We start from the raw sequence: 55,291 nt of genomic DNA on the forward strand, positions 1-55,291 counted from the left end.
AGCGCCGGGGGCGGGCGGGTGCGGAGGCCGGCGTAAGACCGTGCCAGGTACCACCGCGCCCGCGATGGCCGCTCCCGAGGCTCACCGGACCGCCACTGTCACGGCCGGCCGGAGCACCCGCCCGCCCGTGAGCGCGAAACGCGGTGCAACCGCAGCGGACCGAAGCTGTGCATCCCCACCCCGGCCACGGCGTCACTCCTGACCGTGCCGCATGCTGGGCCAGAGGCCGACCTTGAGCACCTCATGCGTCCCCGCGCCGGCCACGGCACCGTTCTTCAATCACCGTTCTTCAATCACCGTTCTTCGACGCACCGCCCGGCCGCGCTCGTCAGTATTCGAGGCCCCAGTCGTGGGTGCCGAGGGTGTAGGCGTCCCCCTTGGGCACCAGCCTGCCGCCCTCGGCCAGGCTGCCGAGGCACCGCCGTACGTCGTCCTCCGGTAGGCCGGTCATCGCGGCGACCTCGGCGGCGGTCGCGGGCCGATCCTTCGTGCTGAGGGCGGCGACGGCCTCGTAGACCGTCATGTCCGCCGCCGTCATCTCCTGGACGTCCTCCAGGCTCTCCTCGTCAGGCACTGCGCTGTCTCGCCCCCTCACGCAGCCGCTCCGGATCGACCTGCCGGTCCGGGTAGCGTGCGAGGTACTCGCCTTCCAGCTCCTGCGTCCGCGAGGTGTGGCGCTCCAGCGCGTCGTCGGACCCGTGGAAGAACGTCTCCGACCGGGTCTCGTGCAGGTGGCGCAACTCGCGGATAAGGTCCTCGTCGCCCAGGTCCCGCGGGTCGACTCCCATGGTCATGACGGTCCTCCCTCACACCTCTGTCGGCTTGTCCCAGCGTTCGTCAGGGTTCTTGTCGTCGGGCTCCGCGTTCGGCGGATCCGTCGCGGACGGCGTCCACTCGCCGGCGATGTCCGGCTCGTCCTCTGTATCGATGTATCGGTCGTCTTCCCTTCGCATGCCAGGTCTCCTGCCCGGTGGAGCGCCGGCCATTCCGGACCGGCCGCACCGGGCCGTCCCCGGAATGCCGTCCGGCCCGCCCCGTTCACGACGGAGTGCGTGACGGAGACGGGCCGTACGGGGACGGGAGTGCTCAGGACAGGTCGAACTCCCCACCCTTGACCCCGTCGATGAACGCCTCCCACTCGCCCGGGGTGAACATCAGCCGCGGCCCCTGAGGATCTTTCGAGTCGCGTACGGCGACGCCGTCGCGCAGGCGCGCGACCTCGACGCACTGGTTGCCGACGGTGTTCGAGCGCGCCGCCTTACGCCAGACCGCGCAGGCCAGGTCGTCCGCCGGTACGAGTCCCCTCATCGTCCTGCCATCTCCTTCTCGACCGAAATGATCATTTCCATGGACTTCTCCGGGCCGAGCGCGGCGGCACGAAGATGATCGAAGACCTGGACGTATCCGCGGACCTCCGCCGGATCCTCCAGGTAGAGCTCGCCGCTCATGTTCTCCAGCAGCACCACGTCGGCGTCGCCCGGATCGGGGAACGCCAGGATCGCCGCCGAGTTGCCCATGCCGAGGTAGGCGCCCGCGTCGAACGGCAGCACCTGCACGGTGACGTTCGGCTGGACGGCCACCTCCCGCAGCCTGCGCAGTTGCTCGGCCATCACGGGCGGGCCGCCCACGGGCCGGCGCAGCGCCGCCTCGTCGAGGACGGCCCACAGCTCCAGCGGGGCGGGTCCGGTCAGGCGCCGCTGGCGCTCCATCCGGGCCGCCGCCCGGCGCTCGATCTCCGCCGGGTCCTTGACCAGGGCGGCGCCGATGACCGCACGGGCGTAGTCCTCGGTCTGCAGCAGCCCGGGGACCAGCAGCGGCTCGTAGTTGCGCACCGAGGACGCCTCGGCCTCCAGCCCGACGTACGGCCCGGGCAGGACGTCGTCGTAGGCGCGCCACCATCCCCGCCGTCCGGCGTCCCTGGCCAGCGCGACCAGCGCGTCCCGTTCCGACCCCTCGACGCCGTAGAGGTCGAGCAGGTCGCGGATGGTCCGGGTCTGCGGGCGGGTGTGGCCGGTCTCGATCCGGTAGACGGTGGAGGCCGCCAGGCCGAGTCGTCGCGCGACCTCCTCCCGGACGAATCCGGCTTCACGCCGCAGGCGCGTCAGCTCACCGGAAAGCCGGCGGAGCCGGACCGTAGGACCGCCCACTCCCCTCATGAACCGAACTCTCCCTTTCGCCGCAAAAGGAAACTATGCAATCGTGCATTCGCCATATTGCGTAGCCGTTTTGCAAAGTGCAGGATGAACGAAGTCTTGCACGGACCTCGAATCGCCATCCGCAGACGGGTGCACAGGGAGTTATCACGGGATGACAATTCTCAACCTCTCGGGGAGAATCGCGATCTCACCCCCCTTCTCGGGAGACACGTCCCAGGTGCGGGCCGCCCGGCGGTTCGTGGCGAACCGTCTCGGCGACGGCCACCCCTGCCGGGACGACGCCGTGCAGCTGATCGGCGAGCTGGTCGCCGAGTCGCTCCGGCACGCCGCCTCCTGCGGACGCCCGCCCGGGTACGGCGTTTCGGTCCTGGCCACGCCCGCCGCGGCCCGCGTCACGTTGTCGACGCAGGGCTGCGGGTGCTGGACGTCTCCCGAGCTGACGCCGGGCCGCGGCGTCCATCTCGTGGACCTGTTCACCCGCCGGTGGGGGGTGGCGGCCAGCCGCACCGGCGTCTGCGTGTGGTTCGAGCTCGGGCACGACGCCGCCGTACCGGCTCCCGGGGGCGTGGAGAGCGAGAGCACGACGACGGCCTGAACGCCGGCGCGCACCGGGCAGGGCCGAGACCGGTGAGAAGCAGAATGAATTTCTGCGCGGATCCGGGGTAGACGGGCGCCATATCTTCCGGAGAAGGGGACGATATGGCGCAAATAAGCACCGACATTCCCGCGCGGCTGGATCGGCTCCCCTGGGCCCGCTGGCACTGGCTCGTGCTCATCGGACTCGGCACCGTCTGGATCCTCGACGGGCTCGAAGTGACCATCGTCGGGGTCATCGGCCCTCGGATCACGGACCCGAGCAGCGGGCTGGGACTCACCGACAGCGAGGTCGGGATCGCCGCCGGCGTGTACGTTGCGGGAGCCTGCATCGGCGCTCTCTTCTTCGGCCACCTGACGGACCGGTTCGGGCGCAAGAAGCTCTTCCTGGTGACGCTCGCCCTCTACCTCGCCGCCACCGTGGCCACGGCCTTCTCGCACGACGCCTGGTACTTCTACCTGTGCCGGTTCTTCACGGGCGCCGGCATCGGAGGCGAGTACGCCGCGATCAACTCGGCGATCGACGAGCTCATCCCGGCCCGCGTGCGCGGCACGGTCGACCTGGTGGTGAACGGCTCCTTCTGGCTCGGCACCGCGCTCGGCGCGCTCATCGCGATCCCGGCGCTGGACACGAGCCTGCTGCCGGCCGGTCTCGGCTGGCGCCTGCTGTTCGGCCTGGGCGCCGTCCTCGGCGTGGCGATCCTGCTGGTCCGCAGGACCGTGCCAGAGAGCCCGCGCTGGCTGTTCATCCACGGCCGCGAACACGAGGCCGAGGAGATCGTGGGAGACATCGAGACGAAGGTCCGCGAGGAGAGCGGCAAGACGCTCGAACCGGCGCACGGGGAGATCAGGATCAACCAGCGGACGCACACCCCGCTGACGGAGGTGGCGGCCACGCTGCTGCGCCGCTATCCCAAGCGCACGACCGTCGGCCTGTCGCTGTTCATCGGCCAGGCGTTCCTCTACAACTCGATCTTCTTCACGTACGCGTTGGTGCTGTCGAAGTTCTTCAAGGTGCCGGACGGCAGCACGCCGTGGTATCTCGTCCCGATCGCGATCGGGAACTTCCTCGGCCCGGTCCTGCTCGGCCGGTTCTTCGACACGGTCGGCCGCCGGACGATGATCGCGGGCAGCTACGTCCTTTCCGGCCTGCTCCTGCTGGGCACCGCGGCGCTGTTCAACGCGCACGTGCTGAGCCCGGTGACCCTCACGGCCTGCTGGATGGTGGTGTTCTTCTTCGCCTCGGCGGGGGCGAGCAGCGCCTACCTGACGGTCTCGGAGATCTTCCCGATGGAGACCAGGGCCCTGGCGATCGCGCTGTTCTACGCGGTCGGCACCGGGCTCGGCGGGATCATCGGGCCCGTGCTGTTCGGCCGCCTGGTGGAGAGCGGGATCGTCGGCGACGTGGTGGTCGGCTACGTCATCGGCGCCGTCCTGATGATGGCGGCCGGGCTGGTGCAGTGGTTCATGGGCGTGGAGGCGGCCCGGCGCTCGCTGGAGGACATCGCGGCCCCGCTCAGCGCCGAGCAGCGCCAGATGGTCTGACCGGACGCACCGGTACGGCTCGCACTTTGGATGCGCGAGCCGTACCGGCCGGGTGTCTCATCGCTCTCTTGGGTATCAACCCCCTCAGATGCGCACATAAGGCGCATCCTCGTACATTCGGGGGAATCATGGCTGACGACGCTCAGAAGAAGAAGCCCGCGAAGTCCACCGGCAAGGCGAAGAGGACGGCCATCAAGGAAGCCCGCTCGGCGAAGCAGGCGAAGAAGGCCAACCGCCCCGCCGAGGGCGCGAGCGAGTGACGGCCGCCGAACCGGTGCCACCATGATCCGGGCCGGGCCCACCGTGGCCCGGCCCACCTCCTTCACCCGCGCCATCACCCCCCGTCCCCGTGTGCGACGCCTCCCTCCGTCCTGGATACTCGGAAGGCCGTAGAGCCGATCACGCTTGTTCTGGAGGGCCGCCCGTGAGGCTTGGAGTCGTCTTCGACCGCGATCTCCCGCCGGAGTCGCTTCCGTCGTTCGCCCGGGAACTCGACGGCACGGCGGTCTCCGACCTGTGGGTGGTGGAGGACCTCGGCTGGACGGGCTCGATCTCCTCGGCCGCCACGGCACTGGCCGCGACCTCCCGCCTGCGCGTCGGCATCGGCATCACCCCGGCGCCCCTGCGCAATCCGATGCTGCTGGCGATGGAGCTGGCCAACCTGGCCCGCCTCCACCCCGGGCGGCTGGCCGCGGGAATCGGGCACGGCGTACAGGCGTGGATGCGTCAGGTGGGCGCCGCCGCCGCGTCGCCGCTGTCGCTGCTGGAGGAGACGATCACGTCCGTACGGGCGCTGCTGCGCGGCGAGACCGTCACCCTGCACGGACGCGAGGTGAGCCTGGACGGCGTCCGCCTCGTCCACCCGCCGGCCGAGCCGCCGCCCGTCCTCGCCGGAGTGGTGAGCCCGCGCTCGCTGGCCATGTCGGGGCGGGTCGCCCAGGGCACCATCCTCCCCGAGGGTCTCAGCCCGGAGCGGCTGCGGTCGATGATCGAGGGAATCGGCGCGACCGGCGATCACGAAATCGTGGCGTTCATCCACCTCTACGTCGGCGACGACGCGCGCGAGGCGATGCGGCCGGCGGCGGAGGAGCAGGCGGGGTTCCTGCAGGTGGCGCCGGAGGAGGTCGTCATGGCGGCGGGTTCGCCGGAGGAGGCGTCGGCGCAGGTCAGGGCGCTGTGGGAGGCGGGCGTGTCCACCGTCGCCGTCCGCCCGGTCGGCGCCGACCCGCTCTCCCACGTCCACGCGCTGCTGTCCGCCCTCTGACCCGGCGTACGGCGCCGGGGGCATGACATTTGTCCTGGGGAGAACCGGGATCGGCCCCACTACGCCGGGACGCGCGCGATCGGGCAGAGTTGGGGCGTGGACACCCCGACCCTCCGATCCCCTCAGCACCGCGTGAGCCGTGCCGCCGTCTGGTATTGGGCGGCGCGGGCCGCCCTCGGCTGGCTGGTCATCCTCGCGGCCCAGGTGGCCTGGCTCGTGGCCGACAGCGACGGGAAGGCCCTGCCCGTCACCGCGCATGTGGCGGCTCTCGTCGTCACCGCCGTCGCCGCGGTGGCGCACGTGACGATCATGCCGCAGTGGCGTTATCGGGTGCACCGCTGGGAGGCCACGTCCGCGGCCGTCTTCACCCAGTCGGGCTGGTTCAAGCAGGAGTGGCGCATCGCCCCCGTCTCCCGCATCCAGACCGTGGACAGCGAGCGCGGCCCGCTGGAGCAGATCTTCCGCCTGGCCAACGTCACCGTCACCACCGCCTCCGCCGCCGGCCCGATCAAGGTCAGCGGCCTCGACCGGGACACGGCCCAGCGCCTGGTCGCCGAGCTCACCGCGACCGCGCAGGCGACGGCGGGTGACGCCACGTGATCGACGCCGTCGAGACGACCCTGACCTGGCGGCGGCTGAGCCCGCGCATGCTGGTGATCCACCCGTTCCAGGAGGTCGTACGGGCCGCCCCGGCGCTGCTCGGCCTGCTGGTCGCGGGGTCGAGCAGCGGCGGCAAGGGGCATCTGTGGAGCCTCGCGGGCGTCGGCCTCATGGTCGTGCTCGGCATGCTCCGCTGGTTCACCACGACCTACCGCGTCACCCCCGAGCACGTGCAGGTCCGCCGCGGCCTGCTGAACCGCAAGGTGGTGACCGTGCCCCGCGACCGGGTCCGCACGGTGGACGTCACCTCCCACGTGCTGCACCGCGTGCTCGGCCTGGCCCGGGTGGAGGTGGGGACGGGCACGTCGGAGCGCAGGCACGAGGGCCGGCTCAAGCTCGACGCGCTCACCGCCGCCGAGGCCGCCCGCCTGCGCGTGGAACTGCTGCACCGCTCCTCCGTGACCCCCGCCGCCCCTGCCGGGGCCTCCCCCGTGGCGCCCCCGGCCGGGAGCACGCCGGCCGCGGAGACGGAACTCGCGCGGATGCGTCCCCAGTGGGTGAGGTTCGGGCCGTTCACGATGTCCGGGCTCGTCACCGTGGGCGTCGTCGCCGGGTTCGTGTCCCGCCTGGTCTCGGAGGGCAACGTCGACCTCGGCAGGGTCGGGCCCGTCCAGGAGACCTGGCGGTGGTTCAGCGCGATGTCGCTCCCGCTGGAGATCGCGACGGTGGTGCTCGTGCTGGTGGTGTTCGTGAGCGTGGCCTCCACGCTCGGCTACGTCCTGGCCTTCGGCAATTTCCGGCTGACCCGGCACGCCGAGGGCACCCTCCACGTGACCCGTGGTCTGCTGACCACGCGGGCCACCACCATCGAGGAACGGCGGCTGCGCGGGGTCGAGGTGAGCGAGCCGCTGCTGCTGCGCGCCGTACGCGGGGCCCGCCTGTCCGCGGTGACGACCGGGCTGCGGGCGGCGCAGGGCGCCCAGCGCGGCGGGTCGTTGCTGCTGCCGCCCGCGCCGCGCGCGGACGCCGTGTCGGTGGCCCGGCTCGTGCTCCCCCGTGTTCCCGGTGTTCCCTCTGCCTCCTCAGCCTCCGGGGCCTCGCCGGTCACCGCGGACCTGACCGCGCACGGCCCCGCCGCGCTGCGCCGCAGGTTCACCCGGGCGTACGGCGTGCACGCGCTGGTGCTGGCCGCGCTGCTCGCGCTGTGGTGGTGGGCCGGGCTGCCCTCGTGGACGTGGCTCACCGCCGCCGCCCTGCTGCCGCTGACCGCCCTGCTCGCCGCCGACCGCTACCGCTCGCTCGGCCACACCATGACGTCCGGCTACCTGGTCACCCGCTGGGGCTCGCTCGCGCGCCGGCGGGTGGTGCTGGAGTGCGACGGCGTCATCGGCTGGAACGTCGAGCGGTCGTTCTTCCAGCGCCGGGCCCGCCTGGCGACGCTGACGGCGACCACGGCGGCGGGCAAGCAGGGTTACCAGGTGCGCGACGTGGACCTCGCCGAGGCACTGCGCCTGGCCGCCGCGGGCACCCCGGGCCTGCTCGACCCCTTCCTCGTCGAGACGCAGCACGTCAGCCCTGTCACCCAATAGCATGTGATGCCCGATAAGACCGGTTTGACGTCAGGAGTTGGATTGTCCCGCTACGGCCAGATGTTCGGTCCCGACATCACGTTCCTCGGCGTCGAGCGGTGCGACCTCGACGACCCGGCCGGCTACGCGGACGCCGACGTCGTCATTCTGGGCGCGCCGTTCGACGGCGGCACCTCCCACCGCCCGGGCGCGCGCTTCGGCCCGAACGCCATCCGCCAGACCTGCTATCTCCCCCACGACGGCTCCCGCCCGAGTCTGGCGCTGCGCGTGGACGCCCTCAAGGACCTGCGGGTGCTGGACGCCGGCGACGTGGAGACCTACGCCGGGGACATCGAGGGCAGCCTGCGCGCGATCGAGGACGCGGTCGCCAGGATCGCGGCCTCCGGGGCGATCCCCGTCGTGCTCGGCGGCGACCACACGATCGCCCTGCCCGACGCGACCGGCGTGGCCCGCCACCACGGCTTCGGCCGGGTCTCGATGCTCCACTTCGACGCGCACGCCGACACCGGCGACATCGAGTTCGGCCACCTGCACGGCCACGGGCAGCCGATGCGGCGGCTCATCGAGTCGGGGGCCATCCGGGGCGACCGCTTCCTGCAGATCGGCCTGCGCGGTTACTGGCCCGGGCCGGAGATCCTCGACTGGATGGCCGGCCAGGCCATGCGGTCGTACGAGATGACCGAGATCGTCACCAGGGGCCTCGACGAGTGCCTCACCGAGGCGTACGCGATCGCGCTCGACGACTGCGACGGGGTCTACCTGTCGGTCGACGTGGACGTCTGCGACCCGGGCCACGCGCCGGGCACCGGCACGCCCGAGCCGGGCGGCCTGTCGGCCCGCCAGCTCCTCGACGCCGTACGCAGGACCTGCTACGAGCTGCCCGTCGTCGGCCTGGAGATCGTCGAGGTGGCCCCGCCGTACGACCACGCGGACATCACGGCGTACCTGGGCAACCGGGTCGTGCTGGAGGCGCTGTCGGCGATCGCCCGCCGCCGCAGGGACGCCGCCGACGGCACCCGCTGGGACCCCCGGCAGCCTCTCCTCGACGGCCGCTGATCCACACCGCCCGACCGCCGGGCTCGCGGTGCCGGCTGATCGCGCACCGCTCGACGTGACACGACCGGCCGGCCCCGTCACCACGGCCGTACGGTCCCGGCCTCAGGCGCAGGTCTTCTGCTCGGTGTCACACAGCCTGACCTCCGGATAGCGCTTCGACGGCTTGTCCATCAGGGGCTGGGGCCTGTGCCGCAGGTGCAGATCGAAGAAGGCCCTGGCGTAGCTGCGAGTGATCTCCACGGCCCGCTCTCCGGACAGGCCGGGATTGCGGTAGATGCCGAGTTGCTCCACCAGCAGCGCGGTGTCGGTGAAGGAGGCGTGCTCTGCCCCGGTCACCACGAGCCAGCGCCTCCATCCGGTCAGATGTGCCCAGTCGCGATCCCACGTGGTGTCCTTGCCTCCCGGGCTGTGCATGGCCTGCGTGCCCAGGAAGAGGAACGGCCGCGACAGTCCGGTGTCCGGGATCGGGGCGAATGTGGTGCCGTCCATGTCGATCCCGGCACGTATGCGGGTGTCCTTCAGCATGGCGGCGATGGTGCTCGCGCCTCCTGCCGACTGCCCGGCCATCGCGATCCGGGACGGGGCGATCAGCGAGGCGCCCTTCCACTTGGGGTTCGCGCCGGTCAGTTCCTCGATGACGAAGGAGACGTCGACCGCTCGGCTCCGGCCCACCTTGTTCCAGAACTCCTGGCTCTTGTCCGCCTTACACGCGACGCACGTGGCGACCCGGCCGTCGGGGAACGTCGTGGCCAGGCTCTCGTAGGTGTGATCGATGCCGGCCACCACATAGCCCCTGCTCGCCAGCTCCTCGGCCAGGGCGGTGAGCGAACTGCGGGGCTCGGTGAAGCCCGGGGAGAGCACCACCAGGGGCAGGGTGTGTTCGCGTCCGGCCGGTGCGGCGTCGACGAAGGCGTTGGTCCGTGTTCTGCTCAGCGCGTCGTACGGCAGACCGGGGATCCCTTCGCCTTTCAGGATGAGCTCCGACTCCTTCGCCGTCATGTACGGGGCCCGCTTCCCGCTGCGGGATCTCGCCGGGTACCACAGGGAAACCATGAGTTCCCTCGCCTTCGCGCCAGGGGCCCAGGGATCGACGCGTGAGGTGTCCCTGAAGTACAGGGACGTGGTGCCGACCGGCTGGGATCCGGTCGGTTCGGGGAGATGAGGCGTGCTGATCCGGGTGGACGACGGATCGGCGGCGACAGACGCACCGGAGCCGGGCGACGGTTCGCGCGAGGGGGCGCCGGAGCCGGCCGAACCGTACGCGGAGGCGCAGGAGACGGCGGCGAAGGCGAGCAGCGCCGCGACGACGGTGCCGCCTCGGCGGATCCGGTGGGGCGGCGCCGGTGTGCCGCCACCGGCGCCTGCGCCGTTCCCCACGGCGGGGCTGGACGGGCTTTCCCCCTCCATCACGTGATCCATGAACTGTCCTTCCTGATGGGGCCGCCTCGATGGGACCTGCGCGGGCGGCGGCCGGTGGCGGCAACGACGCTAGGGGCCGGCGAGATCCGTCCGCGTCGGCTGCCATACCGATATCGGCGCCTTCTCGGGGAGGAGCCCTGGGCGGTGTCATCCTTGCGATGTACTTCTGGCGGAGGTCAGATCCGGTCACTGAGGCTGACGCGGGACGTGCCGCGCGATCAGGACAATGAGACGGTGAGCGAACGACGTGGATGGTGGCGGTTCACGCTGGACGTGCTGCGCCCTGTGCGGAAACCCACCCGGCTTTCGCGCCGGTCGCTCCTCGCCGACCTGCTGCTCGCGATCGTCTTGACCATTGCGGCCGTGGCCGCGACGGCGGGCGCCACAGACGGCACTCATCGTGTCGACGGGCAGCCGCACTCCCTGTCGGAGCCCTTGCAACTGCGGCCCTCTCCACCGCCGCGAGGCGGCGATGTACCGCCTGACCGCTGGGAACGGCCTGCCATCCCTCCCGACGGCCAGGAGGATTCCGGCCCGCTTCCGCTCCTGGTGGTTCTGACGGCTCTGCCGCTGGCGGTGCGACGGCTCTACCCACTGATCGCCTTCTGGGCGGTGCTGGCCGCGGCGTTGGCCACCCACGACGGCGCGACGTGGATCACCGTGCTGACGTTCGCCATCGCCGGGTACGGGGCCGTGGCCCACAGTCCGCACCGTGCGCCGGCCATGGGCGGACTCGTCCTCGCTGCCGTGCTGGCAGGCGCCGCCTTCCGGGACTCCGTCCCGGCGTTGCCCAGCTGGCTGGGGCCGTTCGTGGTGCTGATGAGCGCCGGAGTCGCCGCTGGTTTCGTCCGATCCTGGCGGCGACAACTCGATGCCGGCCGCCGCCGGTTCACGGAACTCCAGCGCGCACAGGAGGAGGCCATGCGCAAGGCCGTCCAGGAGGAGCGCTCCCGGATCGCCGGCGAACTGCACGATGTCGTCACCCACAACGTGAACGTGATGGTGATCCAGGCCGGAGCGGCACGCGCGGTGATGGACACGGCTCCGGCCCGGTCGAGGCAGGCCATGCTGGCGGTCGAAGCCGGCGGCCGAGCCGCCATGGCCGAACTACGCCACGTCATGGGCCTGCTCGCGGGGCCGGAGAGCGAGCGGGCGGACGGCAGCGCCGGCGGGCTCGAACCACAACCGGGACTCGACCAGCTCGACTCCTTGATCGAGCGGGTTCGCGCAGCCGGAGTGCCGGTCAGCGTCGAGATCTCCCCGCCGCCCCGCCCTCTGCCGCCCGGGGTGGAACTGGCGGTCTATCGCGTCATCCAGGAGGCCCTGACCAACACGATCAAGCATGCCGCCGGCGCGGCGGCGTCCGTCACCATCGATTACCACGGCGACTGGCTGGAGATCGAGATCACCGACACCGGCGGCAGGCGGACGACCGGCGCCGGAGACGGCCAGGGCCGGGGCCTGATCGGGATGCGGGAGCGGCTCGCCCTCTACGGCGGCACCCTGCAGGCCGGGACGCGGAGCGGCGGCGGATACCAGATCAAGGCGCGGATTCTGTGGGCCACCACGTGAACGGGCCCATGCGCGTGGTCATCGCCGACGATCAAGCGCTGGTACGCAGCGGTTTCGGGATGATCCTCGCCGCCGACGGCATCGAGGTGACGGCCGAGGCGGCCAACGGAGCGGAAGCCGTCGCCGCCGTCCGGCGTACTCGGCCCGACGTCGTGCTCATGGACGTTCGGATGCCGCAGATGGACGGTCTCGAAGCCACCCGGCAGATCATGGCGGAAGGCGCGGGCGACACCCGCGTCCTCATTCTGACCACCTACGACCTCGATCACTACGTCTACGCCGCGCTCACCGCGGGAGCCAGTGGCTTCCTGCTCAAGGACGTCACCCCCGAGCATCTGGTGGCCGCGGTCCGTCTGGTGCGCGCGGGGGACGCCCTGCTCGCACCGGCGATCACCCGCCGTCTGGTCGAGCGGTTCGCCCGCCGCGACGAGGCCAGAGCGGCCGTACACCGGGATCTGTCGGAGCTGACACCCCGGGAGCTGGAGGTGTTGCGCCTGCTCGCCACGGGGCTGAGCAACGCCGAGCTCGCCGACCTGCTGAGCCTCAGCCCGACGACGGTGAAGACCCATGTCGCGCGCATCCTGTCCAAGCTCGGCCTCAGGGACAGGGTGCAGGCGGTCGTGCTCGCCTACGAGACCGGTTTGATCACCCCAGGCTCGTCCCCCGACCGGTCGCCGGAAAGTATGCCCGGGCGCTGGTAGTCGATCGGGGGAGGAACCGCCGGCACCGGACATTTCCCTCCATGGCCGGGAGCCGATCTGGTAGGCATGGTCGGATGACGCGATCGAGAACCGCCGCCGTCCTGACCGTGGCCGCCGTGCTCCCGGCGCTCCTGACCGGCTGCGCGGCGGACGGCCGCGGCACGGCTTCGGACCGGACGACGGCGGCGCGGGCGACGGCGCCCTCCTCCGGCCCGGCCTCCTCCGGCCCGGCCGGCCCCGCCGGACACAGCGCGGCGGCAGGGGCGAGCGGGCCGGAGACCAGGGACGCGTCCGATGGGGCCGCCCGCCCGGTGCGATCCCCCGCGAAGCCCGTGCGGGTGCCGGCCGGGGTGACGGCGGGGTACGCCGTGGTCGACGTGACCACAGGCAGGACGGTCGCCCAGCGGCAGGCGCACCACCGGTTCCGGTCGGCGTCGGTGGTGAAGATCCTCATCGCCACCGACTACCTGGAGCGGCACAGGGGGACGATTCCGGCCGCGGACATGGCCCTGCTGACGCCCATGCTCCGCGGCAGCGACGACGACGCGGCGACGGCCCTGTGGCGGCGCGGCGGCCAGGGCGAGATCGTGCGACGGATGGCACGCAGGATCGGCCTGACCGAAACCTCCCCGCCGCCCGCCGCCAAACCGGGCTTCTGGGGCTACACCGCCATCAGCGCGGCCGACATCGCGCTCGTCTACCGGTATCTGCTGCGGCGGGCCGAGCCCCGCGTCCGCGACTTCGTCCTCGGCAACCTGCGCAAGGCGTCCCAGTGTGCCCGCGACGGTTTCGACCAGTTCTTCGGCATCCCCCGCGCCGTCCCCCGGCCCTGGGCGATCAAGCAGGGCTGGTCCGGGTATGGCGCGGTTCCTCCCGTCAAGTGCACCCGCGCGAAGGCGGCGTCGTACCGTATCGGGGCGGTCACAATAAGCGGCAACCCGGTTGATTTCGGCCGTCCGGTGCTCCACACTACTGGCGTGATCGGCGACCGGCTGATCATGGTGGTGCTCACCCTGCAGCCCTCGGGGGCGTCCTTCACACAGTCGGCCGAGCGGGTGACGAAGCTGGCGAGAGACCTCTATCTCAGCGTCGCCTAGCGGTCCGGTTCGTACGGGGAGGGACCGTTCTGTTTAGAGGCGGGGCCGCCGGGCAGCGATCACGCGTGCTCTCCCTCCTCTCTGAAAGCTGGTCGGCGATGGGTTTCCCGTGGGGATTGCTCGGCCGGGACATGGCGGTCGACCTCGGCACGGCCAACACGCTCGTGTACGTGCGCAAGAAGGGCGTCGTCCTCGACGAGCCCTCGGTGGTGGCGATCAACCTGCACACGGACAGGATCGTGGCGGTCGGGACCGCGGCGAAGGAGATGATCGGGCGGACCCCGCCCCACATCGCCACGCTGCGCCCGCTCAAGGACGGCGTGATCGCCGACCTCGACGCGGCCGAGCGCATGCTGCGGCACTTCATCCAGGTGGCGCACAAGAATCGCTACCTGGCCAAGCCCCGGGTCGTCGTCGCCGTGCCGAGCGGCACCACCAGCGTCGAGCAGCGCGCGGTCAGGGAGGCGGCGTACGAGGCGGGCGCCCGCCGCGTCCACATCATCGAGGAGCCGATGGCCGCGGCGATCGGCGCGGGGCTCAACGTGGGCGACACGACCGGCAACATGGTCGTGGACATCGGCGGCGGCACGACGGAGGTCGCGATCGTCTCGCTCGGCGGGGTGGTCGTGTCGAAGTCCGTGCGCGTCGGCGGCGACGAGCTCGACGAGGCGATCGTCAACTACGTCAAGAAGGAACACTCCCTGATGCTCGGCGAACGCACGGCCGAGCACATCAAGATCAAGCTGGGCAGCGCGCGGCCGGGCGGCGACGACACCGCGCCGCTGCCGATCCGGGGCCGCGACCTGGTGACCGGCCTGCCCAAGACCGCGACGATCAACCGGGCGCAGGTCAGGGAGGCGATCGAGGACCAGGTCCAGACGATCGTCGACGCCGTGCAGACCACGCTGGACCAGTGCCCGGCCGAGCTGGCGGGCGACCTGATCGACAACGGCATCGTGCTGACCGGCGGCGGCGCGCTGCTCGACGGGCTGGCGGAACGGCTCGAACACGCCGTCGGCATGCCGATCCACCTCGTCGACCAGCCGCTCCAGTCGGTGGTCCTGGGCGCGGGCCGGTGCGTCGAGCGTTTCGACGACATGCAGGACGTGTTCCTCCCCGAAACGCGTCGATGAGGGCCGCCGGTCGCCGGGCGCCCGCGCTGCTGGCGCTCGTCTCCGCCGCCCTGATCGCAGCCGACACCGTCACCCCGCTCGAACCGCTGCGCGCGTTCGGGTCGGCCGTGTACGGCGGGCTGGAGGACGCGGCGTCCGCCGGTTTCCGCTGGGCGTCGGGCGAGCGCCGCCTTGAGGAGCTCGAACGCGAGAACGCCCGGCTGCGCGCCGGCCTGCTGGCCGCCCGCCGCACGGCTCCGTCCCCCGCCCAGGCGGACGGCTACCGGGTCGCGTCGGCCCACGTCATCGGCTTCGGCCGGGACGGCACGGTCACCGTCGACACCGGATCCGACGCCGGCGTGGCCCGCGACATGACCGTGTTCGACGGGAGCGGGCTGGTCGGCCGGGTCCTGCGGTCCGGGCCCGGCACGGCGACGGTCCAGCTCGCCACGGCCTCCGGCGCCTCGATCGGGGCCCGGCTCGAGGGCTCACGGGAGGTCGGCCTGGTGACCGGTGTCCCCGAGCGCGGGCTGCTGCGGCTGAGCCTGCTCAACCCCTCGGCCGAGGTGAAGCCCGGCGACCGGGTGGTGACGCTGGGTTCGCGCGACATGCGGCCGTACGTGCCGGACGTGCCGATCGGCACGGTGATCACGATCGAGCCCGCGCCCGACGCGCTGACCAGGACGGCGCTCGTGCGTCCCTTCGCCCGGTTCACCGCGCTCGACCTCGTCACCGTGGTGCTGGGACCGCTGCCGGACGGCGCGGCGGTGGGCGCGTCCGCCGGCGAAGGCACGGCCGGGGACGGGGATGCGGACGCCGCGAAGAGCGGCTCGAAGAAGGCGAAGGGGGCGTGATGAAGACGGTCGTGTCGTCCGTGCTCGTCGTCCTCGTCGCACCGGTGCTCCAGGTCGCCGTGGTGAACGGGCTGTCCCTGCCCGGCGGCGGGCCCGACATCGTGCTGATCTGCGTCATCGCGCTCGCGCCGCATCTGCGGCCAGGAGCGGGCGCGTTCCTGGGGTTCGCCGCGGGCCTGGCCGCCGACATCGCCCCGCCCGCCGACCACACCATAGGGCGGCTCGCCCTGGTCCTGTGCCTGGCCGGGTGGGTGTGCGCACGGGTCACCGCGGACGGCACGGCCGGGCGGCGCGTCGCCGTCGCCGTCGCCGTGGCCCTGGGCGCGTCGCTCGCCGGGGGCGTGCTCGCGGCCCTGCTCGACGGCACGCCGTGGGGCACGGCCCTCGCGCCCGGCGCCGTCGCCTGGACCGTCGGCCTGGCCGCGCTCGTGGCGGCGGCGCTCGCCCTGCTGCCCCGTCGCCGGTCGTTCGGGCGGGTGCCCAGATCGCGGGACAGGTCGCGCGAGCCGTACAGCCGGGGGAGGCGGCTTGCGTAGGACCGCTCACCGCGGGCGTCTCACGCTCGTGTTCGTCGTGGTGACCGCGCTCATGCTGACCCTGCTCGGCCGCCTGTGGTACCTGCAGATCGTCACCGGCCCGTCGTATGTCAGGGCGGCCACCGAGTCACGGGTGCGCTCGGTCGTCCTGCCGCCGGTGCGCGGGCAGATCCTCGACACACGCGGCCGGCCGCTGGTGGCCAACGAGACCAAACCGCAGGTGTCGGTGGACTACATGGCCCTCATCCACCAGCCCGACGGCGGGAAGGACGTGCTGGCCCGGCTCGCCCGGGCCCTGGGCCGGCCCTACCAGGAGATCGCCGACCGGGCCCGGCTGTGCACCGGGGACGTGCCCCGGCCGTGCTGGCCCGGCTCGCCGTACCAGCCGATCGTCGTCGCGGACGACGTGAGCGTGCGCACGGCGCTGTGGATCGCGGAGCGGCAGGACGAGTTCCCCGGCGTCAGCACCGCGTTGCGGCCGGTCAGGACCTACCCGCTCGGCTCGGCCGCGGCGCACGTGCTCGGCTACCTGCAGCCGCCCTCCCCCGACGACCCCGAGGGCGGCCCGGAGCTGGTCGGCCGCGACGGCCTCGAAGCGCAGTACGACCGCGAGCTGGCCGGGCGGACCGGGATCAGGGAGGTGGCGGTGGACAGCACGGGCAAGGTCACCGGCCTGATCCGCGAGGAGGCCGCCGTGGCCGGAGACACCCTGGTGACCAGCATCGACGCGCGCATCCAGGAGGTGGCGGAGCGGGCGCTGGCCCGGGCCGTGGCCGCCGCGCGCAAGCGGGGTGAGCCCGCCGACAGCGGCGCGGCGGTGGTGCTGGAGGCGAAGACGGGGCGGGTGACGGCGATCGCCGACTATCCCACCTACGATCCGGCCGTGTGGACCGGGGGCATCTCGCAGCACGACTACGAGGACCTGCCGCTCGTCAGCGCGGCCGTGCAGGGGCAGTGGCCGCCGGGCTCCACCTGGAAGGTGACCTCGACGGCCGCGGCGGCGAAGGCGGGCTACCCGCTGCGTGCCTCCTACGACTGCCCGGGCGGCTACAAGATCGGCGGCCGGGTGTTCCACAACTTCGAGAGCGCCGAGCTCGGCCGGATGGACATGCGCCGGGCCCTGGTCGTGTCCTGCGACACGATCTTCTACCGGTTCGCGGAGAAGATGTGGCAGCGTGACGGCGGGCTCAAGCCGGTCAAACATCCCAAGGACCCGATGCAGGCGATGGCCAGGGAGTTCGGGTTCGGCACACCCACCGGGCTCGACCTGCCGCACGAGGCGCCCGGAAGGGTGCCCGACCGCGCCTGGAAGAAGGCCAACTGGGAGCGGACCAAGGCCGACTCCTGCCGCCGCGCCAAGACCGGCTATCCGGAGATGTCCGACCGCAGGCGGGCGGCCTACCTCAAGGCGCTCGCCACCGACAACTGCCGCTCCGGCGGGGTCTGGTGGGCCGGCGACGCGGCCAACTTCTCGATCGGCCAGGGCGACGTGCTGGTGACGCCGCTCCAGCTCGCCCGCGGGTACGCCGCGCTCGCCAACGGCGGCACGGTCTTCAGCCCCAGGATCGGCAAGCAGGTCGTGCGCCCCGACGGCACCGTGGTCCGCACGATCACCCCGCCCGTCGTGGGAAAGATCGACGCCTCGCGCAAGACGCTGCGGTTCATCCGCGACTCGCTGGCCGGCGTGCCGCGCGCGGGCACGGCCGCGGGCGCGTTCGACGGCTACTCGTTCAAGCGGCTGCCGGTCGCCGGGAAGACCGGCACCGCCGAGGCGTACGGCAGGCGGGACACCTCGTGGTTCGCCTCCTTCGGCCCGGTGAAGAAGCCCGAATATGTCGTGGTGGTCGTCGTCTCCCAGGGCGGCACGGGCGGGACCACGGCGGCCCCCGCCGCCCGCGAGATCTGGGAGGGCATCGCCGCCCTCACCCACGACGCGAAGAAGCACGACAAGAAGAAGGACAAGAGGAAGCGATGACGACGCTCGGTCCCCTGTCCGTACGGCTGCCGGCGAGCCGGGCGACCAGGCGCAGGGCGTGGGCGCGCCTCGCCTTCCTCCCCGCCTGGGGGCTGGTGCTGCCCGCGGCGGCGTTGTCGGCGATCGGGCTGGTGCTCGTGTGGTCGGCCGTCCGCAACGAGCCGGGCTCGACGCTGCCGCAGCGGCAGGCGCTCAGTGTGGGCATCGGCTTCGCGCTCATGTGGGCCGTCTCGCGGATCGACCTGCGGATGCTGCGGGCCTACGTCCCGGTGCTGTACCTGCTCGGGCTGGCCGGGCTGGTCGCCGTGCTGACCCCGCTGGGCCGTACGATCAACGGCTCGCACGCGTGGATCGTGCTCGGCGACGGGCTGCAGTTCCAGCCCTCCGAGTTCGCGAAGGCGGCCACGGTGCTCGCGCTCGCGACGGCGCTGGGCGAGCCGCGCGACGGCGAGCGCAGGCCGGGCGCCGGGGCCGTGCTGCTCGCCCTCGGCCTCGCCGCGCTGCCGGTCGGGCTGATCGCGCTGCAGCCCGACTACGGCACCGCGCTCGTCTTCCTGGTGCTGACCACCGGGATGATCGCGGTGTCCGGCGCGCCCAAGAGGTGGTTCGCGGGGTTCGCCGCCGCCGGGGCCGCCGGGCTGTTCCTGGTGTGGCGGCTCGACCTCATCCGGCCCTACCAGCTCCAGCGCCTGATGGTGCTGGCCGACCCGGACGCCGACCCGATGGGCGTGGGCTACAACGCCACCCAGGCCAGGATCGCGATCGGGTCCGGGGGCCTGCTCGGCAAGGGCCTGTTCCACGGCGAGCAGACGGCGGGCCATTTCGTGCCCGAGCAGCACACCGACTTCATCTTCACGGTCGCGGGCGAGGAGCTCGGCTTCCTCGGCGCCGCCTGCGTGATCCTGCTCATGCTCGCCCTGCTGTGGCGCGGCCTGTGGATCGCGGCCAGGAGCCCCTCGCCGTTCGGCACGGCGGTGGCCGGCGGGGTGGTGTGCTGGCTGGCGTTCCAGACGTTCGTGAACGTGGGGATGACCATGGGCCTGCTGCCGGTCGCGGGGCTGCCGCTGCCGTTCGTGTCGTACGGCGGGTCGGCCACGATCTCCAGCCTGGCGGCCGTGGGGCTGCTGGCCGCCGTGAACCGGCGTACGCGCACGCCCGCATAGGGTCTGGAACTGCTGCCCTTTGTGTTTCAGTACCTGTCAGGGTTCGTCGATGTTCTTCCGTCTAGGCAGGTGCTTGGCCCGCCACTGGCGCAGCGGCTCTTCCCTTCCGCACCATGGTCCGGCCGAACCGTTCCTGATGGGAGAGTCGTCGCGGTCACGAACGTATTAGTACACCGTCCGCTCATCCACCCGGAGCACGACAGCGGCCCGCTGTGCCGTGAAGCCTCCTCCACGCCCAACAGAGCATGGGTAATGTGACCGGGGAGAGCGGGGCGCTTGCTGGGGAGGTGTGGTGCAGGTCATTCAGGCCTACCGGTACGCCCTGAACCCCACCCCCGCCCAGGCCCGTGCGCTGGCCTCGCACTGCGGTGCGGCGCGGGTCGCGTTCAACTGGGGCCTGGCCCTGGTGAAGGCCAACCTCGCACAGCGCGAGGCGGAGAAGTCCTACGGCATCCCTGACGATCAGTTGACTCCGCCTCTGTCGTGGTCGATGTACTCCCTGCGCAAGGCGTGGAACACGGCGAAGAATACGGTGGCCCCGTGGTGGACGGACAACTCCAAGGAGGCCTATGCATCCGGCCTGGAGCGCCTCGCCGCCGCGTTGAAGAACTGGAGCGATTCCAGGAAGGGTAAGCACGCGGGGCCGAGGGTGGGTTTTCCGGTTTTCCGGTCCAAGCGGACAGCAGCGATGTCGGTGCGGTTCACCACCGGGACGATCCGGCTGGATGGCCGCACCCATGTGGTGCTGCCCCGCTTGGGCAGGATCAAGACGCATGAGTCCACCCGCAAGTTGGCCCGGAGGATCGAGGCTGGCTCCGCCCGCATCGCCTCAGCCACGGTGCGGATGCAGGCGGGCCGCTGGTTCGTGTCATTCACCGTTCACGTCAACCGTGCCGGCACGACCCCCGCTCGCGCTGATGCGGTGATCGGCGTGGACCTGGGCGTGAAGAGCCTGGCTACCCTTTCCGATGGGCGGCCACCAATCGCCAATCCCAGAAACCTGGCGGTCGCCGCGTGGAAGCTGCGCCGCCTGTCGCGGGTGGTGTCGCGCAGGAGCGGCCCGGACAGGCGCACCGGGCAGCGGCCGTCGAACCGGTGGCGACGCGCCGATGCCGCCCGCACCCGTATCCATCACCGGGTGGCCGCGCTGCGTCGGGACGCGATTCACAAGCTCACCAGTAGTTTGGCCGGTGAGTACGGCACGATTGTGGTAGAAGACCTCAACGTTGCCGGGATGGTCCGCAACCGGCGTTTGGCCCGCGCCATCGCTGACGCCGGATTCGGGGAGATCCGCCGCCAGCTCACCTACAAGACCCAGTGGAACGGCGGACGGCTCGTCGTGGCCGACCGGTGGTTCCCCTCGTCGAAGACGTGCTCAGGGTGCGGGGCAGTGAAAGCCAAGCTGCCCCTGCACGTGCGCATTTTCACCTGCACCGCGTGCGGCATGGTCATCGACCGGGACCGCAACGCCGCGCTCAACCTGGCTTCCCTTGTGAAGCACGTCGCCGGGAGTGGCCCGGAGACGGTAAACGGATGTGGAGCCGACCGTAAGACCTCGCCTGACGGGGCTGGTGGCTGTGAAGCGTCTACCCCGCACCGGGCCCCGCCCCGGCCAAGACGGGGACCTTCGCCCGGCAACGAGCGAATCACCGAGAAATACTGATACTCAGTGAACGGCAGGCTTTGAGGAATGCGCAGCAAGCTCGGCGGACGGGTGGCCCAGGCGGCGGAGATCGCCCTGGCCACCCGCAAGTACGTGACCCCGATCGACGTCCTCACCGGCCTGCGGTGGCTGCACGACCGCCACGTGGAGACCTGGCGGCAGGGCCGCGCCGACAGCCTGGAACGGCTGGCCGCCGTGGACGCCGGCCGGATGGCCGAGGCCCTGTCGCATCTGCGCTCCTGGGCCCTGTCCCGCGACCTGGTGGAGAGCGAGGCGGCCTACACGGCGGGCACCCGCGACCGGCGGCCGCTGCGCTTCACGACGGCGGGCGAGGAGGACCTGGAGCGTGCCTTCCGCGTTCACTGGCTGTCGCCGCAGCTGAGCGAGGCGCGGCGGCGGCAGATCACCGAACGGCACAGCAAGGCACCCGACCTCGTGGCCGTGGCGTCGCCGGACGCGTGGACCTGTGCCGGATGCGGGGACACCGGGCCTTACCTGATCATGGAGGACGACCGGCCGCACTGCCTGACCTGCGCCGACATGGACCATCTGTGCTTCCTCCCCGCGGGGAACGCGGCGCTGAGCCGCCGCGCCAAGAAGGAGAGCGGCCTGTCCGCGGTGGTGGTCCTCTTCAACCGGCGGCGCAGGAGATACGAGCGGCTCGGCGTCCTGGTCGAGGAGGAGGCGCTGACGCGGGCCGAGGAGCAGTGCCTGGCCGACGAGGAGGCGCGGCTGCGCCGCCGCGAACGCGACCGCGAGCGCCGCGCCGGCGAGGACGCCGAGTTCCAGACGAGGATGGCGGCGCAGATCCGCCGCCTGTTCCCCCGCTGCCCGGCCGAGCGGGCCGAGGCCATCGCCGCGCACGCCGCCGTGCGCGGCAGCGGGCGGGTGGGCCGCACCGCCGCCGCCCGCGTGCTGGACGAGAACGCCATCACGCTCGCCGTGATCGCGAGCGTGCGCCACCTGGACACCGACTACGACGAGCTGCTGATGGCCGGGACGCCGCGGATGACGGCCCGCGAGCGGATCCGGCCCCGGGTCGAGGAGGTCCTGACGGCCTGGCGCGCGTGAGCGGTCCCGGCGGGCCCTTCAGCGGACCCTTCAGCGGACGCGGCCGACCATCTGGGCGTACATGCGCCCGGGGCTGGGGACCGACGACGGGTTGAGGAAGCCGGGCAGCGGCGGCAGGTCGACCGCGAACGGCTGCAGCCGCTCGAACAGCGTGTGCGCGTCGGGCGGCCGGTTGTCCGGCTCCTTCTCCAGCAGTTCGGCGATGAGGCCGTCCAGCTCGGCGGGGACCCCCGGCACCCGGGGCGGCCGTTCCTTCACCTGCTTGTCGAACACGGCGTACTCCGTGGGCCCGGTGAACAGCTGGTTGCCGGTCAGCATCTCGTGCAGCACGCAGCCGAGGGAGTACAGGTCGCTCTTCGGCCCGGCGACCCCCCGCTGGATCTGCTCGGGGGACATGTACGCCGGGGTGCCGAGGATCTGGCCGATCCGGGTGAACTGCGCCGTCAGCCCCGCGACGTCGGCCTCGCGCAGCATGGCGAGCCCGAAGTCGAGCAGCTTCACGCTGCCGTCGGGGCAGAGCATGAGGTTGGTCGGCTTGAGGTCGCGGTGGCAGATCGACAGCTCGTGGGCGGCGGTCAGCACGGCGCAGGCCTGGGCGGCGATCGCCGCGGCCCACGGCACCGGCAGCGGGCCGTGCTCGCTCAGCAGGTCGGCGACCGTCACGCCCTCGATGAACTGCATGACCTGGAAGAGCCGCTGCTCGTAGGTGCCGAAGTCGTACAGCACGGGTGCGCCCGGATGGTCGAGCTTCGCGAGGATCCGCGCCTCGCGGATGAACCGGCGCTGCAGCTCCTCGTCCGGGCCGTCGGGCAGCCGCAGGAACTTCACCGCCACCTTGCGGTCGAGCCGCCGGTCGTGCCCGCCGTACACGGCGCCCATGCCGCCCTGCCCCAGGGGGAGGTCGTCCAGCTCATACCGGTCGCCGATGACCATGCGCCCCTCCCGTCGGCCTATCGGGGAAAAAGCTACCGGATCCGTCCGCGATGCTCGGGCTCAGCGGCCGGGTGAACAGGACTCTCTCAGCTGGGAAGCTCCCGAGCGCATCAGTCACGAGGGCGGAGGCGTCCGTCGATCAGCCCCTCGACGCCGAGCCGCGCGAGCGCCTCGCCCGCGGCGGCCGCCTCGCGCAGGCCGTCCTCCAGCGCGAGCAGTCGCCGGAAGGCCGTGCCGTACGTCCGCTGGACGGCCAGGGGAAGCTGGGGCACGCGGGCCCGGCGGGCCTCCACCCGGCTGCTGCCCAGATGCGGCCGGCCGCCGCCCGCCGCGTAGCGCAGGAACCCGGCGAGGAACTCGGCATCCACCTTCTCGGGATCGACGCGGAAGAGGCTGAGATGGGGGCCGAGGACCGCCCCCTCCCCCGCGACCACCCGGGCGGTGACGGCCGACGCCACGACGTCTCCCTGCCGCACGGCGACCAGACCGGGGACGCGCGGGATCCGCCGCGACGGCGTCGTCCCGGCCGCGACGTCGTCGGCCGTGAGCACGGGCACCCCGCCGTCGGACACACCGCCGTCGGACACACCGCCGTCGGGAGCCTCGCCGTGGGGGGCGTCGGCGGGCAGCGCCCGCAGCGTCGAGTGCCTGATGGTGACGAGGCCGGATCTGGCCATCTCGGCCACGGTCGCCCACGACGCGTCCCAGCCCGCCGCGCCGCCGGTGAGCACCTCCAGGTCGGGCACGTCGCCGGCCAGCGCCGCGACCGCCTCCCGGAAGCGCTCACCCGCCGCGGGAAAGCCCCTCATGTCGACCCGGGGTGACAGGTGCCGCGCCGGGCTCACGTCCACCTCGTCGTCGAGGAAGTCGATGATCCTGACCGTGCGGCCACCGAGCGGGAGCTCGGCCTTCGCGAGGTGGGCCCGCCAGACCGCTTCGACGGAGGCCGGGTCGTCTCCCGCGTCGGCCACGAGGATCGTGCCGGGCTGCCGCTCCCCGGGCTCGGGACGGCGCAGCAGCCACAGGTCGGGGCCTCCGGGCGCCAGCGTGAAGACCGCGCGCAGCGCGCCCGTGCGCAGCAGGTTCGCCCGGATGCGGCGTCCCGGGCGGCGGCTCGCGGCGGCGCCCGGCATCAGGATGGCCACCAGCCCGCCGGGCCGCACGTGGGCGAGACAGTGCTGCACCCAGGCCAGCTCCGGCTCGCCTCGTGGGGGCATGCCGTATTGCCAGCGCGGATCGCCGACGAGGCCCTCGTGGCCCCAGGCCCGCTCGTTGAACGGCGGATCGCACACCACCGCGTCGGCGAGCGCGTCCCCGAGCCCTTCCACTGGGCGGTCCGGCGGGAACGCGTCGTGCCGCAGCGCGTCTCCGGGGACGACCCGGGCGTCTCGCCCGCGCAGCAGCAGCCGCAGCGCCGCGAGCAGCGCGACCGTCTCGTTGGCGTCCTGGCCGAGCAGCCGCACGCCGCCTCCCGCCCCACCGGCCCCGGCGGCGCCCAGCAAGAGCGTGCCCATGCCGCACGCCGGGTCGAGCACCGTACGCGCCCCCGGACAGGCCAGCCGGGTCATCAGGGCGGCCACGTCGGGCCGGGTCAGTGCCAGCCTGCGGCTGTGCGCCTCGGCGTACCGCTCGCAGAGGAACTCGAACGTGCCGGCCGCGCCGTTCCGCTCGGCCATCCCGGCGACCAGCCGGAGCACGCCGGGCTCGACCGGCGTCGCGTCCCCCGCGCGCGGGGGCAGGTCGGCGGTCGTCTCGGCCACCGCACGCGGGAGCCGTACGGCGAGGTCGGGGGCGGCGGACAGCCGCTTCCAGCCGCCGGGGTCGCGGAGCGTGTAGAGCAGGAACGCCCCGACCTCCCCCAGCACCTCGCCCAGGCGCAGGTCGTCCGCCGACGCGCGCAGCCGCTGCCAGACGCGGTCTCCCTGGGACACCTCGAACGACTTGCCGTTCCTGCGCAGCCACGCCTCCACTTCGGGAAGCGAGAAAAGCGGGCTGGAGGCGGTACCTCCGACCGGCTGGGGGAAGTCCTCGTAGCGGCGGCGCCAGTTGCTGACCGCGGCCCTGCCCACGTCGGCGAGCCGGGCGATGTCGCCCGCGTTCACGGTCGCTTCGACCGCCGCTTCGACGGCGGCCTCGAGCGGGCTGGCGGCGGCCGGGCGCGCCGTCGTGTCGTCCGCCTGGGCGTCGTGGCTCATGAACACGAGCCTAGCACTGTGCTTGTGAAGTGACTCAACCAATGGTTTACTCAAAACCATGACGCACAACCGTATTCGGTACGCCGCTGGGTCGGACGTCGGGCGTTCGCGTGCCAACAACGAGGACTCTGTGCACGCCGGCGAGCGCCTGCTCGCCATCGCCGACGGGATGGGCGGACACGGACACGGCGAGGTCGCCAGTGCGGCCGTCATCTCCACACTGGCCAGGCTGGAGGACGGTCCGGCTCCCGCCGACGTCGCCGCCGCCCTCGCGGACGCCGTACGGGAGGCGGGGCAGCGCCTGGGCGACCTCGCCGCGCAGGACCCGGCGCTCGAGCGGATGGGCACCACGGTCACCGCGATGCTGTGGGACGGCCACGGGAAGTTCGCCCTGGCCCATGTGGGCGACTCGCGGGCGTACATGCTGCGTGACGGCGCTCTCTACCAGATCACGCGCGACCACACGCTGGTGCAGTCGCTGGTGGACGACGGGCGCATGAGCCCCGACCAGGCCGCCCGCCATCCGCGCCGCTCCCTTCTGCTGCGGGCGCTGGAGACGAGCGGCCTCGCCGAGCCCGACCTGTCGCTGCGCGAGGCGTTCCCCGGCGACCGCTACCTGCTGTGCTCCGACGGGCTCACCTCCGTGCTCGAACCCGAGGCGCTGCACCACGTGCTCACCACCGTGGCCGATCCGCAGGAGACGGTCCACCGGCTCATCGAGCTGGCCAACGAGGGCGGCGGGCCCGACAACATCTCGTGCGTGGTCGCCGACGTCGAAGCCGCCGACGCCTGACGCCTCCCGGCCCCGCGTCTGTCAAAGGACCGGGGCGTAGTCGGGCAGTGCCTGAAGCCGGGGCCGTGCCATCCGTTCCACCGCGCCCGTCATCCGCATCAGCGGCAGCCGGGCGAAGGTGTCGCGCAGCCACCTGCCACCAGAGGTCCTGGGCACCATGAGGCGGACGTTCGGGCCGATCCGCTGCTTCTTGCGGACCAGCGGCCGGTGGCCTGTGTCGTAGGCCGGAAAGGCGATGCGATGATCGCCGCCCGCCGCCGCCAGCTCCCCGGCGAGCCGGTAGGCGCCGACCAGGGCGAGTTCGGCGCCGGCTCCCGAGGCTGGAGAGGCGCACCAGGCGGCGTCGCCGACGAGCGCCACCCGACCGGCCGACCAGGAGTCCATGCGCACCTGGCTGAGCGCGTCGAAGTAGAAGCCGGGATCGGCCAGCGCGGCGCCGAGCAGCTCCTGGACGCGCCAGGACGTCTCGCCCGCGAAGGCCTGGCCGACCAGGCGCTTGTGCTCTTCGACGTCGCGGACGTCGTAGCTCAGCGGCGCGGAGCGGAAGATGAAATAGGCCTTGGCCTGGGCGTGGTTGCCGGACCGGTAGAGGCCGGCCATCTTGCCCGGCGTGTTGTGCATCGTCACCCAGCGGTCCTCCGCGAGCGAGGCGTCGGCGTCGGCGAAGGCGAAGTAGTGGTCCTTGAAGCGGACGAACCGCTCCTCGGGACCGAAGGCGAGGCTGCGGACGGTCGAGTGCATGCCGTCGGCGCCGATGACCAGGTCGAACCGGCGGGTTCCGGCATGGTCGAAGGTGACGGTCACTCCGTCCGCGTCCTGTTCCAGATGCCGGACGGAGTCGCCGAAGAGGTATTCGACGGCGGCCTGCTCGTGGAGCAGCGCCACAAGGTCACCACGCATGATCTCGATGCCGCCCGGGTCCGTGGTGTCGATCCGGGCGACCGCCCTGTCACGGGCGTCGACGAACTTCATCCCCCGCACATCGGCGGCGGCGGCGCGGACCCGGGGCAGAAGCCCCATTCTGTCGACCACATCAACGGCCTGGTCGCGCACGTCGACGCCGTTGCCACCCGCACGCAGCCCAGGAGCGCGCTCGACCACGGTGGGCCGCAAGCCGTACCGGGTCAGCCAGTAGGCCAGGGTCAGTCCCGCGATGCTCGCCCCGGAGATGAGGATCCGCTCGTTCATTGCCCACATCCGATACATTAACTGGAAGGTTGATTCCAGTTGCAATATATGGAAGGCGCATTCCAGATGTCAACGCCGGGCCGCCGGGCCGATGCCGTACGCAACCGACAGCTCGCCCTGGAGGCGGCCACCGCGCTGCTGGCCGAGCCCGACACCGCTCTCACCGTCGAGGCCATCGCCAAAAGGGCCGGCCTGGGGGTGGGGACGGTGGTGCGCGCGTTCGGCGGCAAAGACGCCCTGCTGGACGCCGCCGTCGCGCAACTGCTCGGACCCGTGGTGCGGCGAGGCCGCGACCTGCTTCAGCAGAGCGATCCGGAGCAGGCGCTGCGCACCTTCCTCACCGAACTGATCGGCTTCCAGGCCGCTCACCACCCCGTCAGCGACCAGTTGCGCGGCATGGACACGCCCGCCACCACCGAGCTGCGGGGGCAGCTCGTGGAGGTCGTGGAGGAGATGCTCGCCGGGGCCCGCCGGGACGGCGTGCTCCGCACCGACATCGACCTCGCGACCACCACCGCCCTCATCGGCCGGTTGGCCTTCGCCGTCGCCCGCGCGCAGCCCGGGCAGCCGCAGCTCACCGACGCCTTCATCACCGTCGTCATGGACGGGCTCCGGCCCCCGTCCTCCCCCGGCCGCCGGAGCCGCCCATGAGATCTCGCGGCCGTTCCGACCGGGCGAGATGGCCGCGAGATCTCCGTTCCTCGATCGAGCGGCGCGCCCGGACGGGCGTCAGACGGCCCAGCCGCCGTCCACGTTGATCGTGGCGCCGGTGATGTACCGCCCGCCGTCGCCCGCCAGGTGGGCGACGGTCTCGGCGATGTCGTCCGGCTCCGCGTAGCGGCCGAGGACCGTCAGTCCCCGGACCGTGTCCGCCATGGGACTGTCCGCGGGGTTGGAGGCGGTGTCGGTCGGGCCGGGGTTGACGAGGTTGACCGTGATGCCGCGCGGCCCGAGGTCGCGGGCGAGCCCCTTGGTCATCCCGGTCATGGCCGTCTTGCTCATGGCGTACAGCGCGAAGCCCGGGAAGACGGTCCGCTCGCCGACGTTGCTCCCGATGGTGATGATCCGGCCGCCCTCGGTCATGTGGCCCGCCGCGGCCCGCGCGGCGAGGAACGGCCCGCGCACGTTGGCCGCGAGCGTACGGTCGACCTCCTCCGGCCCCAGGTCCTCGATCGGCGCGACGTGGAAGACCGCCGCGTTGTTCACGAGGACGTCGAGCCGGCCGAACTCCGCGGCGGCCTCGTCCACGGCCGCGGCGACCGCCGCGGCGTCGCCGTTGTCGGCCCGGATGACCAGCGCCCGCCGGCCCATCCCCTTCACCTTCTCGGCCACGGCGGCCGCGCTGTCCTCGTCGCGCTCGTAGGTCAGCGCCACGTCCGCGCCGCGCTCGGCCAGCTTCAGGACGACGGCCGCGCCGATCCCCCGGCCACCCCCGGTGACCAGGGCCGCCTTGCCGTTCATGTCGTTGATCTCGTTCATGGTGTCGAGCATGGCGACAACGGCGGTGGGAGGTCCGGCGGCGATCGGACCTCGCGTTCGCCCCTGGCGCTCGGACCGTTCGGGCCCAGGGAGAAGGCGCGGGAAGGCGCGGGAGACGTGGGAAGGGGCGGCGGAGCGGTCAGGCGCCGCGCGCCCGGAAGGCGGCCGTCTTGACCCGGTTCTGGCAGGCCGTGGAGCAGAAGCGGCGGGTGCCGTTGCGGGAGGTGTCCACGTACACGCGGTCGCAGTGCGGCGCGGTGCACACGCCGAGCCGGTCGTGCAGCTCGCCGCCGAGGACGACGGCGAGGCCGGTCGCGCAACTGGCCGCGTAGTTTCCGGCCAGCGTGCCGCCCGCGCCGTGGAAGTGCAGGTGCCAGGGCTCCCCGTCGTGCCGGTCGAGGTGCGGGCGCGCGTCCGTCTCCGCCAGCAGGCCGTTCACGGCGAGCGCCGCCGCGTCCACGTCGCCCCGCGTCACCGCCTCGAACACGCCGCGCAGTCGCCCCGCGACCTCGGCGAGCGCGCCCGCCTCCGCTTCGGTGACCTTGGGCGCCCGCGTGTCGCCGGTCGCGAGGACGTCGGCGACCGCGGCTGCCCGCGCCTCACCCGTCGGCGGCGCGTACGGCCGGCCCCGCGCCTCGCCCTCGGTCAGCGCGTTGACCAGGCTGACGGCGACCGCCACCACGGCATCAGTGTGACTGTTGAAATTCACTTGACCAGTTACGCCCTTGCGTTCTACGTTGTAACTGCCGAAAGCATACATGCCAGTTACAAGGAGGCGACATGCTCACTCTGGACGTGGCCACCCGGTGGATCGACCGTTGGGACCGCCAGCAGGAGGGCTATCTCCCCGACCGGGAGGAGCGCTTCACCGCGCTGATCGACGCCGTCGAGGCGGGCGTGGGCCGCCCGGACCCCCTGGTGATCGACCTCGGCTGCGGCCCCGGCTCGCTGTCGGCCCGCCTGCTCGACCGTCTTCCCCGGGCCACGATCGTCGCGGTCGACGCCGATCCCCTCTTGCTGTCGCTCGCCCGGGCGGCGTACGGCGACCGCGACGGCCTGCGCTTCGCCGACCTGGACCTGCGCGAGCCGGGGTGGAGCGGGGCGCTCGGCCTCGACCGCCCGGCGGACGCGGCGGTGAGCACGACCGCGCTGCACTGGCTGGCCGAGCCCCATCTGCGAGCCGTGTACGCCGAGCTCGCGACCGTGCTGCGGCCGGGCGGGCTGTTCCTCAACGGCGACCACTTCAGCTCCGAGGACACCACTCCGGAGCTGGCGCGGCTGGAGCGGGCCGTACACGAGAGCGAGGAGCGGCGGCGCTTCGCCGGCGGCCGCCCCGAGGACTGGCGCCAGTGGTGGGACGCGATCGCCGCCGACCCCGACCTCGCCGACGTCGCGGTGCCCCGGCCGGCCACGACGGCGCACCACGGCTCGGAGTCGCTCCACCTGTCCACCCACGTCGAGGCCCTCCGCGCGGCGGGCTTCGCCGAGATCGGCACGCTGTGGCAGCGCGGCGACAACCGCCTGCTCTGCGCCGTGCGTCCGTAATCCCCCCGGCCGCCCTGCCCGGACGCGCTGCCCCGCCGCCCTGCCGGGGTTTGCCCGCCGGGTCGCCGGAAAGACGGACGACATGACACCGACCGTGCTCACCGTCAACGCGGGCTCGAGCAGCCTCCAGCTGCATCTGGTGCGGGACGGCCGCGTGCTGCGGACCGAGCACAGCGAGCACAGCCCGGACCCCGCCGCGGCGGAGCGTACGCTGTCGGACTTCCTGTCCGGGGCGGACGTCGAGGTGGCCGCCGTCGGTCACCGGCTCGTCCACGGGGGCGAGGCCGTCCGCGCGCCCGCGGTCGCCGACGACGACATGGTGAAGGCCGTGCGCGGATACGCCGACCTCGCGCCGCTGCACGTGCCGCCCGCGCTCGCGCTGGTCGAGGCGGCCCGGCGGGTGCTGCCGTCCGTGCCGCACGTGCTGTGTCCCGACACCGCCTTCCACGCCGGGCTCCCGGCCGCCGCCGCGACCTACGCCCTGCCGGGCGAGTGGCGGCGCCGGTGGGGCCTGCGCCGCTACGGCTTCCACGGGCTGTCGTACGCCTGGGCGACCCGCCGGGCGGCCGAACTGCTCGGACGCCCGGCCGGGGAGGTCGACCTGGTCCTGACGCATCTCGGCGGCGGCTGCTCGGTCTGCGCCGTGCGGAACGGCAGGAGCGTGGACACCTCGATGGGGTTCACGCCGTTGGAGGGCGTGCCGATGAGCAAGCGTTCGGGCAGCGTCGATCCCGGCATGCTCCTGTGGCTGCTGTCCGGCTCACGCCTCACGCTTGAGGAGCTGCGCGACGGACTGGAGCACGGCTCCGGCCTGCTCGGGCTCTCGGAAGGCCTGTCCGGAGACACCCGCGACCTGGTCGCCTCGAAGGAAGAGGCCGCCGCCTTGGCGCTCGACGTGTTCGCCTATCGGGTGAGCCGGGAGATCGCCGCCTCGGCCGCCGCCCTCGACCGGCTCGACGCGCTCGTGTTCACCGGCGAGATCGGCTGGGACCAGCCCGAGGTGCGCGAGGCGGTGTGCGGAAGGCTGTCGCTGCTCGGCGTGGAGCCGCCCGCCGTGATCGACGTGGACCGGGATCGCGTCGTCAGCCCGCCCGGGGCCCGCCTGCCGGTCCTCGTCGTACGGCCCAGGGAGGAGCTCCAGGTCGCCCGGGAGACCCTCGCCGCGCTCGGCCATCCCGACGGCGAGGGCGGGCGGCCGTAGAATCCGCAGACATGCGCATCTTCACCGTGGACTCCTTCACCGACCGGCCGTTCCGGGGCAATCCCGCCGCGGTCTGCCTCCTCGACGAGACCGTGCCGGACGAGTGGATGCAGGCGGTGGCCGCCGAGATGCGCCATTCGGAGACGGCCTTCGTGCTCGGGCGGGACGAGGGGCCGCGCTCGCTGCGCTGGTTCACCCCCGCGGTCGAGGTCGCGCTGTGCGGGCACGCCACCTTGGCCACTGCGCACGTCCTCTACTCCCTGGGGGAGTCCGGGCGGCTGGAGTTCGACACGAAGAGCGGCGTGCTCGCGACCGAGCAGGCGGACGGCGGGCTCATCGCGATGGACTTCCCGGCGAAGCGTGCCACGCAGTGCCCGCCGCCGGACGGCCTCGCCGAGGCCCTCGGCGTCACGCCGGTGTGGACCGGCCGCAGCGAGTTCGACCTGCTGGTCGAGGTCGGCTCGGCCGAGGACGTGCGGGCCGCCGACCCCGGCATGGCGCGGCTGGCCGAGGTCGAGGCCCGGGGCGTCATCGTGACGGCGTCCGGCGAGGGCACCTCCGCCGACTACGTCTCCCGGTTCTTCGCCCCCCGGGTGGGCGTGCCGGAGGACCCGGTCACCGGTTCGGCCCACTGCGTGCTCGCGCCGCACTGGTCGGGCAGACTCGGGCGGGACGCGCTCGTCGGAGAGCAGGTGTCGCGGCGCGGCGGGACCGTGCGCACGACCCTGCGCGGCGACCGCGTCGAGCTCGCCGGGCACGCCGTGACCATATGGTCCGGCGAGCTGGAGGTCTGACCTCCTCCGCCCGCGGTCGTCCGCTCGTCAGACCCTGACCGTACGCAGCGCCTCGGCCCAGGAGACGAGCTGGTCGAGCATGAGCCGTACGGAATCCTCGTGCCGGGCGGCGGGCCGGAAGTCGGAGAAGTTTTCGAAATCGTCCCGGATCGAGAGCGTGACCTGCGGCGCCACGCCCGCAACGCCGGCCGTGGCGAGAATCTGGCGCAGGTGCTCGATGGCTCGTGCGCCGCCGTCCACGCCGTAGCCGACGAACCCGGCGGCCTTGTTCGCCCACTCGGCGTACAGGAAGTCGATCGCGGTCTTGAGCGCGCCCGAGGTCGAGCGGTTGTACTCGGGGGTCACGAAGACGAACGCGTCGAGGGCCGCGACAGCCTGCGACCACCTCCGGGTGTGGGCGTGCTCGTACTGCCCGGCCGCGGCGGGCAGCGGCTCGTCCAGGTGCGGCAGCGCGTAGTCCTCAAGGTCGACCAGTTCGTAGTCGGCGTCGCCGCGCTTGACGGCCAGGTCGTGGACCCAGCGGGCGACCGCCGCTCCGTTGCGGCCGGGGCGGGTGCTGCCGATGACGATGCCTACTTTGGTCATGCGTGTGGCCTCTTTCCCTGACAGGAGGGGAGTCGGCGCCGGGGCCCTCGGCGTCTTCGTGCTGACAACTCTAGGAAGCCACCGGAAGAAGACCAATGCCGCGCAATATGGCATTTATACGCGAGCGTCTCGCGAACTAGACTCCCGGCACATGGATGTCCTGAGCGACGTCATCGCCATCATGCGTACGGGCCGGCCGCGTTCCGCACGCGTCTCCTGGCGGGCTCCCTGGGGACAGCGCTTCCCGGCGGAGCCGGGCTCCGCGACCTTCCAGGTGGTGCTGCGCGGGTCCTGCTGGTTCCTCCCGCCCGAGGGAGAGCCCTTCGCGCTGTGCATGGGGGATGTCGTGTTCCTCCCGCGGGGCGGCGGGTACGGCGTGGCCGACAGCCCGGCGACCCCCCTGGCCGAGCCCGTCTGCGACCCCTACCGGGACGCCGGCATGATCAGTTCGGCCGCCCTCGGCGGCGCCGGAGCCGAGACGGTCACCCTCTGCTGCGGGTATCGGCTCGACCCGGCCAGGACCCACCCCAGCCTGTGGTCACTGCCAGACGTGATCCACCTGCCCGCCCGGCTCGGCCTGCACCCCGAGCTGCGAGCCGCCGTGGACCTGCTCGCCCGGGAGATCGAAACCCCCCGCCTGGGCGCCGACACCGTGGTCTCGTCCCTGCTCGACGTCCTTCAGCTCTACATCCTGCGGGCGTGGTTCGAGGGCGAGGGAGCGCACTGCACCCAGTCGGGCTGGGCCGCCGCCCTCGCCGACCCGGCCGTCAGCGCCGCCCTCGACGCCATCCATCGCGACCCCGCTCACCCCTGGACGGTCCAGTCGCTCGGCGAGCGCGCCGGTCTGTCCCGGGCCGCCTTCTCCCGCCGTTTCACCGATCTGACCGGAAAGCCACCACTGGCCTACCTCACCTGGTGGCGGCTGTCCACCGCGGCCCGCCTGCTGCAGGAGACCGATGCTTCTGTGGCGGAGGTGGCCAGGCGGGTCGGTTACGGCTCGGAGTTCGCGTTCGGAAACGCGTTCAAACGCGAGCACGGGATCTCCCCGGGCAGATACCGGCGTACGGTCTGCGCCCCCGCCTCCTGAGGACCGCCCGGGTGTCAGGGGGCCGGCACGGCGAGGGCGGCCTCGATCCGCCGGACGGCGGTGATCGCCCCGAACGCCAGCAGCCGCACGAGGTCGGCGTCGGACCGGCCGCCTCCGGCCTCCCGCCAGGCGGCCACGTCGGCGTCGGTCACCCGATACGGCGCGAGGGCGGCCAGCAGGGCGAGCCTGGCCGCCGGGCGCTGTGCGGGTGCGACGTCCTCCAGCGGACCGGACGGCCAGCCGGACACCGGAGGGTGGTCGCCGTCCCAGTCCGCGACGGCCTCCTCGACCGCCTCTATGGCCGTGTCGCCCAGCAGATGGACTCCCTCCCCCGCCGCGGCGCGCAGCGCGGCGAACGCGGTCCCGGCCGGGGTGCCCACCGCCCAGGCCGGCACCGGGCCCGACGGCAGCCCGCTCAGCAGCGGCAGCGCCTCGCCCCGCGGCAGCCTGCGGCGCACCGTCCTGGCGAGGGCCCTGCCGCCCAGGCCGCGTACGAACCGGGACCGTTGCAGACCGGCGGGCAGGAGATCATCGGTCAGCAGCGACGACACCATCCGGTTGATGAAGTGGAAGGCGAGGGCCGTGCCGATGTGCTCGGCCTCGTGACCGGGCGGGCACGGCGGCGCCTGCCCGCCCGTGGCCGTTCCGGTGGCCCAGGCGAGCAGCCGGGCGTGCTCCGGATCGGACGGTGTCTCCCCGCGCGCGACGGTCTCGGCCAGCTCGTGCTCGCCGGTCGCGTGCAGGAGCACGGTGTGCGCGTCGACGCAGAACGGGCACTTGTTGGCGAGGGAGACCCCGGTGGCGACCACCTCCTTGGCCGCCCTCGGGGCCTGCCCGGCGAGCAGCGACTCACGCAGCATCGCCCAGGTGGAAGCGAGCACCTCGGGAGCCGGGGACAACGTCAGGAACAGCGGCATGCGGGCCATGCCGAAATCACGGGCGATCTGGGCGTAGACCTGGGCGGTCAGCCCCGCCGCCGCCTCCGTGGGCACCGGGGTCACATAGCGGTACGGCGTCGGCATCTCGGCCTCCTCATCGGTCGTGCTGTCATGCGGAGCGATCCTGCCGGGCGCGGCCGCCCCCGTCGTCGTACGGCGGAAGGCGTTCCCGGCCCCTCCCGGTACGGCCGCACGGCGGCGGCCGTACTCCGGTGGGAGTAGTGCCGGATGGGTCCGCCGGGAGGAGGCGGCGCGAAACGCGCTCGGTTTACCCTTCTGACATGGACGGCGATCGCGGACGGCAGGCGTCCCTCAGCCCACCGGCGTCCCCCGCCCTGCAGGCGATCGCGGACATGTTCGCCTTCCCGGACGGACCGGCCCTCTCTGGCGACCGGACGGAGACCGGACGCCGCCGCGTTCCACGGGTTCACGCCGTGGACGCCGCGATCGCGGGTGTGGTGGCGGTGCTGCTCGCGGTCGCCACCCTGCTTCCCGGCTCGCCGAGCGGTCCCGCGGAGCTGGGGGTGGCGGGCTACCTGCTCCTGGTGGGCGGGTCCGCCGCCCTGGCCGTGCGCCGGGCGGCGCCCGTGACGGCGCTCGTCGTCTCCGCGGCCTGCATGCTGGCCTATGCCCTGCGGGTGCATCCCGAGACCGCGACCGCCTTCCCCCTCCTGGTCACGGTGTTCTCTGCGGCCACCGCGGGCCGGCGCGTGTGGGCGGCGTCGGTCAGCGCCGCCTACCTCACCGGTGTCCTGCTGGTGGAGCTGTCGGACCTCGGCGCGCGGACCCCGCGCGAGGTGGTGGACCGGGTCGGCCTGCTGGTCGGCTGGTTCGTCGCCGCCAACGTGGCGGGGGTCGTCTCCCGGCAGCGGCGGGCGTACCTGCGCCAGGCCGAGCAGCGCGCCGTCGAGGCGGAGCGCACCCGCGAGGAGGTCGCGCTGCGCCGCGCCGGCGAGGAACGGCTGCGCATCGCCAGAGAGCTGCACGACTCGCTCACCCACAGCATCTCGATCATCAAGGTGCAGGCCGGGGTGGCCGTTCATCTCGCGCGCAAGCGGGGCGACGACGTGCCGGCCGCGCTGCTGGCGATCCAGGACGCGAGCGCGGACGCCATGCGGGAGCTGCGCGCGACGCTGGAGGTGCTGCGCGAACCCGGCCCGGACGACGCGCCGGGCACGGCCCGGACCGACCGGATCGGCGAGCTGGTCGAGCGGGCGCGGTCGGCGGGGGTGCCCGCCACGCTGGCGATCAGCGGCACGCCCCGCGCGCTGCCGCCCGAGGTCGACCTGACCGCCTACCGGATCGTGCAGGAGGCGCTCACCAACGTGGCGCGGCACGCGGGCCCCGCCTCGGCGTCCGTGCACGTCCGCTACCTGCCCGACGCCCTCGTCGTACGCGTGGAGGACGACGGCCGGGGTGCCGCGACACCGCGAAACGGCGCGGACGGGACCTCCGAGACGGGCACGGTGATGCGGCCCGAAGCGGTTCGTGTGGGCGTCGGACTCACCGGCATGCGGGAGCGGGTGTCCGCGCTCGGCGGGCGGCTCCAGACCGGTCCGGGGGCGGACGGCGGCTTCACCATCCACGCCGAGCTGCCCCTGCCGGTCCGGGAGGGAGCGGCGTGATCAGGGTGCTGCTGGTGGACGACCAGGCGCTCATCCGGGCCGGGTTCAAGGCGCTGCTCGACGCCGAGGAGGGCGTGGAGGTGGTCGGCGAGGCGGGCGACGGCAGCCAGGGCCTGGCGCTGGCCGAGCGGCACGTCCCCGACATCGCGCTCGTGGACATCCAGATGCCCGTGATGGACGGCATCGAGACGACCCGCCGCATCGCCGCCGATCCCCGCCTGGCCGCCACCCGGGTGGTGATCCTGACCAACTACGGGCTCGACCGCTACGTGTTCGACGCGCTGCGCGCGGGCGCGAGCGGCTTCCTGCTCAAGGACACCGACCCGGTGGAGCTTCTCCAGGCGATCAGGGTCGCGGCGCGGGGCGACGCCCTGCTGTCCCCGGCGGTCACCCGGACGCTCATCAGCGAGTACGTCTCCCGCCCGCCGGACGCCGTGCCGACCGCCGCCCTCGAGGAGCTCACCAACCGCGAACGTGAGGTCGTCGCCCTGGTCGCGCGCGGCCTCACCAACGAGGAGATCGCCGCGCACATGGTGATCAGTCCGTTCACCGCCAAGACCCACGTGAGCAGGGCGATGACCAAGCTCGGCGCGCGGGACCGCGCCCAGCTCGTCGTGTTCGCCTACGAGTCCGGCCTGGTGATCCCCCGAGGTTCCGCCAGGCGCGGCTGAGCCGTTCTTCCCGGCCCCGGGGACGCGGACGACGGGGGTATCTAAGATCGCGTCCATGGGTCTGCGTACGCCCGCGGCCGTGGTGCTCGCCCTGCTCTCGCTCGCGGCCTGCTCTCCCGGCGGGCCGCCGGGGCCGCAGAGCCTGCCCGCACGCGTCAACCCGCTGCCCGCCGACGTCAAGGGGCCCGGCGCGGCCGTCTTCCTCGCCCGCGTCCCCGACGAGACGCGGGACGACATGCTCGGCCTGATCCGGGTGGATCGGTTCGGCGACGCGCTGGCGAGGGGCACGTGGGTCCGCCGGCACGTGGAGGTCGCACTGGGCGACCCGGCGGCGCCCATCGCGGTGCGCGGCCTGACCGCAGATCCCCGGGACGCCGTCCTGGTCTCCGGCGACGTGGTCGACGCCACGCTGCCCGCTCATGTCTTCGTCGAAAGGACGTTCCCGGTCGGTCCTACCGTCTCCGCGACCACCGGGCGATGCCTGCTCGTCCGTACGGACGGCCGGGTCGAGCAGCCCGGGCCCGAGGCGCAGTGCGAGCGCGCCCCCAACGGGGGCGTGTACTGGTACGGCCCGGGATCGGCCGCCGCCGGCGGCGTCGACCCGCGCGCCGGCACCGCGACCCCGAGGACCTCCGTGCCGGCGTTCCCGGTGGCCGTCTCCCCCGACGGGCGCTACCTGGCCTCGCTGCGCGACGACGCGCTCGCCATCACCGACACCCGGGACGGCACCACGGCGACCGTGGGCCAGGCATCGGCAGCGCGGTCGAGCCGCGGCGCTCCCGGCGCCTTCACCACCGACGGGTACGCGACGATCCTGCGGCAGGACGACGGCGCGCCGGTGCTGGCCGTCGCGGGGTTTCCCGGGGGCGGCTCTGAAGATGGCGGCTCTAGAGGTGGCGGGTCTCACGGTGCATCTCGCGGTGGCGTCCGCCGGCTGGTGGACATGGTCGGCGCGGCCGCCTTCACGCCCGACGGGCGGCTCGCGCTGGCGACGGAAGGCGCCGCCCGGCCGCGCCTGGTGGTCGTCGACCTCCGGACGGGCACCCGCACCCCGGTGCGGGACTTCCCGGCGGGCGACGCCAGCGTGAAGATCGCCGTCGTGGGCGAGCACGCGCTCGTCGCGACGCTGCCGCGCGACGCGGACGTCGGCGAGCCGCGGCCCGCCGACGTGTGGGAGGTCGATCTCAAGCAGGCCCGGGCACGCCGGGCCGTCACCATTGCGCGCGTCCGGCAGGCCGTGCCGCTCCCCGCCGTCCCGGCGGGAGGGCAGCCGGCCGGCCCGGAGACCGGCGCCCCGGGCGTCACGGGCATTCGCTTCGCACCAGACGGCGTCGTGGTCGCCCTCACGTCCGAGGGGGTCACCGCGGCCGGTCCGGCCGGGGCGTTTCCGGTCGCTGCCCTTCCCGGGCGCCGGATCCTGTTCTCCGGCGACACCGGCACCGGCGACGAGGGCGACACAGGCGGCAGCGGTGGCGGCTCGCTCACGGCGGTGAGCGAGCCGGGCGCCGCGGTCCGGATCGCGACCGGAGCGCGGAAGGGCCAGACGGTCGCCCGCGTGCTGCCCACCGCCGACGGGCGGCACCTCATCGTCTGCCTGCGTGCCGCGGACGACCCGCGCGTCGGTCCCGGCCCGGACCACGAGATCGTCTTGACCCGCCTCGACGGCGGAGGCGCGCCGCTCGTGCTCTACCGCGGTGTCGTCCTGGCCAGCGTCGGCCCGTAGACGCCGTCCGGACCCGCCCACCGCCGCACCGCTCGGGGCGTGGTCGTCAGGCCTGCGCGCTCAGGCCCGGGCGCTCGCGCAGGCGGGCCGCCGCCTCGACCACGTTGGCGAGCGCCGCCTCGACCTGCTCGTACGAGCGGGTCTTCAGCCCGCAGTCGGGGTTGACCCACAACCGCTCGGCGGGCACCGTCCGCAGCGTCTCCGTGAGCAGGTGCTCCACCTCGTCGGCGTCCGGCACGCGCGGCGAGTGGATGTCGTACACGCCCGGCCCCACTGCCCTGGGGAAACCGCCGACCGCGCCGAGCAGCCGCCCCCGCGAGCGCGCCGACTCGATGCTCGTGACGTCGGCGTCGAGGGCGTCGATCGCGGCGAGGATCTGGTCGGCGTCCGAATAGCACAGGTGCGTGTGGATCTGCGTGTGCTCGCTCGCGCCCGAGGTGGCCCATCGGTAGGCCTCGACGGCCCACTCCAGGTAGGCGGCCTGCTCGGCGCGCCGCAGCGGCACCAGCTCGCGCAGCGCGGGCTCGTCGACCTGGACGACGCGGATGCCCGCCTCCTCCAGGTCGCCCACCTCCTCCCGTACGGCGTCGGCGACCTGGAACACCACCTCGCGCAGCGGCAGGTCGTCCCGGACGAACGACCAGGCCACGATCGTCACCGGGCCGGTGAGCATGCCCTTGACCGGCTTGCTCGTCAGCGACTGGGCATATCGCGCCCAGCGGACGGTGATCGGCTCCGGCCGCCGCACGTCACCGTACAGAATGGGCGGGCGGGTGCAGCGGGAGCCGTACGACTGGACCCAGCCGTGCCGGGTGACGGCGAAGCCGTCGAGATGCTCGGCGAAATACTGCACCATGTCGTTGCGCTCGGGCTCGCCGTGCACGAGGACGTCGAGCCCCAGCCGCTCCTGCAGCGCGATCACCTGCTCGATCTCCGCGCGCACCATGCTCTCGTAGGCCGCCTCGCCGATCTCCCCGGCCGCCAGGGCCGCCCGGGCCCGGCGCAGCTCGCCCGTCTGCGGGAAGGAGCCGATCGTGGTGACCGGGAGAAGCGGCAGCTTCAGGTGCTCGGCCTGCGCCGCGGCCCGCACCGCGTAGGGGGCGCGGCCCTCCGTCGACCGGGCGCGGGAGGCGTGCGGACGTTCGTGGCCGGCGGGGTGTCCGGGCAGGAGACGACCGGGTGTGGCCGCGAGCAGCGCCGCCAGGTCGGCCACCTCGGCGACCTTCTGCTCGGCGAACGCCAGCCGCTCGCGCAGCGCGGGATCGAGGCCGGTCTCCCGTTCCACGTCGTAGGGCACGTGGAGGAGCGAGCACGACGTGCTCACCACGACCCGCCCGGCGCGCTCCCGCACGGCGAGCAGCGTGGCCAGCGCGCGGTCCCTGTCGGTGCGCCACACGTCCCGGCCCGACACCACGCCGGCGACGACCGTCTTGCCGGCCAGGGCGTCCACACCGCGGGCCGTGCCCCGGACGAGGTCCAGGCCGACGGCCTCGACCGGCGCTGCGGCCAGCACCGGCAGCGCGTCGCCGAGATCCCCGAAATAGGAGGCGACCAGCAGCGCGGGCCGGTGCTCCAGCCGTCCCAGCCGTCCGTACGCCGCCTCGACGGCGGCCAGCTCGGCGGGGGTGCGGTCGGCGACCAGGGCGGGCTCGTCCAGCTGCACCCAGCCGACGCCCTCCGCGGCCAGTGCGGCCAGCAGGCGCGCGTACACCTCGACCACGTCGTCCAGCCGGTCGAGCGGGACGAAGCCGTCAGGACTGTCCGGGGCGGCCTGCGACAGCAGCAGGAACGTCACCGGCCCGACCAGCACCGGCCGGGTCTCCAGCCCCAGCGCGCGGGCCTCGCGTACCTCCGCAAGCGGCTTGGCGGCGTCGAGCGAGAAGACCGTGTCCGGGCCGATCTCGGGAACGATGTAGTGGTAGTTGGTGTCGAACCACTTGGTCATGCGGAGCGGGGCGATCCCCTCGGCGCCCCGGGCCATCGCGAAGTAGGTCGTCAGGTCGTCGTCGTGCCGGTAACGCCCGGGCACCGCCCCCAGCAGCACCGCCGTGTCGAGCATCTGGTCGTAGTAGGAGAACGTGTTCGACGGCAGGCCTTCCAGTCCGAGCGCGGCCAGCCGCCGCCAGGTGTCCTCCCGCAACCGCCGCCCGGTCTCCTCCAGGTCCGCCCGGCCGGAACGCCCCTCCCAGTACGCCTCAAGCGCCCGCTTCAACTCCCGATCCGGCCCGATGCGCGGATACCCCAGCACGGTCGATGCGGGAAAGGACGATGTCATGTCGGCTCCTCGTTCGCCAGATCAACAGGACGCCACGCATCCTCCCCGCGCCGAACCTGACAGAGCCGGATCCATTCACCCCCCTTATGGATCACTTCGACCGAGGCCGCCCATCCATAAGCACAGGCAGCCCTTAGGGGACCGGTACCGGGGGCTTCAGGCTGAGGCGGTCGGCGGTCCCCGGCCGTTCGGCTGAAAGACATCCCTGGAGCTCAGGTGTCAAGCGGCAAGAGATTCCGGTTGAGGAGCCCAAGCGGTTGCTTCGTTGTACGGGGTGCCGGTCGTGAGGCAGCCGTGCAGGATGCCGACCAGACGGTTGGCGACTTGACGGAGGGCGCGTTGTAGCCGGCGTCGCGTCCGCGTTGCTTGTCGTAGTAGGCCCGGGCGCCGGGCGAAATGCGGATCGCTGTGGCGGCCTGAGCGATCAGAGCGTCGATAAGCCGGTCGTTGTGCACGTATCCGGCGGCGACGACCTTCTTCCTGCCGGAGGCACGGGTGATCGGGGAGGTGCCGGTGTAGTTCTTGCGGGCCTTGGCGCTGACATACCGGTGGGGATCGTCGCCGAACTCTGCGAGCACTCGGGCGCCGAGGATCGGTCCCAGACCGGGCTGGGACAGATGATCTCAGCGGCCGGGTGCCGCCCAAAATGCGCCTCGACCTCCGCACCCAGGGCGGTGATCTGCTCGTTCACCGTGGCCACAACCGCCGGCAGCGCCCTGACCGAGGCGGCATAGGCGGCGGTGACCACCGCGGGCCGGCCCAGGTGCTCGGTGCGCAGCGCGGCCTGGATCAGTGGCCGGACGATGGTCAACCCGATCTTTCGGTCGCCTGCGGCTGGCAGGCCCACTCGGCGATCACGTCGCGCCCGTGGGCGATGGCGAGGTCAAGTAGGCCCGGGAAGCGAGCGTCGAGGTCGTCTCGGCGTAGCCGGTTCAGGCGCCGGGTTCCCTGGTCTCGCTGATGTATCACTCCGGCCTCTCGGAGGATCTTGAAATGAGCGCTCTGGGTGGACTTGCTCACCGGTGTGGTGATGGTCCCGCACGCCAGCTCGCCATCGGGCCCGGCTTCTGCCAGGCGAGCGACCACACCGAGGCGCACCGGATCGCTCAGCGCCCCCATGACGCGAGCAAAGACCAGTTCCTCTCGATCAGGATGCACAAGATCGGTCGCTGTTCGGCTTGCCACACTGTCATGGTAGCCCAACATGTTCGGACAATCCGAACATGTGTTATGTTCTGGTTATCCGAACATGTGACGGCTAGGGGGCTGCTGTTGCTCAGCCGCCTGCACGCCGCCGGCGGCGGTCGCCTATCTGGTGGCCGACGGGGCGGGTTACTGATCCCGATTTCAGCGGCCGTATCCGGCGACTAGCTGACGTTTTCCCGGGCTCCCACCAGAAGTGAAAATGGGCCCGCACAATGCCAAGGAGCGCACATGACCCAGACCGAAACACCGCTGCCCATTGACATGACCAACCGGTCTGGCGTGATTACCGGGGCGGGGAGCGGGATCGGCCGCGCGCTGGCCGAACAGTTCGGCCGGCGCGGCGCCCGGTTGCTGCTGGTGGGGCGCCGCGAGCAGGCGTTGCGGGAGACCGCCTCGGCGGTGGCGCGGGCCGGCGGCGCAGCCGAAGTGCTGGCCGCCGACATCACCGCCGAGGGGGCCGAGGAAAAGGTCGCCGACACTGCGCGCACGCTGCTGGGCAAGGTCGATTTGCTGATCAACAATGCCGGCAACGTGCGCGCGGGCCGGCTAGAAGACTGCGATGTAGCGGATGTGCGGGCGATGGTGGGTCTCAACTTGACCGCGCCGATCCTGCTCACGCGCGCTTTGTTGCCCAATCTGCGCGCGGCCGCCCAATCCGAGCGCTCCGCTGACGTGGACGGCCTCGGCCGGCGGCGCGACAGCGTCGTGCTGGGTATCGCCAGCGGCATGGCACTGCTCCCGCTGCCCTTTTACGCCACCTATGCGGCGACCAAGGCGGGCCTGGCCGCGTTTGGGCACGCGCTGCGCCGGGAGCTTCAGGGCACCGGCGTGCACGTCGCCACCTGGTATCCCGGGGCCACGGCCACGGCGATGATGGACAGCTCGGCCGCGGGGGAGGACCTGGGTTTCGGCCGCCGCCCGGTCGAAGAGGTGGTGACCGACCTGCTCGACGCGCTTGGCCGCGGCGAGCACGAGATCAACACCAGCCTGTCCACCCGGCGAGCCATGCAGCGGCTGCACGCCAGTGACCCACTCGCCGTCGACGCCGTGCTCGGGCCCCAGCTGTCTCAACTCGAATCCGCCGTGCGCAACCACCGCAGTATCTGACCCGCGAACAGAAGCACAGCGCCGCCACCGGCCCCTGGCTCCTGCCCGGCGCGGTTTCGCGCGTTGTGCTCCACCATGTCGCGCATGCGCCGCCGGAAGTCCGGGTCGCGTACCAGCTCGGCGAGCTCCACCCAGGCGTCCACCTGCTCGGGCGTGGGATCGTCGGGCAGGGCGACCCGGGTGTGCCCGATCCTGTCCTTGAGCGCCGGGCCGGCGTCCAGCCCGCCGAAGACCTCGTTCACGAAGTCCTCCATGACGCGCCGCCGCTCGTCGGCGGACAAGGTCGCCAGGTCGTCGTCGTGCCGGTAACGCCCGGGCACCGCCCCAGCAGCACCGCCGTGTCGAGCACCTGGTCGCAGTAGGAGAACGTGTCCCCTTGTCCCGTCCCGCATCCGTGGATCTATTGATGACGCTTATGGATCAGCTCGACGGTGCGCCAGGGCTGTTCAGCGGGGGGCGTCCATGCGCTGGGTGCCGATGACGGACAGCAGCCGCAGCGCCTCGTCGGACGGCGAACCGGGGACGGCGGTGTAGATCACCACCTGCTGGTCGCGGTCGGCGATGTCGAGGGCGTCGCAGTTGACGGTGATCGGGCCGACCAGCGGGTGCCGGAAGGTCTTGCAGAGCGTGGGCCCGTCCGCCACGTCGTGGGTGGCCCACAGCCGCGCGAACTCCGGGCTCTTCGCGAGGAGCTCGTCCACCAGCCCGGTCACCTCGAGTGCGTCGGGGTAGCGGGCGGCGGCGGCACGCAGTCGCCGGGCCGCGTGCCGGGCGAAGTCATCGGCGTCGGAGACTCCGTACAACCGCCGCCCCTCGCGGTGCGGGCCGAGGAACGCGCGGCGCACCAGGTTGCGGTCACGCCGGGACAAGGCCGAGAAGTCCTCCATGAGGGCGGCCGCCAGCTCGTTCCAGGCGAGCACCTCGAGCGTGGCGGACGTCACGAACGCGGCGGCCTGCGGCAGCCTCGCCAGCAGGTCCAGGATGCTCTGCCGCACCTCGCGCGGGGGTCCCGGCGGCGGGGCGGGCGGGGCGCCCGCGAGGTGGTGGAGGTGGGCGCGCTCGGCGTCCGACAGGCGCAGGGCCCGGGCCAGCCCGGCGAGCACCTCGCGCGACGGGCGCGGGCCGCGGGCCTGCTCCAGCCGCGTGTAGTACTCGGTCGAGATGAACGCCAGCTGCGCCGCCTCCTCACGCCGCAGGCCCGGGGTGCGGCGCCTGGGCCCGGCGGGCAGTCCCACGTCGGCGGGGCTGATCCGCTCGCGCCTGCTGCGCAGGAAGTCGGCCAGTTCTCGTCGGTTCACACCTCCAGTGTGCGCGGAGCGCGGAGGCGATCCAGGTACCGCCGGTGCCTGGATGGGCCGGCGCCCGCCGATGCAGGCTCACTGCCATGGACAACACACCGACCACCGACACGACCATCTCCTCCACCCCCGGCGCTCCTGGTCTGCTGACCGGCAAGGTCGCCTTCGTCAGCGGCGCGGGACGCGGTATCGGAGCCGCGGCGGCGCGGCTGTTCGCCCGGGAGGGCGCCCGAGTGCTGCTCGCGGCCCGGACGGAGGCGCAGCTCAAGGCGGTGACCGAGGAGATCCGGGCGGCGGGCGGCACCGCGGACCACGTGGTGTGCGACCTGGCCGACGCGGCGAGCGTGCGGGCCGCCGTCAGCCGCGCGGTGGACCTGTACGGCCGGCTCGACGTCGCCTTCAACAACGGGGCGACCGGCCAGCGGCCCGGTCCGATGGACCGGATGCCGGAGGCCGACTTCGACCGCGTCTACGCCGTGAATCTCAGGGGCGTCTGGCTGGCCATGGCCGCCGAGGTGGAGGCGATCCGGGCCACCGCGGGCACGGGCGCCATCGTCAACAACTCGTCCGTCGGCAGTTGGGGAGGCAACCCGGAGCTTGCGGCCTACGGCGCGATGAAACGGGCGGTCAACAGCCTCACCGAGTCGGCCGCCGTCACCTACGGCCCCGAAGGCATCCGCGTCAACGCGATCGCTCCCGGCAACACGCTCACCGAGATGATCCGCGCCTGGGAGGCGGAGTCCCCGGGTCTCCAGGAGCGGCTCACGGCGCAGACGCCGCTGCGCCGCGGGGCCGACCCCGCCGAGATCGCCGAGGCCGCCGCCTGGCTGCTGAGCGACCGTGCCTCCTTCGTGACCGGCGCCGTCCTGCGGGTCGACGGCGGCGCGGGGGTCTGAGCCGGGGAGGACCTCCTCCCTCGCGGATCCATTGACCGTGCTTATGGACGCTCGCACCGGCTGCCTCGGCGGCCGGAGGGAAGGCGTTCACGGGCGCCGCGCGGCGGCCAGGAACATGGGCACGGCGAGGAACAGCCTGTCCCGCCGCGCGCGGCCGGTCTGCTCCGCGATCCAGTCGTCGGCCTGGCGCCGGGTGACCGCCCCCGCCGCGTACGCGCCCTCGGCCACGCCGGTGACCATCGGCAGGAGCGAGCCGTCCGTGAAGACACCCGTGCGGACCTCGGCGGTGACGTCCGCGAAGCCCGCGTCGAGCAGGAGGGTGCGGTGACGGCGGGCCGCGTGCGGGCTGGGCACGGCGTCCGCCCGCGCCCGCACCATGACCCGGGTGAGAGCGGGGTCGTCCGAGTCGATCACGAACGTGTCCCAGTCCTGCCCCACCAGGACGATCCGCCCGCCGGGGGCGAGCACCCGCCACGCCTCGGCCGCCGCCCGCGCCGGATCGGCCAGGGCGTGGTAGACCTTGTCGGCCCGATAACCGGCCAGCTCGCCGTCATCGAACGGCAGGTCGCAGGCGTCCGACCGGCGGAAGTCCAGGCCCGGGTGCCGCGACCGGGCGACCTCGATCACCTGCCCGTCCGCGTCCAGGCCGATCGGTCGCGCGCCCAGGGCGGCCATCTCCGCGACGGCCAGTCCGGCGCCGCAGCCCACGTCCACCACACGGCTCCCGGCGGCCAGGCCGAGAAGTTCGTACGTGCGGGCGCGCAGCGCCGCCTGGCCCGGATGCCTGTCCACACGGTCGAGAAGGGCGATGAGGGATCGGTTCGACATGGGAGACAGCGTCCGACTTAATGTCGGCATGAAGTCAAGCGCGACCATCGGCATCGGCGAGGCGGCCGCCCGGTTCGGCCTCGCCACGCACGTCCTGCGGCATTGGGAGTCGGTGGGGCTGCTGACGCCCGCCCGGGTCGCGGGCGACCGCCGCCGTTACGGCCCCGACGACCTCTTCCGGGTGGCCGTGATCCTGCGGGCGAAGGAGGCCGGGCTCGGCCTCGACGAGATCCGCGAGATGATCGCCACCCGCGCGGCGGCCGAGCGGCGGGAGATCCTCCGCCGGCGGCAGGCCGAGCTCCGGCGGCGCATCGAACAGGCCCGCGCGGCGCTGGAGGTGGTCGAGTGCGCGCTGGGCTGCGACCACGATGACGTCACCGGCTGCGCGCACTTCCAGCAGGCCGTACGCGAACGGATCGGCCTGCCGTCTCCCGCGCCGCTCGCCGACGCCCGGTGACGGGAACGCTCACCCGGCGGCGTCCCGTTCTTGCGGGCCCGGCGCCGTACGCAGGGTGATGACGATCGCGGCGATCCACAGCAGGGCCGACAGGCCGCCGGCCCATCGCAGGCCGGCGGTGAACCTCTCGGCGTCGGCGGGGTCCTGCACGATGGCGCCGAGGACGGCGACGCCGAGCGCGCCGGCCGCCTGCCGGGCGGTGTTGTTGACGCCTGAGGACAGGCCGGGACGGGAGGGAGGCCCGGCGCGCAGCGCCGCCGCGACCACGGACGCGGTGAGCAGGCCCATGCCCAGGCCGAGGCCGAGCAGTGCGGGGAGGAGCGCCGCGTACGGACCGGTGGGGGTCACCAGCGCCAGGCAGGCGGCGCCGGCCGTGCCGAGCAGCAGCCCGCCCAGCATCGGGAGCCGGGGCCCGTAGCGGGCGGCGACCCGCCCGGTGATCGGCGCGCACAGCGCGAGGGGGGCGAACAGCGGCAGCAGCATCACGCCGGCGGACAGGGCGTCGTGGTGGCGGACGCCCTGGAGATACAGGGTGACGACGAAGATGAAGCCGATCCCGACGAAGTTCATCAGGGCGGCGACGGCGTTGGCGCCGACGAAGCGGGAGCTGCCGAGGACGGACGGCGGAAACAGGGGCTCGGGTGCCCGGCGCTCCCACCAGGCCAGGGCGGCCGTGCCGAGCACGGCGACCACGGCGGCTCCCGCCGTCTGGGCGGAGACTCCCGAGTGGCCGTACGCGATGGCGCAGTAGGTGAGGGCGAGCAGGGCGACGGCCGCGGCGAGCACACCCGGGAGGTCCAGCCGCCGTCCGGGTGCGGGCTCGTCCCTGCCGACGCGACGGAGGGTGAGCACGATGGCGACCGCCACGACGGGCAGGTTGACGAGGAAGACCGAGCGCCACCCGGCGAGGGTGACGAGCAGGCCCCCGAGCACCGGACCGCAGGGCAGCGCCAGGGCGGACACCCCCGCCCAGATGCCGAGGGCGCGGGCCTGCTCGGCGCGTTCCGGGAAGGTGGTGCCGACCACGGCGAGGGTGCTGGGCAGCAGCAGCGCCGCGGCGAAGCCCTGCAGGGCGCGGGCCGCGACCAGCGTGCCGATGCCGGGGGCGAGGCCGCACAGCAGGGAGGCGGCGCCGAAGAGGGCGAGCCCGGCGACGGCGACCGTACGGTGTCCCAGCCGGTCTCCCACGGCGCCGGCGGCGAGCAGGCACGCGGCGAGGACGACGGTGTAGGAGTCGACGACCCACTGCATGCCGGGCAGGCCGGTGCGCAGGTCCGAGCCGATGTGCGGCAGGGCGACGTTGACGACGGTGACGTCGAGCTGCACGAGGAACATGCCCGCGCACATCACGACGAGGATCGTCCGGCGTCTGCGGTGCGCCCCGGCCGGGCCTGGGCCGGGGGCGATACGGGGAGTCTTCGTCCACGACATACGTCATCGGTGCCCGCGAAGACTTCGGCCACCGCCGAAGCGTGAGGGAAGCGCTACTGATCCGCGCGACCGGGTGCTCAGGGGTGGGCGCGGAGGGCGGCGAGGAGCCAGGCGAAGTCGTCCGCGTGGGACGGCTTCGGCTCCCGGCCGTTGATCACGGCCATGAGATGCCGATAGCGCTCGGCCTCGGCGAACATGCCGGCCTCCAGGCGCTCCCTGACGGCCGCCCGGCCGGCGGCGTCCATGTCGCCGAGCAGGCTGCCGACGACCTCGGCGGCCTCGGGCGAGTCGGGGCGCACCCCGTTCTCCCGCGCCTGGCCCACCTGCCAGACGACCTTCTTCGCGAACCACATGAAGGCTCCCGGCTCCTGCCCCGAGCGGTTTCGCGTGTTGTGCTCCACCATGTCGCGCATCCGGCGCCGGAAGTCCGGGTCGCGCACGAGCTCGGCGAGCTCCACCCAGGCGTCCACCTGCTCGGGCGTGGGGTCGTCGGGCAGGCCGATCTCGGTGTGCCGCAGCCGGTTCCTGAGCTCCGGATCGGCGTCCAGGCCGCCGAAGACCTCGTCGACGAAGTTCTCGATGATGCGCCGCCGTTTGTCGGCGGACAGCCGTGCCAGATCGTTCAACAGTTTCGTCTCCTCCGTGCCGGACCGCCGCCTCGCGACGGTGCTGAGCACCGCGCGCCGGAGCCGCAGGGTGCGGATCTGCGCGTCGAGTGCGTCCACATGGACGGCGGCGACGTCGGCCAGGGTGACCTTCCGCTCCAGCACCCGCCGTACGTCGTCCAGGCCGAGACCGAGATCCCGCAGCGTCCTGATGAGCTCCAGCCGGGCCACGGCGCCGGCGTCGTAGAGCCGGTAGCCTCCCTCGCTCCGCTCCGCGGGCGGCAGCGCACCGACGTCGGACCAGTACCGGATCGTGCGCACCGGCATCCCGGTGCGGCGGGAGAGCCATCCGATGGTGAACAGCCCCTCGTCGTCCATGACACCGAGTCTGGTCTCTCCACCGGCTGGAGACTCAAGGGCCTGTCCTCACGACTATGCCGCGGGCCCGGGAGTCTCTAAGGTGGGGCAGTGATCATGTGACGGCAGGAGGACCGGGTGAGCGAAGGCTCGGCGGACGGCTCCGGCGAGGAGCACCGTCCCAAGCTCGACACGAGCGTGCCGCACTCGGCACGCATCTGGAACTACTTCCTGGGCGGCAAGGACCACTTCACGGTCGACCGCGAACTCGGCGAACAGATCCGGCAGGCCTACCCCGGCATCGTCGACATCGCCCGGCAGTCGCGGGGCTTCCTCGGCCGGGCCGTACGGCACCTGACGGGCGAGGCGGGCATCCGGCAGTTCCTCGACATCGGCACCGGCCTGCCGACCGCCGACAACACCCACCAGGTGGCGCAGCGGGTGGCGCCGGAGTCCCGCGTCGTGTACGTCGACAACGACCCCCTCGTGCTGGTGCACGCGAACGCCCTGCTGACCAGCAGCCCGCCCGGCGTGACCGACTACATCGAGGCCGACGTGCGCGAGCCGGACAAGATCTTGACCGCCGCGTCGAAGACGCTCGACTTCGGCGAGCCCGTGGCGCTCATGCTGCTGGGGATCATGGGCCAGGTGCTCGACGACGAGGAGGCGTACGCGATCGTGCGCCGGCTCATGGACGCCCTGCCGTCCGGCAGCCACCTGGTGTTCGAGGACGGCACGAAGGTCGTCCTGCCCGAGGCGGCCGACGAGGCGGAGCGCATCCGCGCCGAGGGCGGCGACCCCTACCGGTTGCGGACGCCCGAGCAGATGGCCCGCTTCTTCGACGGCCTCACCCTGCTGGAGCCGGGGGTGGTGTCGGTGTCGCGGTGGCGGCCCGACCCCAGCACGTTCGGGGAGGCGGCCGAGGTCGACGCGCTGTGCGGGGTCGCCCGCAAGGACTGACCTCCGACGCGCCCCGACCCCTGCGCGCCGCGCGCCTGCGTCACCTCCCGTCGCCGGGGTAGGAGTTCCAGGACGGGGACGGGAGGCGCATGGCTGAGATCGGCGCGCTGCTCGACGCGCTCACGGACGCAATCAGCTCCCAGGACGAGGAGCGAGTGGTCCGCTGCTTCAGCCCGAGGGCCGTGTTCGTCACGCCCGCGGGGGTGGTGGAGGGGCGAGAGCAGATCGGCTGGTACTTCCGGCAGCTCTTCACGGCGTTTCCCGACATGCACAACGAGACCACCACATGGGCCGTCCTCGACGACACCATCGTCACGGAGTGGACGTTCAGCGGCACCCACACCGGGCCGCTGCTGCTGCCCGGCGGCACGGAGATCATGGGCACCGGCCGCCGCGTGGTCTTACCCGCGGCCGGCGCCTACACGATGGGCGACGACGGCGCGTTCGCCAGCGGGCGGGTCTACTACGACCAGTTGGCGTTCTACCGCCAGACGGGCTGCGACCTGCGTCTGCGCAGGACCGTCTGACCTCCCATACTGGAGCGTGGACTCCGGCCCGCCGCTGCGCGACATCGGCTGCTTCGCCCTCGTCGCCCGGCACCTCAGCTTCTCCCGCGCCGCCGCCGAGCTGGGCGTCTCCCAGCCCGCCGCGAGCCAGGCCGTCGGCCGTCTCGAACGCGCGCTCGGGGTCCGCCTGTTCGAGCGGACCAGCCGGGAGGTCCACCTGTCGCCGGCCGGCAAGGCGCTGCTGCCGTACGCCGAGGCGCTGCTGGAGTCTGCGGCCGCCTTCTCGGCCGAGGCGAGGCGGCTCGCCGCGCGGGACGGCGCCGGTGTCCGCCTGGCCTATCCCCCGCCGGCCGGCGGCCTCGCGGCGCGGATCGCCCGCCGGATGGCACGCCGTGAGCCCCCGGCCGAGGTGGAGCTGCGCCCGGCCGGCCGGGCCGCCGCCGTCGCGGCCCTCGCCGCCGGCGAGGTGACCGCGGCCATCCTCGCCGCCCCCTTCCCGCGGGAGCTGACCACCGCCGCCCGTTTCCACGTGCCCGTCGGGCATCTGGCCGTACCGGCCGGGGACCCGCTCGCCGGCCTGCCCCGCCTGCAGCCCGAACGGCTCGCGCGGCACCGCGTCCTGCTGCCGCGCGAACGGCCGCCCGGCGGGATGTGGGCGCGGCTCGCCGCCCGGGTCGGGCCGCACCGGCAGCACGTGGTGGCCGACGAGATCGACGACTTCGCCGCCGTGCTCGACCTGGTCGCGGCCGGTGTCGGCCTGCTGCCGACTCCCTCCCTGGTCGTCACGTCCGTCCGCAGGGACGACGTCGCCTTCGTCCCCCTGGACGCGGGCGACCTTCGCCTGACGTACGCGCTCGCGTGGCGGGGCGAACGGCTGTCGGCCGGGTTGATGGCGCTCGTGCGGACGGCGCAGGAGTGCCTCTGGACGAGGTAGCCCGCGAGTTCAAGGCGGTGATCCGAGAAAGTTTCACGCCGTCTCGCGGAGCCGGGCCGTCCGCGTCCCGGAAGTATCGGCAGGTGACCGGGGTGCCGCCATGGATTCGAAGACGCAGTGTCGCCATTTCCTGACCGAGGATTAGTTGAAGCCTTGACTAGCGACACCATTTTCAGCATTCTTGGGACTACGCCGCCCCAACGCGTATTCGCCGCCGAATAAGCGAGGCGCGGCCGCCGTGGCCCGTGGGCGAACCGCGAAGCCGGCAGCGACGATGCTGCGAGTTTCGGGCTTTCACCAGCGGTTCCGGGTCTTTTGCTCGCATATCCGCGCGGCTTTACGCCGCCGGGCGTCCAATTCGCCGACAATGTGAGCCACGGAACGCAGGAAATGACGGCCGATTTACTTTGCCATGACTGCGAATAGGCGGCGGCCGGAGTTTCCCGTTTCCCTTCCGCCGGGCCTCGGTTTTCCCGGCGCATTCCCATCGGCCGGTTCGGTCGCGTCCGCACGTGCGCGGCCCGGCCCGACCGGCAGGCACAGAAGGTGATCACATGAAAACGGACCAGATCAGGGGACCAGTCCTCTCGCTTTTCCGCGTCGTGACGGGGCTGCTGTTCGTCTGCCACGGCGTGGCGACGATCTTCGGCGTGCTGGGCGGCCACCGCGGCACCGGTCACGCCTTGGCGATCGGCACGTGGCCGAGCTGGTGGGCGGCGGCCATCCAGCTGGTCTTCGGGACGCTCGTCCTCGTCGGGCTGCTCACCCGCGTCAGCGCCGTGCTGTGCTCCGGCTCGATGGCGTACGCGTATTTCACCGTCCACGCGCCGCGGGGCCTGTTCCCGCTCCTGAACGGAGGCGAGGCGGCGGCGATGTTCTGCTGGTCGTTCTTCCTCATCGCGGTCTTCGGGCCCGGCGCCTGGGCGCTGGACACGCTGATCCACCGGATGCGGCACCACGAGGTCGAGACGTACGCCCCCGCGCCCGCACAGGCGTGACCACGCCCCGCCGCCCGTAGGGCGAACCGAAAGCGCGGGGCCCGGCACAACCCGCGCGGGTGCCGCCTCGCGGCCGGACGTCACGGGCGTCGGGCCGCGAGGCAGGCGGGCCGCTCTCCCGGCCCGATCACTCCTCGGCGACGTCCACCGCATGCGGCCCGCACGGGAGATCCTCTCCGTCGGCCGTTCGGATGGCGTGAACCTGATCGGTCCATCGTCCGACTGTGCAGGGTGACGGGAGGACGAGATGACCGACGAGCTGCTGGTGGTGCGCGCGCAGCTGGGCGAGCGCGCGGCGCCGGCCGAGCTGGTGGCCCGCTGGCGGGTGTTGCCGCAGGGCGGCGTTGCTGCGCCGGGCCCGCGAACTCGCCCGCGCGCGGGCGCATCCCTCCACGTCACGCACGCACACCTCCGATAACTGACTCGACGAGACGAAGGGCGCTTCGATGGCACACAATCCGAGACTCATCCGCCGCCGGTTCGGCAGGACGGCGTTGCCCGTGGTGGCCCTGGTCGTCGCCGGAATCCTCCTCGCGGGTGTGCTCATGCTGCTGGTGTGAACGCCGGGCCGAGCTGAAAGTTTCAGCTCCGCAGCGTGCCCTCGGCCGTCCTGACCTGGACGTACCGCTCCGTGACCGGAGCGTGCTTGGATCGCGCCACCTCGCGTACGCACGATCCGGGCGGGAGTCCTCCCGAGATCGTCCCGCCCGTTTCCGGGGCGGCCCCGCCCGGCGGGGCCGGCCCGTCGTCCTTTCCGAGGGGCATGTGATGCGACTACCGCGACGGCTGCTGAGCGCGAGCACGGCGACCGCACTGGCCGGCGCCCTGCTGGCCCTCACCTCGACCTCCACCCCCGTTGCGGCCGCCTCCTTCAATTACGGCGAGGCGCTGCAGAAGTCGTTCCTGTTCTACGAGGCCCAGGAGTCGGGGCACCTGCCGTCCGCCAACCGGGTGACCTGGCGGGCCGACGCGACCGTCAACGACGGCAAGTCCGCCGGGGTGGACCTGTCCGGCGGCTTCTACGACGCGGGCGACCATATGAAGTTCGGCTTCCCGATGGCGGCCATGACCACCACGCTGGCCTGGGGCGGCGCGGACTACCGGGCGTCCTACGAGCGCTCGGGCCAGCTGCCGTACCTGCTGAACACGCTCCGGCAGGCGGGCGACTACTTCATCCACGCCCATCCCGAGCCGAACGTCCTGTACGTCCAGGTCGGCGACGGCGGTGAGGACCACTCCTACTGGGGGGCTCCCGAGACCGTCGAGGCCAAGGGCCACAAGCGGCCGGTCTACAAGATCACCGCTTCGTGCCCGGGCACCGACGTCGTCGCCGAGACCGCCGCCGCGATGGCCGCCTCGTCGATCGTCTTCCGGCCGACCGACCCGGCGTACGCCGACACACTGCTCACCCACGCCAAGCAGCTGTTCACGTTCGCCGACACGACCAAGGGGACGAACGGCCGCGACACGGCGTACGTGAACTGCGTCAGCGCCGCACAGGGGTTCTACAACTCCACGGGCGAGGGCGGGCAGGTCGAGGGCGCCACGAAGATGTACTGGGACGAGCTGGCCTGGGCCTCCCTCTGGCTCTACCGGGCCACCGGCACCGCGGGCTACCTCGACCGGGCGCGCGAGTTCTACCCGAAGATGGGCGCCCAGGAGGACCCGGGCAGCAACGGGCAGCAGGTGCCGGTCTTCAACTTCGGCTTCGGCTGGAACGACAAGCAGTACGCCGTCTACGAGCAGATGGCCGAGCTGACCGGCGAGCAGCGATACAAGGACGACGTCCAGCGCTACCTCGACTACTGGACCGTCGGATACAAGGGCAAGAAGGGCACGATCACCCCCGGCGGCCTGGCCTACATCTTCTACTGGGCCTCGCTGCGCATGGCCGCCAACACGGCCTTCGTCGCGTTGAAGTACGCCGACTTCCTCGGCTCGGGCGACCCGCTCTACGCGCGCTACCACGACTTCGGCAAGCGGCAGATCGACTACGCACTCGGCGACAACCCCCGGCACTCCAGCTACATGATCGGGTTCGGGACCAACCCGCCGCGCAACCCGCACCACCGCGGCGCGCACGGCTCCTGGACCAACGCCGGTCCCGACGGCGAGCCCGCCGTCAGCAGGCACATCCTGTACGGCGCGCTGGTCGGCGGCCCGGACGGCGCCGACGCCTACACCGACAGCCGGGGCGACTACGTCAAGAACGAGGTCTCCCTCGACTACAACTCCGGCATCACCAGCTCGCTCGCCGTCCTCTACGGCAAGTACGGCGGCTCGCCCCTGGCCACGCTGCCCCGTGAGACGCCCGACGGGCCGGAGTTCTATCTCGAGCCGACGATCACCCACACGACGCGGGAGACGGCGGCCAAGACCTTCGTCATCAACAAGTCGGCCTGGCCGGCGACCGTGCTGGACAAGGCGAAGTTCCGCTACTACTTCACCCTGGACGGCTCGACGACGGCGAGCCAGGTCACGGTGAGCACGTCCTACACGCAGTGCAAGCAGCCCACCGGGCCGCACCTGCTGGAGGGGCGCACCTACTACGCCGAGGTCGACTGCACCGGGACGCTCATCTTCCCCGGCGGCCAGTCGGAGTACCGCCGCGAGGTGCAGCTCCGCATCGGCGTGGCCGACGGCGCGACGTGGGACCCGTCCAACGACTGGTCGGCCAAGGGCGCGGACCGCATGACGCTGTACGGCAAC

Annotated in this window: 57 protein-coding genes (1 of these 57 cut by a window edge); 35 read left to right on the forward strand and 22 right to left on the reverse strand. The window is 72.7% G+C overall.

Annotation, left to right across the window (positions count from 1 at the left end):
* Window positions 1-328 precede the first annotated feature (328 nt).
* The 5 genes from ABZ860_RS38745 to ABZ860_RS38765 form a co-directional block, all read right to left on the reverse strand.
* A complete protein-coding gene (locus ABZ860_RS38745) occupies window positions 329-574 on the reverse strand; it encodes a helix-turn-helix domain-containing protein (protein ID WP_357230348.1) in 246 nt (81 codons plus the stop codon).
* Window positions 567-794: a DUF6158 family protein gene (locus ABZ860_RS38750; protein ID WP_169982112.1), complete on the reverse strand. Its 228-nt coding sequence runs from the start codon at window positions 792-794 to the stop codon at window positions 567-569. The genes ABZ860_RS38745 and ABZ860_RS38750 overlap by 8 nt, the downstream gene beginning before the upstream one ends.
* Before the next feature lie 12 nt (window positions 795-806).
* Complete coding sequence (locus tag ABZ860_RS38755) at window positions 807-953, reverse strand: hypothetical protein (RefSeq protein ID WP_159454895.1); 147 nt, start codon at window positions 951-953, stop codon at window positions 807-809.
* Window positions 954-1,086: 133 nt separating this feature from the next.
* Window positions 1,087-1,308 (reverse strand): DUF397 domain-containing protein, encoded by a 222-nt coding sequence (locus ABZ860_RS38760; protein WP_142563210.1) that lies wholly within the window; start codon window positions 1,306-1,308, stop codon window positions 1,087-1,089.
* Window positions 1,305-2,156, reverse strand: coding sequence for a helix-turn-helix transcriptional regulator (locus ABZ860_RS38765; protein ID WP_357230351.1), 852 nt, complete (start codon window positions 2,154-2,156; stop codon window positions 1,305-1,307). Before ABZ860_RS38765 ends, ABZ860_RS38760 begins: the two co-directional genes overlap by 4 nt.
* Before the next feature lie 151 nt (window positions 2,157-2,307).
* Here ABZ860_RS38765 and ABZ860_RS38770 point away from each other — a divergent pair, with 151 nt between their 5' ends.
* From ABZ860_RS38770 to speB, 7 genes are all read left to right on the forward strand, one after another.
* Window positions 2,308-2,751, forward strand: coding sequence for an ATP-binding protein (locus ABZ860_RS38770; RefSeq protein ID WP_357230353.1), 444 nt, complete (start codon window positions 2,308-2,310; stop codon window positions 2,749-2,751).
* A gap of 104 nt (window positions 2,752-2,855) precedes the next feature.
* Window positions 2,856-4,295, forward strand: coding sequence for an MFS transporter (locus tag ABZ860_RS38775; RefSeq protein ID WP_357230355.1), 1,440 nt, complete (start codon window positions 2,856-2,858; stop codon window positions 4,293-4,295).
* A gap of 128 nt (window positions 4,296-4,423) precedes the next feature.
* Window positions 4,424-4,555 carry a hypothetical protein gene (locus ABZ860_RS38780; protein WP_256863183.1) on the forward strand — a complete coding sequence of 44 codons (132 nt, stop codon included), beginning with the start codon at window positions 4,424-4,426 and terminating at the stop codon, window positions 4,553-4,555.
* A 164-nt stretch (window positions 4,556-4,719) separates the two neighbouring features.
* Window positions 4,720-5,559 (forward strand): LLM class flavin-dependent oxidoreductase, encoded by an 840-nt coding sequence (locus ABZ860_RS38785; RefSeq protein WP_357230357.1) that lies wholly within the window; start codon window positions 4,720-4,722, stop codon window positions 5,557-5,559.
* Between the two features lie 96 nt (window positions 5,560-5,655).
* Entirely contained in the window at window positions 5,656-6,159 is a 504-nt protein-coding gene (locus tag ABZ860_RS38790) for a PH domain-containing protein (protein ID WP_357230359.1), read from the forward strand.
* Window positions 6,156-7,748 carry a PH domain-containing protein gene (locus ABZ860_RS38795; protein ID WP_357230361.1) on the forward strand — a complete coding sequence of 531 codons (1,593 nt, stop codon included), beginning with the start codon at window positions 6,156-6,158 and terminating at the stop codon, window positions 7,746-7,748. Before ABZ860_RS38790 ends, ABZ860_RS38795 begins: the two co-directional genes overlap by 4 nt.
* Window positions 7,749-7,790: 42 nt before the next feature.
* Entirely contained in the window at window positions 7,791-8,804 is a 1,014-nt protein-coding gene (speB, locus tag ABZ860_RS38800) for an agmatinase (protein ID WP_357230363.1), read from the forward strand.
* Window positions 8,805-8,906: 102 nt separating this feature from the next.
* Here speB and ABZ860_RS38805 read toward each other — a convergent pair whose 3' ends face one another.
* Entirely contained in the window at window positions 8,907-10,223 is a 1,317-nt protein-coding gene (locus ABZ860_RS38805; RefSeq protein ID WP_357230365.1) for an alpha/beta hydrolase, read from the reverse strand.
* Between the two features lie 234 nt (window positions 10,224-10,457).
* Between ABZ860_RS38805 and ABZ860_RS38810 the strand changes: the two genes are divergently transcribed.
* The 10 genes from ABZ860_RS38810 (at window position 10,458) to ABZ860_RS38855 (ending at window position 21,967) form a co-directional block, all read left to right on the forward strand.
* Window positions 10,458-11,795, forward strand: coding sequence for a histidine kinase (locus tag ABZ860_RS38810; protein ID WP_357230367.1), 1,338 nt, complete (start codon window positions 10,458-10,460; stop codon window positions 11,793-11,795).
* A gap of 8 nt (window positions 11,796-11,803) precedes the next feature.
* Complete coding sequence (locus tag ABZ860_RS38815) at window positions 11,804-12,496, forward strand: response regulator transcription factor (RefSeq protein WP_357230479.1); 693 nt, start codon at window positions 11,804-11,806, stop codon at window positions 12,494-12,496.
* Window positions 12,497-12,570: 74 nt separating this feature from the next.
* Window positions 12,571-13,593 (forward strand): hypothetical protein, encoded by a 1,023-nt coding sequence (locus ABZ860_RS38820; protein WP_357230369.1) that lies wholly within the window; start codon window positions 12,571-12,573, stop codon window positions 13,591-13,593.
* Between the two features lie 98 nt (window positions 13,594-13,691).
* Window positions 13,692-14,726, forward strand: coding sequence for a rod shape-determining protein (locus ABZ860_RS38825; RefSeq protein ID WP_357230371.1), 1,035 nt, complete (start codon window positions 13,692-13,694; stop codon window positions 14,724-14,726).
* On the forward strand, window positions 14,723-15,559 hold the full coding sequence (gene mreC, locus ABZ860_RS38830; protein WP_357230373.1) for a rod shape-determining protein MreC: 837 nt from the start codon (window positions 14,723-14,725) through the stop codon (window positions 15,557-15,559). Before ABZ860_RS38825 ends, mreC begins: the two co-directional genes overlap by 4 nt.
* Window positions 15,559-16,095, forward strand: a complete 537-nt coding sequence (mreD, locus tag ABZ860_RS38835; RefSeq protein ID WP_357230375.1) for a rod shape-determining protein MreD — start codon at window positions 15,559-15,561, stop codon at window positions 16,093-16,095. The genes mreC and mreD overlap by 1 nt, the downstream gene beginning before the upstream one ends.
* Window positions 16,088-18,070, forward strand: coding sequence for a penicillin-binding protein 2 (gene mrdA, locus ABZ860_RS38840; protein ID WP_357230377.1), 1,983 nt, complete (start codon window positions 16,088-16,090; stop codon window positions 18,068-18,070). The genes mreD and mrdA overlap by 8 nt, the downstream gene beginning before the upstream one ends.
* A complete protein-coding gene (gene rodA / locus ABZ860_RS38845; RefSeq protein WP_357230379.1) occupies window positions 18,067-19,233 on the forward strand; it encodes a rod shape-determining protein RodA in 1,167 nt (388 codons plus the stop codon). The genes mrdA and rodA overlap by 4 nt, the downstream gene beginning before the upstream one ends.
* A 292-nt stretch (window positions 19,234-19,525) precedes the next feature.
* Complete coding sequence (gene tnpB / locus ABZ860_RS38850) at window positions 19,526-20,896, forward strand: IS607 family element RNA-guided endonuclease TnpB (RefSeq protein ID WP_357230381.1); 1,371 nt, start codon at window positions 19,526-19,528, stop codon at window positions 20,894-20,896.
* A gap of 27 nt (window positions 20,897-20,923) precedes the next feature.
* Window positions 20,924-21,967 (forward strand): DUF2293 domain-containing protein, encoded by a 1,044-nt coding sequence (locus tag ABZ860_RS38855; RefSeq protein ID WP_357230383.1) that lies wholly within the window; start codon window positions 20,924-20,926, stop codon window positions 21,965-21,967.
* Between the two features lie 30 nt (window positions 21,968-21,997).
* On the opposite strand, the gene ABZ860_RS38860 is transcribed toward ABZ860_RS38855, so the two are convergent.
* Together ABZ860_RS38860 and ABZ860_RS38865 are read right to left on the reverse strand one after the other, a co-directional pair.
* A complete protein-coding gene (locus ABZ860_RS38860) occupies window positions 21,998-22,900 on the reverse strand; it encodes a serine/threonine-protein kinase (RefSeq protein ID WP_357230385.1) in 903 nt (300 codons plus the stop codon).
* A gap of 110 nt (window positions 22,901-23,010) precedes the next feature.
* Window positions 23,011-25,095, reverse strand: a complete 2,085-nt coding sequence (locus ABZ860_RS38865; protein ID WP_357230386.1) for an N-6 DNA methylase — start codon at window positions 25,093-25,095, stop codon at window positions 23,011-23,013.
* A 58-nt stretch (window positions 25,096-25,153) separates the two neighbouring features.
* Between ABZ860_RS38865 and ABZ860_RS38870 the strand changes: the two genes are divergently transcribed.
* The gene (locus tag ABZ860_RS38870; RefSeq protein ID WP_357230388.1) at window positions 25,154-25,888 is read left to right on the forward strand and encodes a protein phosphatase 2C domain-containing protein; all 735 of its coding nucleotides are present in this window, start codon (window positions 25,154-25,156) and stop codon (window positions 25,886-25,888) included.
* A 21-nt stretch (window positions 25,889-25,909) separates the two neighbouring features.
* On the opposite strand, the gene ABZ860_RS38875 is transcribed toward ABZ860_RS38870, so the two are convergent.
* Window positions 25,910-27,076, reverse strand: a complete 1,167-nt coding sequence (locus ABZ860_RS38875; protein WP_357230390.1) for an FAD-dependent monooxygenase — start codon at window positions 27,074-27,076, stop codon at window positions 25,910-25,912.
* A gap of 66 nt (window positions 27,077-27,142) precedes the next feature.
* On the opposite strand from ABZ860_RS38875, the gene ABZ860_RS38880 reads away from it, so the two are divergent.
* Entirely contained in the window at window positions 27,143-27,727 is a 585-nt protein-coding gene (locus ABZ860_RS38880) for a TetR/AcrR family transcriptional regulator (RefSeq protein ID WP_357230392.1), read from the forward strand.
* Between the two features lie 78 nt (window positions 27,728-27,805).
* On the opposite strand, the gene ABZ860_RS38885 is transcribed toward ABZ860_RS38880, so the two are convergent.
* Window positions 27,806-28,555 (reverse strand): SDR family oxidoreductase, encoded by a 750-nt coding sequence (locus tag ABZ860_RS38885; protein ID WP_357230394.1) that lies wholly within the window; start codon window positions 28,553-28,555, stop codon window positions 27,806-27,808.
* 139 nt (window positions 28,556-28,694) lie between these two features.
* Window positions 28,695-29,237, reverse strand: coding sequence for a CGNR zinc finger domain-containing protein (locus ABZ860_RS38890; RefSeq protein ID WP_357230396.1), 543 nt, complete (start codon window positions 29,235-29,237; stop codon window positions 28,695-28,697).
* Between the two features lie 98 nt (window positions 29,238-29,335).
* On the opposite strand from ABZ860_RS38890, the gene ABZ860_RS38895 reads away from it, so the two are divergent.
* From ABZ860_RS38895 to ABZ860_RS38905, 3 genes are all read left to right on the forward strand, one after another.
* Window positions 29,336-30,100: a class I SAM-dependent methyltransferase gene (locus ABZ860_RS38895; RefSeq protein WP_357230398.1), complete on the forward strand. Its 765-nt coding sequence runs from the start codon at window positions 29,336-29,338 to the stop codon at window positions 30,098-30,100.
* An 82-nt stretch (window positions 30,101-30,182) separates the two neighbouring features.
* A complete protein-coding gene (locus ABZ860_RS38900; protein ID WP_357230400.1) occupies window positions 30,183-31,301 on the forward strand; it encodes an acetate/propionate family kinase in 1,119 nt (372 codons plus the stop codon).
* 11 nt (window positions 31,302-31,312) lie between these two features.
* Window positions 31,313-32,095 carry a PhzF family phenazine biosynthesis protein gene (locus ABZ860_RS38905; protein ID WP_357230403.1) on the forward strand — a complete coding sequence of 261 codons (783 nt, stop codon included), beginning with the start codon at window positions 31,313-31,315 and terminating at the stop codon, window positions 32,093-32,095.
* A gap of 27 nt (window positions 32,096-32,122) precedes the next feature.
* Here ABZ860_RS38905 and ABZ860_RS38910 read toward each other — a convergent pair whose 3' ends face one another.
* Entirely contained in the window at window positions 32,123-32,680 is a 558-nt protein-coding gene (locus ABZ860_RS38910; RefSeq protein WP_357230406.1) for an NAD(P)H-dependent oxidoreductase, read from the reverse strand.
* A gap of 151 nt (window positions 32,681-32,831) precedes the next feature.
* Here ABZ860_RS38910 and ABZ860_RS38915 point away from each other — a divergent pair, with 151 nt between their 5' ends.
* Window positions 32,832-33,767 carry an AraC family transcriptional regulator gene (locus ABZ860_RS38915; RefSeq protein WP_357230409.1) on the forward strand — a complete coding sequence of 312 codons (936 nt, stop codon included), beginning with the start codon at window positions 32,832-32,834 and terminating at the stop codon, window positions 33,765-33,767.
* 14 nt (window positions 33,768-33,781) lie between these two features.
* Here ABZ860_RS38915 and ABZ860_RS38920 read toward each other — a convergent pair whose 3' ends face one another.
* Window positions 33,782-34,789, reverse strand: coding sequence for a carboxymuconolactone decarboxylase family protein (locus ABZ860_RS38920; RefSeq protein ID WP_357230412.1), 1,008 nt, complete (start codon window positions 34,787-34,789; stop codon window positions 33,782-33,784).
* A gap of 197 nt (window positions 34,790-34,986) precedes the next feature.
* On the opposite strand from ABZ860_RS38920, the gene ABZ860_RS38925 reads away from it, so the two are divergent.
* From ABZ860_RS38925 to ABZ860_RS38935, 3 genes are read left to right on the forward strand one after another with little or no spacing between them, the layout of a single operon-like run.
* Window positions 34,987-36,330 (forward strand): sensor histidine kinase, encoded by a 1,344-nt coding sequence (locus ABZ860_RS38925; RefSeq protein ID WP_357230415.1) that lies wholly within the window; start codon window positions 34,987-34,989, stop codon window positions 36,328-36,330.
* Window positions 36,327-37,001 (forward strand): response regulator transcription factor, encoded by a 675-nt coding sequence (locus tag ABZ860_RS38930; RefSeq protein ID WP_357230418.1) that lies wholly within the window; start codon window positions 36,327-36,329, stop codon window positions 36,999-37,001. Before ABZ860_RS38925 ends, ABZ860_RS38930 begins: the two co-directional genes overlap by 4 nt.
* Window positions 37,002-37,056: 55 nt before the next feature.
* Complete coding sequence (locus ABZ860_RS38935) at window positions 37,057-38,724, forward strand: hypothetical protein (RefSeq protein ID WP_357230421.1); 1,668 nt, start codon at window positions 37,057-37,059, stop codon at window positions 38,722-38,724.
* Window positions 38,725-38,770: 46 nt separating this feature from the next.
* Here ABZ860_RS38935 and metE read toward each other — a convergent pair whose 3' ends face one another.
* The 3 genes from metE to ABZ860_RS38950 all read right to left on the reverse strand — a co-directional run bounded on the left by metE (window position 38,771) and on the right by ABZ860_RS38950 (window position 42,205).
* Entirely contained in the window at window positions 38,771-40,999 is a 2,229-nt protein-coding gene (gene metE / locus ABZ860_RS38940; RefSeq protein WP_357230424.1) for a 5-methyltetrahydropteroyltriglutamate--homocysteine S-methyltransferase, read from the reverse strand.
* Window positions 41,000-41,211: 212 nt separating this feature from the next.
* Entirely contained in the window at window positions 41,212-41,577 is a 366-nt protein-coding gene (locus tag ABZ860_RS38945) for a transposase (RefSeq protein ID WP_357230426.1), read from the reverse strand.
* Between the two features lie 229 nt (window positions 41,578-41,806).
* The gene (locus ABZ860_RS38950) at window positions 41,807-42,205 is read right to left on the reverse strand and encodes a helix-turn-helix domain-containing protein (RefSeq protein ID WP_357230429.1); all 399 of its coding nucleotides are present in this window, start codon (window positions 42,203-42,205) and stop codon (window positions 41,807-41,809) included.
* A 228-nt stretch (window positions 42,206-42,433) separates the two neighbouring features.
* On the opposite strand from ABZ860_RS38950, the gene ABZ860_RS38955 reads away from it, so the two are divergent.
* Window positions 42,434-43,312, forward strand: coding sequence for an SDR family NAD(P)-dependent oxidoreductase (locus tag ABZ860_RS38955; protein WP_357230432.1), 879 nt, complete (start codon window positions 42,434-42,436; stop codon window positions 43,310-43,312).
* On the opposite strand, the gene ABZ860_RS38960 is transcribed toward ABZ860_RS38955, so the two are convergent.
* A complete protein-coding gene (locus ABZ860_RS38960) occupies window positions 43,273-43,632 on the reverse strand; it encodes a hypothetical protein (RefSeq protein ID WP_357230435.1) in 360 nt (119 codons plus the stop codon). The genes ABZ860_RS38955 and ABZ860_RS38960 overlap by 40 nt on opposite strands.
* A gap of 126 nt (window positions 43,633-43,758) precedes the next feature.
* Window positions 43,759-44,610 (reverse strand): helix-turn-helix transcriptional regulator, encoded by an 852-nt coding sequence (locus ABZ860_RS38965; RefSeq protein WP_357230438.1) that lies wholly within the window; start codon window positions 44,608-44,610, stop codon window positions 43,759-43,761.
* Window positions 44,611-44,696: 86 nt separating this feature from the next.
* On the opposite strand from ABZ860_RS38965, the gene ABZ860_RS38970 reads away from it, so the two are divergent.
* Window positions 44,697-45,506 carry a glucose 1-dehydrogenase gene (locus ABZ860_RS38970; protein ID WP_357230441.1) on the forward strand — a complete coding sequence of 270 codons (810 nt, stop codon included), beginning with the start codon at window positions 44,697-44,699 and terminating at the stop codon, window positions 45,504-45,506.
* Between the two features lie 87 nt (window positions 45,507-45,593).
* Here the strand turns inward: ABZ860_RS38970 and ABZ860_RS38975 are convergent, their stop codons facing one another.
* Window positions 45,594-46,334, reverse strand: a complete 741-nt coding sequence (locus ABZ860_RS38975) for a methyltransferase domain-containing protein (protein WP_357230444.1) — start codon at window positions 46,332-46,334, stop codon at window positions 45,594-45,596.
* 28 nt (window positions 46,335-46,362) lie between these two features.
* Between ABZ860_RS38975 and ABZ860_RS38980 the strand changes: the two genes are divergently transcribed.
* A complete protein-coding gene (locus tag ABZ860_RS38980; protein WP_357230447.1) occupies window positions 46,363-46,791 on the forward strand; it encodes a MerR family transcriptional regulator in 429 nt (142 codons plus the stop codon).
* Between the two features lie 9 nt (window positions 46,792-46,800).
* Here ABZ860_RS38980 and ABZ860_RS38985 read toward each other — a convergent pair whose 3' ends face one another.
* Window positions 46,801-48,222, reverse strand: coding sequence for an MFS transporter (locus ABZ860_RS38985; protein WP_357230450.1), 1,422 nt, complete (start codon window positions 48,220-48,222; stop codon window positions 46,801-46,803).
* 77 nt (window positions 48,223-48,299) lie between these two features.
* Window positions 48,300-49,205 (reverse strand): MerR family transcriptional regulator, encoded by a 906-nt coding sequence (locus ABZ860_RS38990; protein WP_357230452.1) that lies wholly within the window; start codon window positions 49,203-49,205, stop codon window positions 48,300-48,302.
* A 117-nt stretch (window positions 49,206-49,322) separates the two neighbouring features.
* On the opposite strand from ABZ860_RS38990, the gene ABZ860_RS38995 reads away from it, so the two are divergent.
* From ABZ860_RS38995 to ABZ860_RS39015, 5 genes are all read left to right on the forward strand, one after another.
* Complete coding sequence (locus ABZ860_RS38995) at window positions 49,323-50,144, forward strand: SAM-dependent methyltransferase (protein ID WP_357230455.1); 822 nt, start codon at window positions 49,323-49,325, stop codon at window positions 50,142-50,144.
* Between the two features lie 89 nt (window positions 50,145-50,233).
* Complete coding sequence (locus ABZ860_RS39000) at window positions 50,234-50,671, forward strand: nuclear transport factor 2 family protein (protein WP_357230458.1); 438 nt, start codon at window positions 50,234-50,236, stop codon at window positions 50,669-50,671.
* A gap of 16 nt (window positions 50,672-50,687) precedes the next feature.
* Complete coding sequence (locus ABZ860_RS39005; protein WP_357230461.1) at window positions 50,688-51,584, forward strand: LysR family transcriptional regulator; 897 nt, start codon at window positions 50,688-50,690, stop codon at window positions 51,582-51,584.
* 554 nt (window positions 51,585-52,138) lie between these two features.
* A complete protein-coding gene (locus ABZ860_RS39010; RefSeq protein ID WP_357230464.1) occupies window positions 52,139-52,582 on the forward strand; it encodes a DoxX family protein in 444 nt (147 codons plus the stop codon).
* 247 nt (window positions 52,583-52,829) lie between these two features.
* Entirely contained in the window at window positions 52,830-53,000 is a 171-nt protein-coding gene (locus tag ABZ860_RS39015) for a hypothetical protein (RefSeq protein ID WP_357230467.1), read from the forward strand.
* A 164-nt stretch (window positions 53,001-53,164) separates the two neighbouring features.
* Here the strand turns inward: ABZ860_RS39015 and ABZ860_RS39020 are convergent, their stop codons facing one another.
* Entirely contained in the window at window positions 53,165-53,347 is a 183-nt protein-coding gene (locus tag ABZ860_RS39020; RefSeq protein WP_357230470.1) for a hypothetical protein, read from the reverse strand.
* 3 nt (window positions 53,348-53,350) lie between these two features.
* Here ABZ860_RS39020 and ABZ860_RS39025 point away from each other — a divergent pair, with 3 nt between their 5' ends.
* Window positions 53,351-55,291, forward strand: partial view of a glycoside hydrolase family 9 protein gene (locus tag ABZ860_RS39025; RefSeq protein ID WP_357230473.1) — the 5' portion only. The gene runs 534 nt beyond the window's last position; 1,941 of the gene's 2,475 nt are visible here — the first part of the coding sequence; it begins with the start codon at window positions 53,351-53,353; its stop codon lies off the right edge, out of view.

The organism is Microbispora sp. NPDC046973 (assembly GCF_040644495.1).
GTDB lineage: Bacteria > Actinomycetota > Actinomycetes > Streptosporangiales > Streptosporangiaceae > Microbispora.

Coding starts and splice junctions, on each gene's coding strand:
- ABZ860_RS38750 (WP_169982112.1), bottom strand. CDS start 794: ATGACCATGGGAGTCGACCCGCGGGACCTGGGCGACGAGGACCTTATC.
- ABZ860_RS38755 (WP_159454895.1), bottom strand. CDS start 953: ATGCGAAGGGAAGACGACCGATACATCGATACAGAGGACGAGCCGGAC.
- ABZ860_RS38760 (WP_142563210.1), bottom strand. CDS start 1,308: ATGAGGGGACTCGTACCGGCGGACGACCTGGCCTGCGCGGTCTGGCGT.
- ABZ860_RS38765 (WP_357230351.1), bottom strand. CDS start 2,156: ATGAGGGGAGTGGGCGGTCCTACGGTCCGGCTCCGCCGGCTTTCCGGT.
- ABZ860_RS38770 (WP_357230353.1), top strand. CDS start 2,308: ATGACAATTCTCAACCTCTCGGGGAGAATCGCGATCTCACCCCCCTTC.
- ABZ860_RS38775 (WP_357230355.1), top strand. CDS start 2,856: ATGGCGCAAATAAGCACCGACATTCCCGCGCGGCTGGATCGGCTCCCC.
- ABZ860_RS38780 (WP_256863183.1), top strand. CDS start 4,424: ATGGCTGACGACGCTCAGAAGAAGAAGCCCGCGAAGTCCACCGGCAAG.
- ABZ860_RS38805 (WP_357230365.1), bottom strand. CDS start 10,223: ATGGATCACGTGATGGAGGGGGAAAGCCCGTCCAGCCCCGCCGTGGGG.
- ABZ860_RS38815 (WP_357230479.1), top strand. CDS start 11,804: ATGCGCGTGGTCATCGCCGACGATCAAGCGCTGGTACGCAGCGGTTTC.
- ABZ860_RS38820 (WP_357230369.1), top strand. CDS start 12,571: ATGACGCGATCGAGAACCGCCGCCGTCCTGACCGTGGCCGCCGTGCTC.
- ABZ860_RS38825 (WP_357230371.1), top strand. CDS start 13,692: ATGGGTTTCCCGTGGGGATTGCTCGGCCGGGACATGGCGGTCGACCTC.
- mreC (WP_357230373.1), top strand. CDS start 14,723: ATGAGGGCCGCCGGTCGCCGGGCGCCCGCGCTGCTGGCGCTCGTCTCC.
- mreD (WP_357230375.1), top strand. CDS start 15,559: ATGAAGACGGTCGTGTCGTCCGTGCTCGTCGTCCTCGTCGCACCGGTG.
- rodA (WP_357230379.1), top strand. CDS start 18,067: ATGACGACGCTCGGTCCCCTGTCCGTACGGCTGCCGGCGAGCCGGGCG.
- ABZ860_RS38855 (WP_357230383.1), top strand. CDS start 20,924: ATGCGCAGCAAGCTCGGCGGACGGGTGGCCCAGGCGGCGGAGATCGCC.
- ABZ860_RS38860 (WP_357230385.1), bottom strand. CDS start 22,900: ATGGTCATCGGCGACCGGTATGAGCTGGACGACCTCCCCCTGGGGCAG.
- ABZ860_RS38865 (WP_357230386.1), bottom strand. CDS start 25,095: ATGAGCCACGACGCCCAGGCGGACGACACGACGGCGCGCCCGGCCGCC.
- ABZ860_RS38870 (WP_357230388.1), top strand. CDS start 25,154: ATGACGCACAACCGTATTCGGTACGCCGCTGGGTCGGACGTCGGGCGT.
- ABZ860_RS38875 (WP_357230390.1), bottom strand. CDS start 27,076: ATGAACGAGCGGATCCTCATCTCCGGGGCGAGCATCGCGGGACTGACC.
- ABZ860_RS38880 (WP_357230392.1), top strand. CDS start 27,143: ATGTCAACGCCGGGCCGCCGGGCCGATGCCGTACGCAACCGACAGCTC.
- ABZ860_RS38885 (WP_357230394.1), bottom strand. CDS start 28,555: ATGAACGAGATCAACGACATGAACGGCAAGGCGGCCCTGGTCACCGGG.
- ABZ860_RS38895 (WP_357230398.1), top strand. CDS start 29,336: ATGCTCACTCTGGACGTGGCCACCCGGTGGATCGACCGTTGGGACCGC.
- ABZ860_RS38900 (WP_357230400.1), top strand. CDS start 30,183: ATGACACCGACCGTGCTCACCGTCAACGCGGGCTCGAGCAGCCTCCAG.
- ABZ860_RS38905 (WP_357230403.1), top strand. CDS start 31,313: ATGCGCATCTTCACCGTGGACTCCTTCACCGACCGGCCGTTCCGGGGC.
- ABZ860_RS38910 (WP_357230406.1), bottom strand. CDS start 32,680: ATGACCAAAGTAGGCATCGTCATCGGCAGCACCCGCCCCGGCCGCAAC.
- ABZ860_RS38915 (WP_357230409.1), top strand. CDS start 32,832: ATGGATGTCCTGAGCGACGTCATCGCCATCATGCGTACGGGCCGGCCG.
- ABZ860_RS38920 (WP_357230412.1), bottom strand. CDS start 34,789: ATGCCGACGCCGTACCGCTATGTGACCCCGGTGCCCACGGAGGCGGCG.
- ABZ860_RS38925 (WP_357230415.1), top strand. CDS start 34,987: ATGGACGGCGATCGCGGACGGCAGGCGTCCCTCAGCCCACCGGCGTCC.
- ABZ860_RS38935 (WP_357230421.1), top strand. CDS start 37,057: ATGGGTCTGCGTACGCCCGCGGCCGTGGTGCTCGCCCTGCTCTCGCTC.
- metE (WP_357230424.1), bottom strand. CDS start 40,999: ATGACATCGTCCTTTCCCGCATCGACCGTGCTGGGGTATCCGCGCATC.
- ABZ860_RS38950 (WP_357230429.1), bottom strand. CDS start 42,205: ATGTTGGGCTACCATGACAGTGTGGCAAGCCGAACAGCGACCGATCTT.
- ABZ860_RS38955 (WP_357230432.1), top strand. CDS start 42,434: ATGACCCAGACCGAAACACCGCTGCCCATTGACATGACCAACCGGTCT.
- ABZ860_RS38970 (WP_357230441.1), top strand. CDS start 44,697: ATGGACAACACACCGACCACCGACACGACCATCTCCTCCACCCCCGGC.
- ABZ860_RS38975 (WP_357230444.1), bottom strand. CDS start 46,334: ATGTCGAACCGATCCCTCATCGCCCTTCTCGACCGTGTGGACAGGCAT.
- ABZ860_RS38980 (WP_357230447.1), top strand. CDS start 46,363: ATGAAGTCAAGCGCGACCATCGGCATCGGCGAGGCGGCCGCCCGGTTC.
- ABZ860_RS38985 (WP_357230450.1), bottom strand. CDS start 48,222: ATGTCGTGGACGAAGACTCCCCGTATCGCCCCCGGCCCAGGCCCGGCC.
- ABZ860_RS38990 (WP_357230452.1), bottom strand. CDS start 49,205: ATGGACGACGAGGGGCTGTTCACCATCGGATGGCTCTCCCGCCGCACC.
- ABZ860_RS39000 (WP_357230458.1), top strand. CDS start 50,234: ATGGCTGAGATCGGCGCGCTGCTCGACGCGCTCACGGACGCAATCAGC.
- ABZ860_RS39010 (WP_357230464.1), top strand. CDS start 52,139: ATGAAAACGGACCAGATCAGGGGACCAGTCCTCTCGCTTTTCCGCGTC.
- ABZ860_RS39015 (WP_357230467.1), top strand. CDS start 52,830: ATGACCGACGAGCTGCTGGTGGTGCGCGCGCAGCTGGGCGAGCGCGCG.
- ABZ860_RS39020 (WP_357230470.1), bottom strand. CDS start 53,347: ATGCCCCTCGGAAAGGACGACGGGCCGGCCCCGCCGGGCGGGGCCGCC.